Consider the following 55,294-nt stretch of genomic DNA (forward strand, 5'->3'; position numbering starts at 1 on the left):
AGGGAATCGCAAAACCGAATTGCAGGAAAACAGTGTCCAAATACCGCTAATCCTGCAATTCCAAACCTGCCGTCCGCCTTAATCAACATGCCAGATCAATGACTTGCGAATAGTTCACGGCCGACTAAATAGCCCGTCTAGGCTGCTCGAGGTGACACAGGATTTCGCAGGCCGGGCCAGTGCCGACATCTATCCGGAGGGAGAGCGGTTAGGTCGGCGCTTGCGTGAGGCTAGCTAATGACAAGCCCGCTGCTCGGAAGCAAGCAGCGGGCCTTGCACAGAATTGGCCGGACAGGATTTTGGGAATCGGCACCCAGCCAGGGCAAAAACCGCAGCCGTCTAAATTTGTTCCGCTCGCTGGATTAAATCACGAAAGGCGCACCGGTTATTCCGTGTCTGAGGACGGGGCTGGCGGCTCGTTCGCCTAGCTTCGCAATTTCTCCGGTGACGACATCGACGATCTCCCATAGACCGTCCGCGCTCCCGACGCTTTTGGGATCAGTCGGGCATAGGCTGCACCTCGCCGGTATGTGCATGCCAACGCTGATAGGGTGGACGGCTGCACCCGGCTTCTCGCCGCGTGGTTACCTTCGCCGCTGTACTACACCGCCTCGGCCTCTCCCTCGTCCTGGCGCCTCACTGTGGCCCGCAGGCAGCGCATAGGTCGATCGCCTCTTGCTTCTCAGGCTCACGCTCGCGCCTGTAGACGTCAGGAACTGGTTGCCACTCGGCCGGCTTGTTCCTCATCGTCCACTTTTCCGCGGTAGCCCCAGTGGCAAATGCCGACCAGCGTCGAGCCGTCGAACCGCATACGACGTTAAACCTGGCGAAGTGAAGGCACTTGGCCGCCCACCACACCTTGTCGGTGTAGGCCTCACCTGCCCCCTTTCTTCGATGGCGTGAAGCCGTGGCTAGGACGTTCAGTGTGTTTTTGATCTTGCATCACTTCCTCTGCTTGTCCGGCGTCACGGCATGGTTTGTGAAATGGAGCTTCCGATCGTCGCGGCATGGCCGCCCGGCATGAAGGCCAGCCGGCTATCGGCGGCAGGCCTGGGCATCGGAAAACGCCCACGCAACAATTTGATTCAATATCGCACGGTCGCTTCAGTTCCGTTAGCGATTGCTGAATAAGCAGAAGGGAACATTCCCGCGCTGTTCGCGTGCCATTCATCGTTCATTCATAATATCAGCGGATTCTGATGAGCGGGCATGCTGATGCTCCTCAACTGCAACACCAGCTGTGGGCAGGCTGCGGATTCGGGCGGGCGAAACGGGCACGGGTGGGGGAGGAGGACTGACCAAAATGTCGAATCGAGAAATCGGAACATCCCATTCGCTCGGGATGCGTGTCGCCGATCTGAGAACCAGGATGCGGGACGCCAGGATCACCGAGCATGAGATTAAGACCTTCCAGAAGGTCGCGGCCATCATGGGGCGCGGCGAAGGCTCCCTACGCATCGACGCGGACGATTTGATCGCCGCGTCCTTTCTCACCGAGACGATGGGCGAACCGACGCTGAACTGACAGCTTTCCGGTACGGTTTTAGAAGCAGAAAGCCCGCGCCATGGGGAAGGTAGCGCGGGCCGATCGGGGGAGTGGCGAGTTCTTACCCGATCTCTGCAGCACAGCAGTGAGGGGACCAACCGAAATGTGCTGCTCTGCATCCCAAACAGCCAAAGATTTCCGGTGTTCCCATCCAGAGCGCACGCCCGATTCTGGCTTACACATGAAGCTGGCGTTCCTGTTGTACATGGCTTGCGGGACGTTGAGTCAATTCTGACGAGTGCCTAAAGCACCGACACCACCAACGTGTCACGCTATGTCATAAGGCAATGTGCCCGCACTGCCGCTTTCTGTGCCGGTCTAGGGCAAACTGATATGCATCGACGATGATGTTCAATCGGCGAGGGAAAACCATGACGAGCCGCACCGGCAAACCCATACGACGAGAATGGTGACAGGGACCTTAAAGTGGTCGCGGTTCATGATCCGAACCCCCTTTCGGATGCACGCCCATTGCGCCGGGGCGAAGGCCGGTCGTCCCGGCAAGCGCATGCCGGCGCGGGTACGGCGATTGCAGGACGATGCCATGCTGCTGCGAACAGTTGGTGCCAGCGAACGCCTGGACAACCACTGGCGCGGTCGGGGCCGTGTGCGTCGAGGCATCTGGCTGGTTCAGGCGCGGCGGCGGCAGCGCCTTATGCGCCTTGGCCAGGGCCTCGACCCAAGCAGCTACGGCCAGCGGCACCGGCACGCGTGCCTCGAGCCAGCGAGCCACGTCGTTCCTGGGGCAGTCGAGTTCCTGCGCGAGGTCAGCGGCTTCCCATCTCAACCTTCTTAGGCATTCCCGCAATCGCCCCGCAATCATGGCAATCCTCTTTAATTCGCGAGCATCGAAACACCGTCCCGACGCAGCCGGATGGACCCGCCACGCGGGCGGGTCCGATTTCGCTCAAGCTCCGCGCGAATGGACGGTGCGCCGGTTCCATTCAGCGGATTCGGCCGTGTCGAGTAGGCCTGTCAGAGGCGGCTTCAGCGCGCTTCGGCATTCGGCTTCGTAGGCGAGGAATTCGCTTGCTGGATGCGTCGGTGCCGGAATCGAGCCATCGCCCCTAATCATGTTCATGAGCATCCCACTGTTCGTCGTGAAACCCGCTCCCGCTGCCGGGAGCGGGCCATTTGTCAGCGTCTCAGAAGTCCATGCCGGCACCGGCCGGCATTGCCGGGGCGACTTCCTTCTTCGGCTTCTCGGCTACCATCGCCTCTGTGGTGACGAGCAGTCCTGCAACCGAAGCCGCATCCTGAAGCGCGGTGCGCACGACCTTGGCGGGATCGATGACGCCCTGGCTGTAGAGATCCCCATACTCACCGGTCTGAGCGTTCCAGCCGAAGGCGAAATCGGTCTTCTCGCGCAGCTTGCCGACGATGATGGAGCCTTCCGCCCCCGCATTCTCGGCGATCTGGCGGGCAGGCGCCTCGATCGCCCGCCGGACGATGTCGACGCCGTATCTCTGGTCGGCGTTGTCGACGGCGACCGCATCGAGCGTTCTGGCAGCCCTGAGCAGGGCAACTCCGCCGCCGGGCAGGACGCCTTCCTCGACCGCGGCACGTGTGGCGTGCAGCGCATCGTCGACCCGATCCTTCTTCTCCTTGACCTCGACTTCCGTCGCACCGCCGACGCGGATCACCGCGACGCCGCCGGCGAGCTTGGCCAGACGTTCCTGCAGCTTCTCGCGATCGTAGTCGGATGTGGTCTCTTCGATCTGTGCCTTGATTTGCACGACGCGGGCCCGGATCTCCTCCTTCCTGCCGGCGCCATCGACAATGGTGGTATTCTCCTTTTCGATCGCGACCTTCTTGGCACGGCCGAGCATCTCCAGCGTGACGTTCTCCAGCTTGATGCCGAGATCCTCGCTGATCGCCGTGCCACCGCTGAGGATGGCAATGTCCTCCAGCATGGCCTTGCGGCGGTCACCGAAGCCCGGCGCCTTGACGGCGGCGACCTTCAGCCCGCCGCGCAGCTTGTTGACGACCAGCGTGGCCAGAGCCTCGCCCTCGACATCCTCGGCGATGATCAGCAGCGGCTTGCCGGACTGCACCACGGCCTCGAGCACGGGAAGCAGGGCCTGAAGGTTGCCGAGCTTCTTCTCGTGGATTAGGACATAGGGCTCGTCGAGTTCGACGCGCATCTTGTCCTGGTTGGTGACGAAATACGGCGAAAGGTAGCCGCGGTCGAATTGCATGCCTTCAACGACTTCCAGCTCGGTCTCGGCGGTCTTGGCTTCCTCGACGGTGATGACGCCTTCGTTGCCGACCTTCTGCATCGCTTCGGCGAGGAAGCGGCCGATCTCGGCATCGCCGTTGGCCGAGATGGTGCCGACCTGAGCGATCTCGTCGTTGTTGGTGATCTTGCGCGCGTTGGCCTTCAGCTCGGCCACGATGGCCTCGACCGCCTTGTCGATACCGCGCTTCAGGTCCATCGGATTCATGCCCGACGCCACGGCCTTGGCGCCTTCGCGGACGATCGACTGGGCAAGAACGGTCGCGGTCGTGGTGCCGTCACCGGCGATGTCACTGGTCTTCGAGGCGACTTCGCGGACCATCTGCGCGCCCATGTTCTCGAACTTGTCCTCAAGCTCGATTTCCTTGGCGACGGTGACGCCGTCCTTGGTGATGCGCGGGGCGCCGAACGACTTGTCGATGACGACGTTGCGGCCCTTGGGGCCGAGCGTGACTTTCACCGCGTCGGCGAGGATATTGACGCCGCGCAGCATGCGCTCACGGGCGTCGGAATGGAATTTCACTTCCTTGGCAGCCATTGGATCACTCCTTGTCTAGGCAGTTTTCATTGACTGGATCGAGGTTCAATCGAAGGCCGGGTCAGGCGGCTTTCTTCAGGGCGGCCTGCTCGATCACGCCCATCACGTCGCTCTCCTTCATGATGAGCAGATCCTGGCCATTGAACTTGATCTCGGTGCCGGACCACTTGCCGAACAGGATGCGGTCGCCGACCTTCACGTCGAGGGGCACTAGCTTGCCGCTCTCGTCGCGAGCGCCCGGACCTACGGCGATGACTTCGCCTTCCTGCGGTTTTTCCTTTGCGGTGTCGGGGATGATGATGCCGCCGGCCGTCTTCTCCTCGGCCTCGATGCGGCGTACAAGCACACGGTCATGCAATGGACGGAACGTCATATCGTTCTCCTTCAGGACAAACAGATAGCGGAAGATCCTCCGTTCCAGGCCGGCAGGACCGGAGCGGGGCTCGCGACCCTTTCGGCATCGCGCGCATGTCGAGCTAATTTTGCCTTCTTCTACTTTCAAGAGGCCCCGCAAAATTTTTTGGCGCTCTCGACCAATGGAGTGCTAGCGCGCTGAAAACATACGGTTAATTCGAACGCGTCGGGAACGATGAGGGCTTGAATTCGGGATTGAGCCGAACAAGATTATCCGCGCCCGGTGCTTGCCGGGTCGCTAAGAAAATCGGAACCCGAAACAAGGAGCCTTTGGAGACGGAGGACAGAAATGGACCGACAGATGCTTTCGCCGATCGTTCCTTCCCTTGCTCCCGAAACATCAGACCTCTCGCTCGACCGGCTGCTCTCGCCGGCCAGGCATTTTCAGCATCCGCGGGACGTGCTGGAGGACGGTTCGCTCGACATGTGGGAGAAGCGAGCGATCCTGTCATCCTGGGCATCCGACGCTTGCGCCGTGGAATCGATGCCGTCGCTGCGCCGGCCGCCGGGCGCCGAATGCCCGGTCCCCTTCGACGAGATCATGGATGCGCTGCGCCGGCTCGATGCCGCTGCCCCGCCGCCTCGCGGCCCTGCCGATGACGATTATCGGCAGATCGTCGACCGGCTGAGCGCCTGAGGCGCAGAAGGCGATGCCGACCGCGGTCAGCAGGGAATTCCGGTTGCAGATGGATGGCTATGGCCTGACCACTGCCGAGATCCATTACCATCTGCCCGACCACCCCAGCCTGCTGCAGCTCTATGTCTGGCAGGATTGTGACCTCGCTCCGGATTTTCCTGCGCTGAAGGACTTCCTGGGCTTTTGGCGGCGTGAACTGGCTGCGCGCTTGCACTCGGTTCGAGTCGCCCATCATCGGCTTATCAGGCAATCGGAATGGCGGTCCGTTGACGGGATAATCGCCTCGATGCCCAACAAAGGGCGGCCGCATCACGCGGTCGTCTCCAGTTCATTATTCATCTGCCTGCCTGCACGCACGCGAAGACGGCAATTTTCACGACCTTGAAGATTGCTTCCGCTGGGCCTTGACGTCCTAGGTCCGAATTCCCAGATCGATTTCGCCGGTGCCTGAAGAGTCCGGCAAGGTCAAGGAGCGCCGCTTCCTTGGCGCTCCTCGTATCTATGTTGCTCAATGGAGGATGTAGCTATGAGAACCACGGTTGACTTCAGTCCCCTGTTTCGCTCGAGCATCGGCTTCGATCGAATGCTCAACGCGCTCGAAACAGCGAGCCGGGTCGAAACCGCTGACAACTGGCCACCCTATGACATCGCCAAGACCGCAGAAGACGACTACCGCATAACCATGGCGGTGGCGGGCTTCTCGCACGACGAGCTAGGCATCACCCAGGAACGGAACATGCTCATAGTCTCAGGCCAGAAAGCTGGCGAGGACAAGGGCGAATACCTGCACCGTGGCATTGCCGGTCGTGCGTTCCAGCGCCGCTTTGAGATTGCCGATCACGTCAAGGTCGTCGGCGCCGGCCTGTTCAACGGCCTGCTGACGATCGATCTCAAGCGCGAAATTCCCGAAGAGATGAAGCCGCGCCGGATCGAGATCGCAGCAGACAGGGCGATGCCCAAGAGCGCGACAAAGAAGATCGAAGGCGAAAAGCAGGCCGCTTGAGGGCCATCCTGTCAGCGCTCCGCGCAACGCGCCGGGCAGTGTGCCCGGCGCAGCAGGAAGCCCAATAAGCCGATGAACAAAAAGGAGGCAAATATGAACGTCCGTGATCTGATTCCCTGGGCTCGGAACAACGGCAGCCAGGTTCCAAGCGCGTTCCACAACGATGAACGCGATCCGTTCCTATCGCTGCACCGTGAGGTGAACCGTTTGTTCGACGACGTCTTCCGCGGCTTCGACGGCCGGTTGTCGTCTTTCGGCGGTGGTTCGGCCCTCAGCGGTAGTTGGCCGAGCGTCGAGATCTCAAACGGCGAGAAGGAGATCAAGGTGACGGCCGAAGTGCCGGGCCTGGAAGAGAAAGACATCGAGGTCCTGCTCGACGACGGCGTGCTGACGCTGAAAGGTGAGAAGCGCTCCGAAACGGAGGACACGGACAAGCAGTTCTCCGAGCGCTACTATGGCCGCTTCGAGCGTCGCATCCCTGTCGGCTACGAGATCAAGGAAGATGAGGTCGATGCGCGCTTCAAGAACGGCGTGCTGGCAGTCACCTTGCCGAAGAGCGAGAAGGCGCAGTCGCAGGTCAAGCGCATCGAAATCAAGGGCTGACTTCTGAGCGCGGGGGTTGCCAACCGGGCAACCCCCGCACACTTGGTCCGCTGATCAATAAATTACCTTTGCCGGAGCAAAGGCGAAGGCGACTTACATGAAGTCGGAAGTCTTGGCCAAAGGTTGCAATTCAGTGGCATGACCGATAGCGGGTTCCTTCGCGAGGCGGTATTCAAGGAACTGCGCGAAGAGCTTCAGGCGATCCCGGCCAAGCCGCAGTCGCCAGCGATGTGCTGCGCGCGTTTCATCGATCAGGCGGAGAACCGGAAATATATGCAGATGGGTCCTGTTGAGGCTTCTTCTGGCTACGCCGCCGGACTGAGCCTTTTCCGTATCGGCGTCTGTCCGAGCGAGACTGTCAGAGATAACCAATCGACGCGAACCGTCGGTGGGGCCCCCAACTGCTCGGCCACCGAGTGCCAGAGGTTAGCAGATGATACGCGAGCGTCACGCTTCCCGAAGTGAACGTCCGGCTGATCCATCCGAAGGTCAGGTAGGAAGTCATTCTTTTGGAGCGTCCGGAAAACGTACCACCAATTTTTCCTCCGCCGCCGCCCAGGCTTGTAGATGGTAGCGCCGCAGCAAAAGTGTGCTCACGCCGAATATCAAGAGACCCATAATCACGCTGAACGGGATCGCCGCACCAATCACCGATGTCATGACCACGCTGGAGAAAACCCCTGCGATGGCGCTGCTGATCGCGCTCACCAGTCCTGCGGCCGTCACGAAGAACTGCCACGGCGAAGATTCAAGAGCCTTGTCGACAAGCACGGCCGACTGATCGTCATGAGTGGAATGGATCAGGTAAGGCTTCGTGACGGGCGCACGTTCGATGTAATAGTGCCGTATTCGGGCCATGCCGCGCGCATGCACCATATCCTCGATCGCGACCTGCACTGCACGCACGAAAGTGACCAAGCCCAGGAAATAAAGGCAAGGCAGGAGGATCAGGCTGAACAGCACGAACGGTCCACCCATCCGAGTGACCTGGGCGAAGCCGAGGGCGATCGCGACACTCGAAACAGTGGTCAGGAACAGGTTTGCACGTTGGCTCGCTTCCTGGATCGTGGCCGCCCGCGCGGTCTGCAGGACAAAATGCTCTGTGGTCATGATCTGCAGGATCTCATTTTGCATGTTCCGTTCATTGACCTTCGGCATTATGGCCTCCTTGGGCGCCGCGCGGCTGCTATCCGGACGTAGGCATCAATTACAGCGACTCTCGGCCATCGCTCTTGGCGCTTACGTCGAAATTCCGTCAGCAGGCCGTCGAAAGCCGTCCCCTCTGAACGGTCTCAACCGGGTTGTGATCGCCAATTGGCCGATAATCTAACGGACCCAGCTATTCGTCTCTTCAGAAGAAGGGCTCGATCGCTCCGAGCACCTCATAGGCCTTCATCGATTTCATATCAGGGCGCCTTGTGATCATATTCCTGAAAAGCGTTCCTGCCGAGCTGCGAACGATCTACCTCCTGAATTATCGCCACGATCGGCACGCCGGCTTTCATGGCCTCGGCAAAGGGGGCAACGGCAAGCGCCGCAGTAGGACCGTTTTGACAGATCATCACCGGCACACGACCGGAGACGCGTGCAAAGCCGTCGGCGATCGCGCCGCCGGCATTCTCCTGGCGGTAGGTGATGTTGCGAATACCGTGGTCCTCGCAAGCGAGCACCAACGCAGTCGGCACGCTCTGTCCCAGAATGAATTCGCCGCCGTGCCGGACCAGTCCGTTGGCGATGACATCAACGACCGTGCGCGCTGCCTCGCTCATGGCGTCGTCTCCGCACGATGCCTGCGCTTTTTTTCGCGCGAATCTACTACGCAGAAGCATGACAGATACTCCAATAGTGCGTTCACAACCGCGTTCAGCGCCCTCACGCGTTAGAAATGACTGACGCCTTCAGGTTCAGTGAGATACGTCTCCTTGCCTTCGGTGCTCTGGGCCAGCACGCAGCTGTCCGCGCTGCCCAGTCGGAACGCGCCTTGTGTACTTGGCATTCCCCGCTGATCTATCCCCACTGCGGGTTCTCAGCCCCGGGGTAGCGGACCTATCTTTCATCCGACCGTGGCGGCGACTTCACCACTTTCTTGGTCGGCAGGGGCGGAGCCTCGTCCCTAGGCTGGGTTTCCTTGATGGCCTTCTTCATGGCGCGGTCAAAGTTCTCCTCGGATGCGCCCCTGTCCCGTTGGCTGCGGGCTTCAAGATTTTGTTCCGCGCTGGGTGGTGGTCTATCTTTGGGCATCTGTTCAGGCATCCAATCCTACGGCTCGTGTTCCGACTGCTCGTGCCACCGGAATTTCCAATGCCCGGTGAGCGCGTGGGATCCCCGAGATCGGAAAGCTTGGTCAATCCCGCAGCTTCCTCGCTTCGTGCTCCAACGTCTTACGGTCGTTGCCGTGCTGGCTGACGGGATCTTGGACCTGTTCGGGTGTGATGCGGTGCTGCTTGGATTTTCCTCATCCGCCGAAACGCCGTCACAATGCCGAAAATCACGCTTGGTCTTGCCGTCAGCCATGCTCTTGCTTCTGATCGGAAAGAACAACAAAATCGCTTAAATGTTCCTCAGGTCGCCTTGTCGACTAGCGGCGCCGTCGTCGTAGGAGGCTTGTAGGATGTGGCCAATCTGACTGCATCAGCATCCATTGTCACCTCGAAGCTCGATTTCCTGGCCATGCCTCACCTTCAAGGTTCGATAGACGATGGGGTGCGGTGTCGATAGGAGAGTATGGGCACGCTTACCCGGTCCTCTGTGACCCGCCTGCACACTTGCGGTGATTGCGACCTCGTCGCCAATGTTGATGCGGCCCTTCGCCATGAACATGACTCTGGGGCAGTCATTGCCCTCGTTTAGCCGTCGCTAACATGCACTGGAAGTCTATCGATGAGCGCAGACTGGCCTGCGAACGCAGGCCTGCTGGCGGCATGACACTGACCCGAGCGCATTCATTTTTACTAAAATACTCGGAACCGATAGTTCCTACACGGTTTGAGTCCTCGTCAGGGAGTCCCGTGTGCATGAACAAAGTAAAAGGCCAACTCGCTTTCATCGAGTTTCAGTCGCCGAGGTTGCCGACAAGGCACCCACCGACGCCGACTGACTGCACGAGATTAAATACGACCGGTACAGGACACAGCTTGTCGTGGACGGCAGAAAGGCGAGAGCATTCACACGCCTGGGCTACGACTGGTCGCACCGGTACAGGCGTATTGTCGGGACGGCTGCTACCCTGCAGGTCAATCCGCAATCCTCGACGGTGAAACTGTCGTTCTCCGCGGTACCGGCCTGCCGGAATTTCAAGCGCTTTGAGCGAGAGCTGGGAAATCCGAACTCGTCGAGGCTCATATTATTTGCATTCAACCTTCTAAACTCAACGGCTAATATCTTCGGATCAGCAAATTCACACGATCCGCAACCTGCAGTGCAGGCAAATCGGCTTGGGCACTCTTGAGTTGGAACTCTCGTTGCCGTCGCGGTAGCTTCTCACAGGCGGTACAAGCGGCCGGGTTGGCATTCCTCTCGGTTCAACGACGCTGCGAGCCATCCATCGAGACCAAGATATTCTGCCGCCGATCCCGGCAGGCTAGACCGACGGAAGGGTCGGCGACCGACGCGGGCGGGGGGCGGGGTGAACGTCGGTCGCCTTAAGCACTAGGGGCCATGGATTCAGCAAACTACGTTGCGACTGGTCCTAAGGAAGAATGACGCGATTCGGGCAGAAGTAGCAATGAAGGATGTCTACGGTACCTGCAGGTCTGCACGACAGCGAACCCTCGTGTCACGGCGTGCCCCCGCAATGGCAGGGGTCTGGTTTCCAGCGAATAACCCCGATGGGCGGATGACATAGCGACTGAACTGCACAGCCGGAATGCGGAGCGAGGGCCGAAACATTAGTCACTTTAGCGGCCCTCGGCATGAAGATCGACGTGAAAACGATGCTGCTTGCGAAAAGGAGATATTATACGCCCCTCGCGCTCGTCGCTCACCCGCGTCGAAACCGACCTATGCCGAGCGCTCGCAGGTTCCTAGGGGATCCGGCGTGACGAAGGAAAGGGCGATTAGGTCATCAACATCAATGCTGCCGCGACCGTTGTCCATAACGTCGGCGACCCTTTGAAATGCCTGCATGTCATCGAAGCTTACGTTAGCCGCCAGCATTCTTCCTTGCAAATCCGTCACCCTGGCTTCCAAGATTTTGGAAGTTTCGATCATGATTGCCTCCATTAACATTCGGTGTGACATGCCACACGCCAAGTATAAGGGCCGAAAACACGACCGGGCCGATAAACAGGCTGAGTGCGATGCTCGCAAACACCGCGGTGCCCAACGCCCTGCCTGCCCGGCAACCTTCGCGGAATTGTCATCCGTCGGAATGAGCTCGAAGGCGGCAAGGTCGTTCTGAAGTGGATCGCCATTGTCGTTTGCCGGAGTCGCGGCGACCCGCGGGTCTGGTTCCCTTGGGGTGTTAGTCCTGTGGCATGGATCGCGGGCGCTCATACGCATAGTTGAAATCAGCTAGCGGAGTGTCGGTGTCTTTGGAAAAGGACCAGCTTAGCCGAGTAGCCAAGCCGCAATTTGGTCCTACAGGCAGCGCACCTGAAGGTGCTCACCGCCTTGAACCACGAACCGTTTTTGATGATCGGCCGACGGCAGTTAGGGCATTCATATCGGATACTCAGTCGCGCAACTCATCCGATATCGACACTGTTCACCTCTGAGTTGCCCCACGCGTTTGAAATGGGTGCCCGCCAGATCGCGGGAAATGGCGTGCACCCACCCAACTGGCGATGAAGGATAATTGCTCGCCAGCATCGCCTAATTCAGTAGCGGCCGGTTTGTTTCGTGGCCGGGACCAAAGATCCGCGAGATAAGACCACAGTCCCAAAGGATTTGATGAGCGCTAGCGGCATGAACCTTCTTTCACAAGTGATAGATGAGCGATCTGCTGAACGTGGTCACAGACCATCCGGCAGCGGGCTCAGCGATCTATCCTATGGGGTGCGGAGCGGTCGTTCGCGGCCGCATCAGCTGTGGCTGGGATAAGCCGTCTTACCTTCAGCCCATCGTGTGTCGTTCGAATTCATGCTGCCTCGCACGCGACTTCGTAGCTGGCAGATCCCTGCGGCCGCCGACTTTGCCGTCGAGCCCGGTTCCTCTCGGCGTCGAGCAACTCGTGCTCCCCAGTCAAGCCGTTCATAAACAGCTTGAGCAAGTGCGAAGCTAGGCGCTCCCCTTGTTGCGAAACGGGGGAAATGCCGAGCTCTTTGCAGACTGTCTGAAAAACTCGGGCGAGCATCCCAATTTCGCTCGGCTCCAAAAATCGACCTGGATACAACATGGACGTTCTCTCTTGAAAGCTCCTAAGGCCTAGCCATTACGCTGCGTGAGGTGCAGCACGCGATTACCTATGATAGAGCCTCGTCGATTCTGCGGATTTTTTGGGTCGCGCCACATTTCTCGGCTTCGGGCTGACTCCCCACAAACCGTTCCAGTGCACAGATCGAATGGAATAAAAGAGGATCAAAATCCATTTCGTCCACTTACTGAGGCTTCCAAGCGGATCGATTAGCTTGAAAGCGAAGCTTGACCGCCTCGTGGTCAGCGGACGGCGTGCCTCGTCGCGTCTGTTCCCCAAAATAGCGACGGCTACGGGCGAAGGAGAGCGCCGCCAAACTGCGCTCACAAGCGCTCGCAGTCTCTTGCCCTTAGGCAAGGCGTCCCCGACTCGCCGTAGAAGACCATCGCTGCGCGAACGTCGTATCCAAGCACCGTGGCATTGGCGACGAACTGAATGGCCATTCCCAAGCTGATGCCACCGATTTTGGCCTCAGTTTTGTCGGTGAGGTCTATGACCCCAAAAACCTCCGCATTCGCGCTCCTACGGCCAGGACGGCCGTCGAGATCGCATCGTTCACCGCAAGGAGCATTTTGAGTTAGTCGCCCGCTGACATGGCGCCATTAACTCGCGGCCCCGAATTTTGTTCCCGGCACCCGCTCGTGACCTGACGTTTATTCAGCGGCGAGCCCTGAAAGCCTGCGACCTCTTTTTGTGGAACATCGCGAAGTCCTGCAGGTTTGGAAGCATGGCGCCCTCTTTTCCTTCCAGAGACGAGTGCCGCTATCGGGTTCTCTCCTCCGAGAACAGGCCCGCCTCGTTTGGACTGGGCGGGCCTGTTTCGCGCTCTCGCTGATCATCTCGCCAAGGCCCCCTGCTTCAACGATCTCAGGCCAGTATCTGGGCTTCAAGATGATTTTTCTCGCCGTAAACATCGTGATTCCGCTGGGAGGGATCCCGATCTTTTTTGGGAAAACGAGAAGAAAGAGAGGCTTACGGGGAGCAAAAATGAGAGACCACATAAGGACCGGCGATGACCGGTTTTAGGTCGCAATGATCGCTGTCATGGCCCTCGCGGCTATCGGGATCATCCTTGTCATTGTCACATGGATTTACTGACCTTATTCACCTGCGCCGATCCTAGTATCGGCTTGAATTGCAAACGCGGATAGCTATCCGTCCGAATAGGGCATACGCTCATGTGGTCGCCCGCTCCACAAACGGCAATCGGACGCTTGGAAGAGAACATCACCGCTTTCGCCCAACGGGAGGAAATCCATGTATTCCAACCGCCACTATCTCCAAATCATTCGCCACTATGAGACCGCTATATCCATCCAAGACGGGATGGTTGAGCGCTGTCGCAAGCGCGGGCTTCCCATCGAAAGCGACGAAGCATTTTTGGCGCGCTTGCGTGAGGGCTTGAATGCCGTATATCGCGTCCTCGGGAGGAAGGAAAACCGGCGCTATATTTCAAGCTGATGTACCCGATATCACAAGGTGTGTTGAGATCCAAAGCCTTGGCGGGACACGGACGAGCCCAGTTCCCGCCCAGCAAGCTTTTTGTCTTTGCGTCAATTCTGCGATTGCGATTAGTTTCGAGCGTTGCTATCGAGGAAGACGGTATGCCGATTTATGACAAAGCCAAAGAAGCTGGCGTGTTCGATTCCGCCGTAGTCGCCCTGCTAGGCCGCGTGTTCGAGAAGTTGAAATCCGAGGCTCAATCACCAGAGCGGCGTGAAGCGCTCGCATCACGCGTCATAGCAAACTATCAGGCGGGAATTAGAGACGAGGAGGAACTGGCATCCGCGTCCAAATTACCGCTGGGACGCTGAAGTCTGGCCGTTCACGTGACTTGGCCGGTAGGCGAGTCTGCCCCTGTCGAATATAGCAAATAGGCCGTCATTTTGGCGATGGGCCTTCTGATTTGCGGGGGCGGGCGGCGTGAGCCGTACCCCCAAGTTACCGAAGCCCTACGATGTGGAGCAGATGCGCGGCCCGCAAACGGAGGACCCGTGGCGGTGGCCCCATTGTTGGCGGCCAAATCCCAACCACAGAGTGCCGCCCAGCAAAAAAGGACAACGGAGAGGCGCATTAGTGGATTCTAAAATAAGCGGATTGAGCAAAGGTTAAAGCTGGACCTAGCGCCAGATTGCGGGCAAGAGGCGACCCACTCCGAACCGAAAGGGCCGGAAGCATAGATCCCAATAACCCCTTGGATGATCGTCATTGCGGCGGGCAGACGCAAGACGTAGCCGTGTGGCAGCGCCCTAGAAATGGATCAAACCCCTCCATTGGAGCACGTACAGGATCACCAGAATCATCGCAATTAAGGCAACCCACAGGGCCACGCGGTTCATGTGCGGTCTCCCTTCCTCAGCCTCACACCGGTGCCGCCTACGACTTCCTGGCCAATCGCTGCGTTACGACGGTTGAGACACGCCCGACCAAGACTCCGATGGACGTTCAGCTGACATAGTTTCTTTTGCTGCGGCGCTCCGTTCGGTTTAGCCACAGTGAAGACGAGGCTTCGGCAACGTCCCTGTGAATTGGACGCCGATCCGATCATTCCTGCGCCGGCGCAGAACAGCCTGGTACGCAACGCCGTCCATTGGCACGTAAAGGATGAACCGTTCAGGCACTCGCGCTTCCACGGACACGTTGAGTTCAGCTCCGCCGCTGTTCTGGTTCCGAATTGTGCAACTGATTTCGGAGTTGGTGATGCCGTTGATGATCGCTGCGCCCTTCAGCACGCGCTGACGCCGCTCTCGGCGATACTCGGCTGCTGCAACCATTGTGACCTCCATCAGGTCACCCCGGCCCATGACAACGTTAGAACTACGCTCGATCTATGGTGCTTACCTGCGCCTCATAGCGACCGCAGTCGCATCGGGTTCATACGCTTTCCAACTGCCTCTGCCTTTCGCCTTGGCCTGATAGAGTGCCCTGTCAGCGTTCTTTAGCAAACGATCCGGGTCCGCTTCATCCTTTGGAAAAATTGTATAGCCGATCGTGCCACCCGGAAGCAGCGTGACGTCATCTATCTTCAAGGGTTGTACCAAGTTCTTCATGATCCGGTTCACCAGGCTGACGTCTCCGGTTCCATCAGTGGGACCGTACACCAACACTCCGAATTCGTCGCCGCCCAGCCGAGCGGCTATGTCACCTCGCCTGACGGCCTTCCGCTGTCGCCTGGGTGGCCACCGGCCGGAATGAGGCGTAGTCTCATCTGGTCGCCCGCGCATAATCTGGCAACGGACGCTTGGAAGAGACCATCAGGCTTTCGCCCCAACTGGAAGAAAGCTATGTCCACGGAGCGCGATCAAGAGCTTCAGACCGCCAAGGAAAAGCATGTCACGTGGCTGGTGGTCAAAACCGGCATCACCTATACTCAGGCCCATGAGCTTATCGACTTGCTAGGTGTGGGCAATCTGCCGTCGCTGGTGCGTGAAGCGCTCTTGCTGCTGAAAAAGTAGTGCGCCAGCGCGTTGGGCGTCTCAGAAAATCGCCACGGCAATGACTAGGATGATCCCGATAACCGCCGAGGCCATGACGACGACCATGACGATCTGGAACGCGTCGCCGCCGTTCCTTGCGCGTTCAGTCATTTTCGCGCTCCCCGGTGAGCCTTTTCCTGATCAAAGGACCAAGGCCGCGTCCAGCGGAATCACCTATGTTAATGGTGAGTAAAAATGCCTGCTGTACGCATCGTAGGCTAGCGGGCTGGCCGGTGCTCTTGGGGGCTTGATATCGCATTGGGTTGTTTCCTCCCGCACCGATAATTTATAGGCATATTAGAGGTTGCTCAATTAAGGCTGAGTGCCCTAGATCGCTCGCGCCTAAAGGCGGTGACTACGACGACGCCGCCTGCCAGCTGAAGGCCAGCAGCGCAGAGTGCTTTATTTCGCTCCACGCTTAGCAGGAACTTTCTTCGTCGGCTTCGATGCCTTCCGACCCAGCCCGCTCGACTTCGCCAGAGCGGATCGCTGCGCAGCATAGTTCGGCGCTACCATAGGATAGTCGCGGGCCAAGCCCCATTTCTCACGATAGTCATCCGGCGTCAGGCCGTAATGCACGCCGAGATGGCGCTTCAACGACTTGAACTTCTTCCCGTCTTCAAGACAGATGATGTAGTCGGGAAACATCGAGCGCTTTGGATTGACCGCTGGCTCCTGGGCCGGTTTCTCAGGTGTGACCGGTTGCCTGACCTTCGCGAGCGAGGAATTCACACTCGCAATCAGGTCCGAAAGAGACGCGACCGGCACTGGATTGTTGCTGACATAGGCAGACACAATGTCCGCGGTGAGTTCGATCAACTGACCTCGGCTGTTCACAATCTCTTCCGCCATGAGATGTCTCTGATGAATAACCATCTTTAACGGCTTCGTTGAGAAATGCCAGTGCAGCCGTAACAGTCCGCGTCAAATTTGCGCGCAAGGTGTCTCGCGCAGCTCGTTAGGGGCGGCGCGCGGGTCTGCGTTGTGATGTGTTTGCTATTGGCTTTGCACGCCAAGGGGTCGGGTTATGGGGAAGCGTATCGTCGGCACGTCGTTGTTTGCGCCGGCTTTGATTTCGATCAGTCTTTGCGTGGCAAGCCTAAACGCCAGGCTCTGATGTTGGCACTATGCCAGCGGCCAAGCTCTCCTCCTGGAGAATATCTGTCACATCACCAACGCTTGCTTCCGCGTCGGGGTGAGCATTCGCGAGTTCCTGTGCCTTGGATTTCAGATCAAACGAAAACTGCCGCCGCTCCTTAGCCGCTGCTACCGTGTCTGCAATCTCGACTGCCAGGCTGAGTGCAGGCATCAATTTTCTCCCAAGGCGACAGCGTCTACCCCAAATATGGCAGACATTCGACCAACCCGACATTAGCCGGAACGCGGAATCTTTCCTACGGAGTCCTCCTCCCGAAATCGGATAAATTGGGAACCAATCGCCTTAACATATGTTAAAGCTATGTCGGTCTAACGACCGTCTCGCGCAACAAGGCCCGGCGTTTGTGCTGCCACCATGCGCCGGGCTTTTCTGCAGGCTGGCCGGGTCGAGGTCAATTGGTGGTCGCTTGACTCGTTGTCTCCTCAATCTTGTCTAAAACGGCTTCAGGCGCCACGTCGCGCGCCAGCTCCTTCAGCTCGTCGTCTGCTTCGGTATGCACATCCAGGCGCTTGGCGATCGCCTTGACCAATTTGATGAGCTTGGTCGTCTCGTGCTCGTTCAGCAGGCTCACCTGCAGATCCAGGTCTGCCTTGGCATCATCCTCGGCGGCCATGCGGTTTTGGTTGATAAGCACGAAAGTCGAGAGAAATATCGCTTCGACCGAGGCGAACATGGCCAGGATGACCAGGGATGGATCCCACGGCTCAAAAATGGTTACGATCCCGACATTGAAGACGATCCAGGCGCCGAAGAACACGAGGTGGATGTAGACAAACATCATGCTGCCGGCGAACTTGCTTATGGCAGCTGCCGCGCGTTGCTCCAATGATGCGGCCTTCGCGTCATGCTTCCGCCTCTCGACCAGTGCCTCGATGTTCCGCGCCAGAACAGGGGCGAGGCCATCCGCCGCCGCCGTGGTCGGAGAGGCGTAGCCCTGGTCCTTTGGATCAGCTGTTCGATTCATTGCGTCACTCACCCCTGTGCAGGCCTAACGCCCTCTTTGCCAATTCGCTCCATCTTCCGCCGCCTCGAGTCCAGAAACGCCCGCGGGGTCTGACTTTTTCGGCGACCCTGCCGTGCACAAAAACGCGAACTTGCTAGGCCTGAAGCTGCATGCCCTATTCGCGTTGGATCCGGTCGGCGAGAGAGGCATTTGATGAGTATGCCCGCGTGCCAAAGACCCGACCCGACAGCGAAGCCGATTGCAAAGTGGCCGCTCTCCCCGGCAGTAGCGCTTGGATCGTCAGTGGAGGGGAGGGGTACCTTCTCGAAATCCGCGCTGGCCTTCCAATGGCTTTGAGAAAGCTGCTCCACGTCGAGTCCAGCGGATCATGTCCCAGGCGACTCAGGAGATTGAAAGGCTTCCGGTGATCCCCGTGAGGTCGAGCACCATCCTGACGATTTCGGCGGCAGAACGGCGGGCTGGCTGAAAGACGCTCGCTTGCGAAGCGCGGGACCAGGCGATGAAACTGCGCTGACGTCGCTTTTCACATCTTCGATCCGCGCCACATCGAGAATGTGCTGGATCACAACCTAGTCGCCGTCTGGCGCGAGAACGGCGCACCAACAGCCGCCAAGAACCGGCGCCGCGCCGCTGCGAAGCGGCGTTGAAGCTCAAAAGAGCGAGCACGCAAGCGAAGCGCAAACAACAGCCGGGCGAGAAATCTCACTCCAAATTGCGTGGGTGGAAGAGTTCGATAGTGACGATCTGCTGCGCTGAGCGCGAATCTTAAGTGTCGGGCCGCAGCGAGCTTAGAAGCGCGATCTAGATCCCGGCATGCCGCGCTACCCGCAGGACCAGCAATGACGACTTCGCACCCAAATCCTTGGATGGGGCAACTACGGCATGTCTTCGCTGTTGGTGCCATGCAAGAACGACTGGATTTCTTCCAGATCGACCTTCCCGTCACCATTCTCGTCTATGGCAGTGAAAATCCTGCCTATCGCGCCTTGAACTTCGTTCTCGGAAAGTGATCCGTCGCCATCGGCGTCCAAAAGCGCAAACATCAGGCGCATGCCACCACTGCGCATCATCCGAGGACCCTGATGCCCAGCCATTCTGTGCCCATCACCTCGGCCTCCGTCAGCGTGGTTCTGCCAACGATCGCCATCACCGTTGCCTTGTTCGTGACGGTTCCCTTCCTCCGGGCCGCGATCCTGTTGCATCCTCTCCTTGACCGCTTGCTCAATCATCTGGCGGATCATTTCCCGTGTCGGCCCACCCGCTTGTCCGTTCACATCGGGCAACTGCCCGGCTCCCGGCTGTCCGGACGTCGGAGTTGGTGCAGGGGTTCCGTTTGTCTGGGCGAGCGCAGGGAAAGTCAGGAGTATAAAAGCAGCGGCCGCAGCCGTCGCGCTGAGTGATGATCTCATGGCATGCTCCAATGATCTCTCGTGCTTGCTTGAAACAGTAAAGCCAAACTAGGCCCCCGATCCTATGTTCCCCTACAGGGTACAGGTCACGATGAAGGTACACGGGTCATGTCCTGGACGGTGACCTTGGTTTTCGGTCCGGCGCGAGAACACGGCGTGCTCAGAATGCCTGCGCGGCTGCAGGTTTAAACAGTTGGGAGTCACGGCCGAAGTCGCATAGCGGGGAAGCCGCTTGCGCATCGTTGCCCCATCGCCGCGCCCAGGCAGCCGAGATTACTTGTTAAGTCCGATCGCCATGTCCAGATGGTGCTGCAAATGCGGAAGTGTCGCCGCTGCCCAGGTCTTTACGTCGGGCTGATCGCCACTATCGTCATAACGCTTGAAGAGATCGACCGCGTTCTTATGGGCTTCAACCTGGTCGGAGTGGTACTGCTTGGTGAAATCGTTGCCCTGCAGCGCCTTCAACTAATTGAGGATGGACTGCTGCTTGTCGGTCATGGCCGTCGGAAGCGTGGCCTTCACCTTTCCGCTGGTCACGAGACCCTTCAAATCGGCGGTCGTCTTCTCGTGATCGGCGACCATCTGCTTGGCGAAGGCCTTCGTCGCCTCGTCGGACCGTTCGAGCGCCGGCTTGCTGGACTCGATCTCGAACATGTCGCTGGTAGCCGCTTCGGTTACGAAGTCCTGCGTCGATGGCGCAACGCCCAGAACCGAATTCACGCCGGTTTTTTCAGTGGTCGAAGTCGATTGGGCCCAGGCAGACAGGGCGAGCACAACCGCTGCGATTGTTAAAGCCAGTTCTTTCATGGAATTGTCTCCGTTGCGATTTCCCGAACCGAAGACTGTCCGGTTTGTTCCGGTCCTGGGGACGTATCCCCGCACGGCTTGCCGCCCGACTCATCCGCCGCCACCATCGCGCCTGCATTGTATCAGGGCATCATGTGGGACTGTTGCGCACTCATCGCTGCCGTGCTCTGGCTGAGATGGATCATGATCCACGCCGAGCCCAGCCCAACGAGGGCGACGATCAGCACCCCGAATGCCAGCGTGAGAACGTTGTTGGTGTTGTCGGGCCCTGTGGTAATCCGTCCGTCGGCGAGGCGCCCACCCATTCCTGCTGCCTTCAATGCTACCGTCTTTGAAGTCATGAAGTGTCTCGCCGAGATCTTCGAGCCCCTAACCCCTATCGATCCGTTCGTCCCGGCCCGAATTTACGGGAACATCGGCGCCGCGGTCCTGTTATTGGCTGCGATGAGGTGGTTCATGAATGCGACGAAAGAATTCCTGCGAAGCTGGCTTGAGGAGAATGTCGGCAACTTGCCAGCCGAAACCGAGGTTAGCGTTCCGATGCTGGCGCAGCAGTTCGAGCAGGATGCCGATGCCGCCGGCTACGGTCGCGAAGTTCGGGAGCAGGAGCTAGGCAACATTGAAGACGCCATCCAACAAACGCTCGATAGAACTGGCGAGGCAAACGCGGGGCCTGAGGCGTATGTGGGCGAGGAGAATTCACTGACGCCGGTGATCGATGCCCTGAAAGCTGCCGATCCTGGCAGATCTGGATCAAGCGGTGGCAACGCAAACCAGCAAACAGGGACGTTGCCCGAAGAAGAGCCCGCGGAAGGATCCCGCAAGACGGTCAATCATGAGTTGGAGCGGCAAAGGCAATCGGCTGATAGCAAGGACCCGAAGTCCGGGCGGGAGGCGCTGCGCGACCAAGTCGAGGAAGAGACCGAATTGCCTCAGAAAGTGTCGGCCTGAATCGGCGGGGTAAGCAACGCCGCGACGGCCGCGGATTTACGCCGTGCTTGCGGCCGCTCGCTTCCGCACGTCCTCAATCATGACCGCAACGTCCAAGCACAAGGTTCTTCTGTTGCTTGCGGTCATGATGGCCGGACTGGCGCTTTGCAATAATCTGCTTGCAAGACGGGCATTGGGCGGACGCCAACGCGGGCGCTTCGTCCAACTCCGCAGAACGAGGCTACATTTCCTGGAGGCGGGCCGTGGGCAGCCGCTGCTGCTCTTGCACGGTAATGGCTCTTCGGCGGAAGACTTCACGACCAGCGGCATCTTCGAGAAGGCCGCTACCAAGCATCACGTGCTTGCCTTCGACAGGCCTGGCTTCGGCATGAGCCCACGCCCTGTCGGCAGAGCTTGGACCGCCGGCGCTCAGGCCGATCTCCTGCAGGCCGCGGCCGAAAAACTGGGGATCGAGCACTACATGGTTGTCGGCCATTCATGGGGGCCGCGGTGGCACTCGAGATGGCGCGCCGGCGTCCCCGGTCCGTCGCGGGGATCGTGATTGTCTCTGGTTACCATTATCCGCCGCCCAGACTCGAACTCGCCATGTTCGCACTGCCGGCGGTTCCTCTGATCGGAACGGTGTTGCGCCACACCGTGCTGCCTCCCCTCGACAGGTTTGGCTGGAGCTGGGCAATGAAGAAGATATTCGTGCCAGCCGAAATCTCGGGGCCTTTTGCGGCAGCGACAAAAGGGATGGCGAGCCGCCCCTCTCAGTTGCGATCCGTTTCGGCGGAGTCCTTCCTCATGTTGGCATCCGCACCGTTTGCAAGTCGTCGATACGCTGACATTTCCGTTCCAGTCGGAATAATCGCCGGCGCCGGCGATCAACTGTTCGTTACGCAGACTGAGGCCCTTCGGCTGCAAACTGAGATAGGTCACTCGCTGGTCGATATTGTCCCGGATGCCGGCCATATGGTTCATCAAAGCAAGCCGCAGGCGGTCCTTGCCATGATAGACAGGATTGCCGCTCTTGCGAGCGCCAGCGAGGCCGGAGCCGGTGCTTGCGCCGCCAAGGAAGGACTCCGGCGCACAAAGGGAGCAGATGATCGACCGCCACGCCGCCGAATAACGTAGCCAAGCGCCAGGAGTCCTTTGTGATCAGCCGACATTGCTCCGGCAGCGGAAGATCGCCGGCAGCGAAGATGCACAGAGCAGCAGGAGGCCGTCGCCGGAAGAACTTGGCGACGGCGCCCTACCGGACCAGGAGCGGGCATGACCGCTGGCGTGATAATCGCCGGACGTCTTGGTTTGTTCCATCTCAGGAGCAGGGCTGTCCGAGCGAACGAATAGATTCCTCTTTCAAAAAAGACTCCGCCCCGTGCTTATTCCGTGCGAACTCCCGACCTATTCCGTAGGCCGGCCAGCCGCTACAAGGGAGCGCACTATTTTTTCTACAGAAGGCGGCGCCACGATAGGTGTGGCCGCCGACCACTGCAGGCGGACAAGAACTACTTGCTCCAACGACCTTCGTATTTGAACTCGGGAGCTGTCTTCAGCTGATCTTTGGTGGCGTCCATGGTGGCCGTCCACTTCTTGTCTTGCTCGGAGTAGTTGATCTTTACGGCGGACGGGGCGACGATCACGTAACGCTCGGCGACGCCGAGGAATCCTCCCACCGAAACGACGTAGCCCGCGAGGGTGTCATTGGAGATAAGCAGGTCCTTAATCTCCCCTACAGTTTCATTCGAACCGTTGACGATTTTTAGGCCGATCAAGCTATAGGTGACCATGTCCGTGGGCTTGGCGGTAACATACGCCCCCGTCGGGGCGGTGGCAGCGATTGCCGGTGTCGCCAGCGCGGAAACGGCAGCCATGGCGATTAGAATCTTACGCATTAGCTTTCTCCTTTGAACGCGCCCAAACCTGGAGGCTGAACTAGCTCGCGTGGCAAGAGTTCCGCGTGGGAACTGAAAACAGGATCGGCATTTTGGATTGTCCAAGGCGTTGCATACCTGGCCGACCGGTTGAGTGCCCTGTAAGCAGGTTAGGCCGGATTCAGGTTGCTCGCTCGTGCATTTGACGGGGGGAGCTTTGGCGCCTCGCCCGGAACCAATTCTTCCATCGGCAGTTAGGCGTCAAAATCGGTGGCGAACCCTTGGAAGCGACAGGAGTGTCGGCATGCAAAGCGTTCGTATCCACGCATTTGGTGGCCCTGACGTGTTAACGCTGGAGACAGAACCGACGCCCGAGCCACAACCCGAAGAAATTCTGGTTCGCATCAATGCCGCGAGCGTCAATCCGGTCGATTACAAGATTCGCAATGGCGGCTACGTTTGCGGAGGATCGCCTGCCGCTGACATTAGGGCGTGACTTCTCCGGCATAGTGGAACGTTGCGGGGCGCGCGTTGATGCTTTCAAGCCGGGCGATGCAGTCTATGCTCTGCTGACACCAGACCGCGGCGGCTACGCCGAGTTCGTGGCGGCCAAGGCTCAAGACTGCGCCGCCAAGCCGAAATGGCTCGATCATTTGCATGCGGCAGCCGTTCCGCTTGCGGCGGTGACCGCGTGGCAGGGGATTTTCGACCATGGCGGGTTGAGGGCGGGTGAGCGAATCCTTATCCACGGCGCGGCGGGCGGCGTCGGTCACTTTGCGGTTCAGTTCGCCAAAGCGAACGGCGCGACCGTTTATGCAACATGCTCCGAGCGCGACATCGATTTCGTGCAGAGCCTCGGGGCTGACAAGGTGATCGACTACGAAAACCAGCGGTTCGAGGATACATTGCGGGATATCGATCTTGTCTATGATCTCGTAGCCGGAGACACCCAGGAGCGCTCGTGGTCGGTTCTCAAGCAGGGTGGGATCATCGTCTCGACACTTCAGCAACCCTCGAAGCAAAAAGCTGCCGAGCGCAACGCCCGCGGGGCTTATTATATGACCAAACCAGACGGTGCTCAGCTTGCCGAGATTGGACTGTTGATCGACGCAGGCGCTGTCCGCGTCGAGATTGGGAGAGTTTTCGCGCTAAGACAGGCGGCGGACGCCGAGCGCGCCTTGGAAGAGGGCCACGTCCGCGGTAAGATTGTTCTCAAGGTGGCGTAGTGGCGGCAACGCCTCGGCCGATCGGTCGCTGCCACAAAGGCAGACTGATTTTCAGCCTCATCGCTTCCCCGGTGGTAAGCCTCATCCGGCTGATCGGCCAAGGCGTATTCAGTCCCTGAACAGAAGTCCAGAACGCGACACTGCAAAGGCCGTCACGATAATCGCACCCGCTCGAAATGCTCTCCGGAAGGGTAATCGCCACCGCTAGAGCGTGGGCGCCCAACAGGCCTCCCAAGACGAGAATTGATGATATTGAGATCCACTTTGCGGGAAGTCCCGCGCAGGGAGCAGAGCGGCTAGATGTCCAGCACCCGACCGAGCAGCAAGAGCACGACGGCTACCGCCGAACTTCCCGCGAAGATTCCAAGCGGCTGGTGAAGCTCGTGGCCGCCCGATCAGAATGAACACGATCCTGGACGTGGTGCCCGCTGCAACCGGTCCCACGCAGTAGGGAAGCTGCAATCGCCTGAAGATCATGGCAACCAGCGGAGCGGTAAGAAGGATCGTTTCCAACGCGGGGGTGGATAGCTCGTCCACAGTTGCGCAATGCTCGGGCCCACCTCGGTTACCGAAGCGACTCCCGTCGAAGCTCCGATCGTGCCATGCAACTCCGGTGAGCGGGAGGTCTTAGTACGCGCTTGTCTTGGCCTCTACGGAATCGCGAAGCGCCTTAACGTCGTCCGGTGCAACCGGATCGGCTTTGTTTCCCCAGGCGTTTCGAATGTATGTCGTCACCGCCGCAATCTCGCGGTCCGAGAGCTTCCAGCCGAACGACGGCATCGAGAGCATATTCGGATTTCCGGGACCGGATGCGGCATGTCCGCCGTTCAGGACGAGCCGCACCACCGAAAAAGGCTGGTGAGACTGGACAGCAGCGCTTCCCTTCAGCGAGGGAAACATATTCTTCACCCCGTCGCCCCCAAGTTGATGACATGCCGAGCATTGGTCTGTGTAGATATTTTTCCCTGCGCTCATCACATTAGCGGCCGGCGCGGACGGCGCCTCCGCCGGCGAAGCGGCCAAGGATTTGAGGTAGATGGCAATTGCCTTCAGATCACCGTCAGTCATTTTGGACGTGGAGTCTTTGACGACTGCCGCCATCGGACCGTATGCGGTCGTACGGTCATTGCGCCCGGTCTTCAGAAAGGCAACTATATCCTGCTCACTCCAACCTCCCAGGCCGGTGCGGGAATCGCCGGTCAGGTTGGGCGCGAACCAGTTCTGGATTTCCGAACCTTGATAGCTTTGCGATGTCTTGGCGGCACCGAACACGTCCTTCGGCGTATGACATGCACCGCAATGCGCCAGACCCTCGACCAGATAGGCTCCCCGGTTCCATTCGGCGGACTTGTTCATGTCCGGCTTGAATTCGCCTGGGGTGAAGAACAGGCTGTTCCATCCTTCCATCGCGACACGGTGGTTCAGCGGCCATGGAAATTCATTGGGGCGCTGAACCGACCGCACCGGTTCCAGGGTGCGTAGATAGGCGCGAATGTCATCCACATCCTCGCGAGTTGCCTTGGTAAACCACGGATATGGGAAAGCGGGATAGAGTTTCCTGCCGTCGGAAGCGATTCCATCGTGCATGGCCCGATAGAACTGTGCTTCGGTCCAGGCGCCGATGCCCGTTTCGGCGTCAGGCGTTATGTTGGCCGAGTAGATCGTGCCGAAGGGCGTTTCGATCGGCCTGTTTCCGGCGAATGGATTGCCGTCCTCCGCAGTGTGGCATGCCACGCAGTCGCCGGCGGCGACCAGCTGCCGGCCGTGCTCCTGTTTAGCGAAGTCACCGATCTGACCATGCGCGAATGGGCCGAATACCAGCATTCCAGCGCCTGTCAGAGCGGCGCTGGAGATCAAGGCGAGAAGTGCGCTGCGGGTCATGACCGCACCAGCGGGCCCGGATGCTTGAGATACTGGCTGCGGATCGCTTCCGCTGCCCATAGCGCAAGCGCGCTGACGGTGCCGGTAGGATTATAGCCGCTGTTGTGGGGGAAGGCGCTAGCGCCGACGACGAAGAGATTTGGCACGTCCCAGTGCTGGAGGTAGCGATTAACCACACTTTCGCGCCGGTTGGCGCCCATGATCGCGCCACCTGTGTTATGCGTCGACTGATAGGGGACGATGTCGTAGTGCGGCCCGCGCGGCGATTTCTTGATCTCTCGCGGATGCATGGCTTTGGCGATTTCCGCCATCTTGCCCATGGCGAAATCCTGCAGCTTGAGCTCATTCTGCTTGAAGTCGAAGGTCATGCGCATCAGCGGCCGGCCATATACGTCACGATAGGTCGGATCGAGATCGAGACAGTTAACCTTGTTGGGCATTACTGCGCCCATCAAGGATATGGACATGGAGGTCAGGTAATTCTTAACGAATGCTTGCTTCCATTTGGCGCCCCATTTCGGGGTGCCCTCCGGCACCAGTTCCGTCTCGATCGGCCGGCCAGTGGTCATGTAGCCGGCAATATAGCCGCCATGGATGAAGCCGAGACCGGTGTGGTCGAAATTGTCTCCGTTCCAGTCATCGACAATCATGCCCAGCGCGCCGGCGCCGACAAACGGGTTGAGGACCTTGTCGTCGAAGAAGATGTCGACTGAGGGCGTGAGCTGATAGCAATAGTTCTTGCCGAGCGTTCCCTGGCCGGTCGCCGGATCGTACCTGGTGCCGATGCCCGAGGTCATCAGCAGGTGCACGTTGTGCAAGATGTAGGCGCAGACGATGACGAGCTCCGCCGGCTGCTCAAATTCGTTCCCCTGGGCATCGATGTAAGTGACACCGGTGGCATGCGTGCCGGATCCGTCGAGATTGATCCGCGTCACCTCGCATTCGGTCCGCAAGGTGAAGTTCTTGTTCTGCATGAGCACCGGCAGGATTGTGGTCTGGGCGCTCGCCTTGGAGTAATTGCCGCAGCCGAACTTTTCGCAGAAGCCGCAATAGGTGCAGGGCGCCATGCTGACGCCCAGCGGGTTCGTGTAGGCCTGGGACATGTTGCCGGAGGGGCAGGGGAACGGATGCAGCTTCAGGGACCCGGCTGCCTCACCGAACAAGGTAGGACCGTAGGTCTGTTTCATCGGAGGCGTGGGATAAGGCTTGGAGCGCGGGCCCTCGAAGGGGTTGCCTCCAGGCAGTTTCTTGCCACTCACGTTGCCGGCCTGGCCGGCGATGCCGCACAGCTCTTCCCAGCGCGTGTAGTGCGGCTCGAGCTCGTCATAGGTAACGCCCCAATCCTGAAGTGTCATATCCGCCGGTATCACGGTCTCGCCATAGCGAGCGGCGGTCTTGCCGCGGATTTCGAAATCGTACGGTAGGAAACGGAATGCCTGGCCGTTCCAGTGCAGGATCGAGCCGCCCACGCCGGTACCAGGCAGGAAGGAGCCGAGACGGCGCATCGGCAATGCCGTCTGGTCGGGTGTGTTGCGGAAGGTCAGCGTCTCCTGAGCAGTCTGCTCGAACAGATGCCCTTGATAGCGATAGCGCAGTTCATCCTGGATGAAGGATGGAGCAAAGTCGGTGCCGGTGTCGCGCCAGCTGCCGCGTTCGAGCGCAAGCACGTCGTGGCCGGCCGCTGTGAGTTCCTGCGCCATGATTGCCCCGCTCCAGCCGAACCCGACCAGCAGCACATCGACGCTTGGGAGCCTTTGCGCCATCGATCGCTAGCCGGTGCTGTTCCACCCGGGGCGGCCGCGAATGCCAACCGGCGGCTGGTCATAGTGTTCGCCGTGTCTGTCCAGCCAGTCCAGGTAGTTGTAACGGGCGCCGGGAAAGCCGAGCATCTTCCAGCCGGCCATGTCCTTGTTGCCGCCATAGATCGGGTCCGAAAACATTCCTTCCTTGGTGTTTTGCCAAAGCATCTTGAAAAACGTCTTGGCATCGGCTCCCCCGAGATCGAGTTTGCCACCTTCGAGGTCCGACAGGATGGCCTCCTGCGCCTCGGACGACAGATCGGCGAAGAGCTTGCCGCCCTGCGACGACATCACGTGTTCGTCTATTGCCTTGATTGCCGCCCGATAGAGGGCGGACGGCGTCATGCGGGACTGAAAGCCCTGCGTGTCTTGGCCCTTTCCCCAAGGTCCCTGCATGTACCAGGTGCCCGCGCGACCGTAGGCCCCGGCAAGCTGGTGATCGATGAACAGCGGCACACCGCATTCCTTCGCGCCTGGGCCAAGATTATCCTCCGGAATAAGCCTTTCGGTCGCCGCTTCCACGAACACTGCCTCCTCGGGCGTGAAGAAGAGATAACCTGGCTTCTCGAGTGGCGCTGGCGCATCGGCCTGGTGTGGCAACCAGGGATCATCGGCACCGCCTTTTATTTCACGAGCTGGGGCCTCATTCGCGCCTAGCGCTATCGACGCGGCCGCCACCGATGCTCCTGCCGCGAGGATCTGACGGCGGCTAAAAGTGCCTGAGGGCATGGGAACGTCCATCGACTGATCTGCTGAGACAGAACAGCGCGGACGACGAATTGTTCCCGGCTTGCACATACTATCTGTAACGGCATCCGATCGGGCGCGTTCAGGCTGGTCCTGTTGGACTGCACTGTCGCCATCCGTAAGTTTGACTGTTTCATTTCGAGGCGCTTCGCACTGGTTGCAGCGATGCAGTGACTTGCCGAATTCCAGCGGCTATTGCCGGGGTGCGTTGCGCTTGAGGGCAAGTGCGTCGAAGCCCTGGCGATCGCAATGCTTGGCCTGCCTTGGCGCAAGCTGCCGTTTTGATTTATTGGAATGATGATGGCTACACATCCGTCGCCGACGCAGCATCCGTTGCCAGTGTATTGATCCGCAGGGTGACAGGATAACCACCCCAGCAGTTCTCAATCGGATTGGCCAAACTCGCGATCCCGCCGGCCTGGAGCGACGTCTGGATTTCGCCACACCCTAACGGTCCGGCCCAGCATCTGGCCGCGACAACCGAGATCGCAAACATTATCGCTATCATCCCAGTTGGAGCGGCTTTTGCGCTGATGCAAAATATTCGAGCTGGTCGGAGACACCCGAAGCTTTTTGTCCTGCGCCTTGCTAGCGTACGTTGGCGTCGGCTTTGGATTGCATGTCGCGGTTCCGCAATTGACAGTTCTGGTCGCTACGACCGATCAAATAGGCGATTATATATTTGACAGACCCAAGGGGTCATAGGAATATAATCAGGACGGGCCGGCGTTTACTATATTCGAAATTAGCGTGGACGTTTTATCGGCTCTGAGCGTTCATTGAATCGTGATGTCTAGATTCTTCTTCGACCTCACTCACAGTGGGGATGTCTACCACGACGCGCGAGGAACGAACCTCCCTGGCCTAAGAGAGGCCAAAGAACGCGCCTTCGAGATCGTTCGCAGGTTGGTCGTGGGAGCAAACAGCCGCGATGTCGTTTGCACTATTCGCGACATCACCGGCGGAGAGCTGATGCAAATCAGGATTGAGTGCGTGATTTCTGCCGAGACTGAAAAGCCCCAGCACTGAGGGGGATCAGCGCTGGGGCCAGAGGTCATGTACGAGCTACCCTGCATGTCCGCTTATGAGCATGTGCTGATACGGTAAACGAATGGTGGATGGCCGGTGCAGTGGGGATTTTGGGGGGGTGCGCCGCACCGGCCAATGCGGGGTTCGGCGGCAACAACCCGTTCCCGCGCTGATTAATCTATGGCATATTAGAACTTGCTCAATTAGGACCAAATGCTCTGGCTGGCCCGGGCCGAAAGGCGCTTAGGGTCGCGCCGGCCCTATCCCGTTCCCTCGGATGAATGCGGCATCCCCTATCCCATGATTGCTCCGTTCGGCGGCTTGATGTTCGCCCATTGAAGGGCGATGCCAGCGCATGCAGCCTGCATATCGGCGCGGAGTAGACCTTGCCGTTGAAGCCATCGAGCGTCTGGCATAGAGCCTGCTCGGGCGTCGCTTCCGCCTCGAACGGATGGTCGCGCAAATAGGCGGAACAACATGCGCTCGCGGAAGGTCGTCGCGGTGTGGCCTTAGCCGTTCGCGCCATCGCGGCATCTCTCGATCGAATGAGGAAATTGCGGACGTGACCGATACCCATGGTGACTCGGATCGGCTTTCGATCCCGCATCCGTCGAGGAAAACCATCTACGCGGCCCTTATAGGCAATCTGTTGATTGCAATGTCGAAATTCATCGCGTCCGCGTTCACCAACAGTTCTGCGATGGTTAGCGAGGGGGTGCACTCGTTAGTCGACACCAGCAACGAAGTGCTGCTTTTGCACGGCCTCAACCGTTCGACAAAACCGCCGGACGATAGTCACCCCCTTGGGTACGGACGAGAACTCTATTTCTGGAGTTTCGTTGTCGCGTTGCTTGTCTTTGCCCTTGGTGCCGGCATTTCCTTCTATGAGGGCATAACTCACATTCTCAACCCGGCATCCATAGAGAATGCAGGCGCGAATTTGGTTGTCCTAGCTCTTTCCGCGGTGTTCGAAGGCTATTCCTGGCGCGTCGCCTTCAAGAAGCTCAGGTCATCCAAAGGGAGAAGCAATTACCTGCAAGCAATCCGCCAAAGCAAGGATCCAACCACTTTCACTGTGCTGCTGGAAGACTGCGCCGCATTAACTGGCATTGGTATCGCCTTCGTCAGCATCACCTTGTCTCAGCGTTTGGATATGCCGATGTTGGACGGGCTTGGCTCGATATGTATCGCCATCTTGCTCGCGTTGACCGCATATTTCCTGGCGCAGGAATGCAAGGGATTGCTGATCGGAGAGCGTGCCGCGCCGGCCGTCGAGGCCGCGATCTCAAAGATGGCAAAAGAGGATCCCGCCATTCAGCAAGTCAACGGTGTGATCACGGTCCATATGGCGCCGGACCAGGTAGTGGCGGCGCTCAGCGCGCACTTTCACGACGAAGCAAACGCCGACGATATTGAAGAATGCGTCGAACGCCTGGAGACGAGGCTAGCCTCCGAGCGCCAGGAAGTCACAACACTATTCGGGAAGCCACAAACGGGCCGGCGATGGAGCGGCAGCGGCCCTTCGGTTCCGACCAGTCCGTAATCACCCCGTGATGGCGGTTGGCATTCTGCTTCCCATCGGCGTCGATCGATGACTATTTTCGGAACATCGCCTCGCAGCGCTCGTTTGGTGCCATACGCATCTGGAAACGAGGAGTTGAAGCCATGCCAACACCGAGCGGACATACTGACGCCATCCGTGCCTCACGCGTGATCGGCACCAAGGTCTACAATTCGGCTGGAAAAGACATAGGAACGATTGAAGACGTCATACTCGAAAAAACCGCCAATGGCATCATGTTTGCCGTCATTTCGTTCGGCGGTTTTTTAGGGATCGGCGAGAAGTATCATGCGATTCCTTGGTCCCTGCTGGATTTCGATCCCAATCGGGGAGGCTATGTCGTGCCCTATAGCGTCGAGCAACTCAGGGCAGCGCCGGCATATTCTATTGACGAACTGACCACCGACGATGGTAGGCCGGCTCGCGAAGCTTCCTTTGGCTACTGGCATGTCGAGCCATACTGGCAGTGAACTTCATGCACATTGCGCCGCAAGACGCACGCGAGGCAACTGGTGACACGCAAGTCTCGCGCAAATGCTTCCAAGAAGGCGGCAGTCGAGCATCAAGATTGCAATGCGATGGAAGGAAGCAGCTGCGCCCAAGACGTCGGCCGGTGACGATCTTGCCCATCGCACGGAGGGGAACCGTGCCTTCGACAAAAACCGCCACCGCGCATCCCAGGATGGCGATGAGCCGCTGGATGACGAGGGAGAACTCGTCACTTCACAAAATCCGTCGAAGCGAGATATCGACGAGCCGTGATTAGGCATTCGTCCGTCAACTTGCCAGCGGTATTGTCAGCTGACGCAATCCGGGAATTGGCGAGGATCAAGCGACGAGCAAGAGCCGCAAACTTCGGGGAGAAAGCAAACGGCTGGCCCGCGACAGGAGCGTAAGCCAGCCTCCATTGTTGTTACCGACAAAAGACTGGAGCAAGCGATGCCCGGAAGTAGAACCCGTGATAGCAAGTTCGTATCCTGGAAAGTGTGAGAACACGAACAATGCGCGCAAAAACTAATAAGCCAAAGCGGAGCTGAAGCGATCGGCTGCTGAACGCAGGTCGGCAGTTCTCCTGTTGCGTGCTTGCCAAGTACAGCTTGGACCTCCTACCATTTCACTGCGAATCCAGTTTTGTCGGACCAATCAACTCTCGGCTTTCATGGTCTTTGCGATCTTCAGCAGCCTTTCACGGTCATGCCCGTGTTCCCGGATGAGCTCGCGCGCCTGTTTCGGCGAAAGATCGGTGTTTTCCGCCAGGAAACGCACGTTCGGATCATCGCCGCCCTTGGTGGGCAGCTTTTGGTCATGCTGCGCATCGCCCGCACCCGGACGAGATGAGATTTCGCTTTCTTGCATCATCTTCTCCTTCCGACATGAACCAAGCTTCTGAAAGAGGAGTGGTTCGCAGTAGTAATATGGACCGTCCACGTGCGCATACCGGAGTACGGTATCAGCCGGTCAGCTTCTGTTTGATCTTGGTCACAATGCCAACGCCCTGGTCGGTGCCCATGAAGCGGTCTTCTATCTCGGCCCATTGCGACATCTCGACGATGTCCTCGAAATTCTCCAGGGACACGCTTCGCTCAGGATCCATGGCATCTCCCTCACGTAGACCGTCGAGCGCCTCCTGGATCGCGCGAACCGCCCGGAACAGAACCGAGGTCGGGTAGAGGATCATGCTGAAGCCGAATTCATGCATCGATCGCGGCGAGCGCCATGGGGTCTTGCCGCCGCCCTCGAGAATGCTGGTGGCCAGCGGCACGCCCTTGAAGGCGGCACCCACTTCCTTTAGCTCCTCGACGCTGGTCGGTCCTTCGACATAGATGCCGTCCGCTCCCGCATGGAGGTACTGCTTGCCGCGCTCGATCGCGTCGGCAAGGCCGTTCGGCTCGGCGGCATCGGTGCGCGCCATAATGAAGAAATCGGGATTGCACCGCGCTGCCACCGCGGCGCGGACTTTCTCAACCATTGCCTCGGCCGGAATAACGCGCTTGCCCGCCATATGGCCGCAGCGCTTCGGCGGCTGCTGGTCCTCGATGAACAGCGCCGAAGCGCCGATAGCCTCGTAGCCACGCACCGTCCTGGTGACGTTCTTCACATCGCCATAGCCATCATCGCCATCGACGAGCACCGGCAGGCTGCAGGCATCTATGATCTCCTTGGCTTTCGCATGGTTCTCGCCATATTGCTCCAGGTCGATATCCGGCACACCATGCATGTGCGCGGCAAGCGCAAAGCCGCCGATTTGGTAGGCAGGAAAGCCGGCGCGCTCGATGAGCCGGGCGGTGAGAGCATCCGGAGCCGATGGCAGGATCAACGGTGAGTGGCCATCGAGCACGGATTTCCAGGAAGGACCGTCGGCAGAGCGATTGAGGCGCATCGGGTGGAGACTCCGCGGCAACTTATTCGGCATTCTCTTCGTCCTTGCGCCGCGAAACTTCTTCTTTGCGGCGCAGTACCTCATCGGCGCCCAAGATGTTCTTCGTGCGGCCGTAGATGGCGGTCGATACGACTGACGGCGAATCGCTCGCCGGGAAACTGTCTTCCAGGCCCGACTGCAACTGCTCTTCCAGAGTATCCGGATTCTCGGAACGCCCTTCCGTGCGGCGACCTTCGATCTCTTCGAGAGTTTGCTTGGCATAGGGATGCTCGCCAGCTCTGTGCACCGATAACACAATGGGCTCGATCGCGAACTCCTTCATCGCGTCGGTATCCGGCGTGATGACGCGGGTCTCCTCGACGAATGCACAAGAGATCTTTCCAATTGCTCCAGTGCCTCCTTTCCCTCGCGCTCCGCTAGCATCACCGTTAGCGAGTTGATGAGGGCGGGGCCGAACGTCGGATAAGCTTCCATGCTCGTCTGGTCGCTACGATCAATGCAATCAACCTGCTTAGACATGTGAGCTCCAGCAGTTGCAGACGTGGTCATCTGGATAGGCTCGGGCTAATTCGCGCCATGCAAATCAACCGGATAAGTTCGAACTGGTTCCACTTCGACGAGGTCGACGAGCGGCGTTCGTACGAAGGAGCCAAAGCGACTTTGCATTGACCGCGAGCCGAGTCGATGCACTAGGTGCCTACCGGGGATGGTGAGGAAGCTGCGGCTTTTTCGGCTGCTTCGGCGCATCGCTTTCTGAAATCTTCCACCTCCGCTTCCGTGAGATGTTCGATGCCGATGAAGTCGTTTTTTGCGCGACCCGATCGAATGAGCTCATCGAGCTTGGCCTGTATCGCCCCGCCGTTACGGTTCTGAGTGTTTTGAATCAGAAAGACCATCAGGAAAGTAACGATGGTGGTTCCGGTGTTGATAATCAGCTGCCAGGTCTCGGAATATTGGAAAAACGGGCCGGCAATGGCCCAAACGACCAGCGAAAGGAGGCTCAAGGCGAAGGCCCATTCCCGTCCTGCGGCGTAGGCGACAATCTCCGCGAGCCAATTGAACTTTTTTTCCATGTTGAACTCCGATCTGGGCCTGCCCTTTTTTTGCGCGAGACGCTCAGGCGCTGGCAATGATGAACGCGGCGAAGGCATGCAAGTTTCAGCAGCTCGAACGAGCGCTCGGGATTCTCGCTCTGGGGAAGATTAGGTGCGGACACCTGGCTGGCAGAACACGATATCGGACGACAAGAAGTTGGCGTGATGAATGGCGACCTCATCAGGATGGTCAAAGCCCGCGCGGCGGCCGCGGCGGGTTCTCCTACTACGCCAAAACCGGTTCGAATTCACCCGTAGGCGCTGCAGGCTGCAAACACCTGCACCTACGATCCGGGTCCTGAGTTCCAGAACGACCGCTACAACGTTTCGCCTTCATAGGACCGCTGGACTAGCCGATTTCGAAGGATCGCGTGCCTGACGATCTGCGCCGCGAAATCGAGCAGTTCTTCCTGTCATCGTGCTGGGTTCTGCCAAGGCGACGCCGCAAGTGCCCACTCTGTTTAAAAAGGGATGAAGAGTTTCTCGGGGAAGGTAATAACGACACGTCGATTGTCGTCTCTCATATTTTGATGAGTGCCCACCGAACGATCGCGACCCCGGCCGGCAGACCGGAGCCGCATCGCCAAGCTGGACCTTGCCAAGCAAACCGAGCGTGTATCGGGCGCCTTACGCGGCCGACTGCATGGCCCGCTTGTTTGCACCGCTTTCGCCAAGCTTGGTAAGTGTCTCGTCGGTAGCGGATTCCTCCTTGAGGGTTTCGCGCAACAAGGGCAGGGCGTCTTTCAGCCCCAGTTCCTCCGCCCAGACGATCAGCGTGCCGTAGCGCGCCATCTCGTAATGTTCGACCGACTGGGCGGCCGCTACAAGGCCGGCGTCGAGGGCCGGCTCGTCCTTGTATTTCTCGAGGATTTCCGAACCTTCTTCGATAATGCCGTCGATCGCGGGACAGGTCTTGCCCCGTGCCGGCTTGCCCAGCATTTCGAAAACCTGCTCGAGCCGATCGACCTGGCCTTCCGTCTCGTCACGATGCTTTTCGAAGGCCGCACTCACTTCTTCCGACTGCGCCGCGTTGGCCATCTTCGGCAGCGTCCTCAGGATCTTCTTCTCTGCATAGTAGATGTCTTTCAGGCCGTCGACGAACAGGCTTTCCAGGCCGTTCGCCGCGCCGGACGAACTTCTCTTCGCCATCAATGTCTCCTTTGTTCGATTCCTTGAACAAAACAAAACCAGCAGGACCAACCGATGTTCCCGGCGCAATATTTTGTGACCGCGGTCGACAGGACGAGCCGAGGTGCGGGCGGATATCACTTCGGCGGGCCCTTACCGGATGTAATTTGGTCGAACATGCTGAGTGCGGCGCTTGGCCCGGCTTGCTCAAGCAGACCCTGCTCGGTGGCTACCTTCTTGAAGGCGGCAAAGGCGATTGCCGGGCGGCAAATCCCCTTGGTCGCGTCGTCCACTAGGCGGGCCGCTTTGAGATAGGCTGCTGAGTCCTTGCTCTTCCATGTCCCGCCAAGAGCCTTCTTGGCGTCGGCGATCGATGAAACCACCATCTTACCGCCATTGGCGAAATGGACAGTGAGCGGCAGGAATCTGCTCAAGGCTCTTTCGCCGTCCTAAGCATTCGCGCACGCAGCGGGCGGGCTCGACGCAAGGCAGCGATCAGGGCCACAGCCGAGCGATAATTGGTCCGAAAGCATTTCATGACGCCATCACATAGTTGAGATCGCATAAACGAAAATGCTGCAGGGTAGTTGCATCCAGCCGACCAAGCGGCGGCCAAAAAATGGGCTACTTGTTGCGCCGGCCGGGTAAACGACGCGGGACGGCTGACCGCCGTGGTTACGGACTCAACAGACCTCGCGACCAATGCCTGGACCGGCTTTGGGAACAGGCGGAACGGCGACTTGCCGGCGCGACAATTCGGCTGACGGACGGCGCCAGATTTCGACATCCCGGAGCCCCCTTCCTCCAAAACAGTGGTCGGCGGGCACCCATCGCAGTCGGCTGCGTTCAAGCTTAGTCTGCGTGCTGAGATTTTCGCATGCTGCCGACCGCGAACCAGCACCTGCGGAGCGACACCAACCTTTTCTGTCCGCATGCGTTGTCTTTCGAAAGCGAAGGAGAAACCGATGCCGACGAAATCCGCCAAGATGACTGAATCCGCAACTCCGATGAAACCCGCCACACGGACCAACTCGACCTCCGAGCAGGCAGCAAGCAAGCAACGCAGCGTCCAGCGTAAGGTCGACGCGGCCGATCATACCAAGCCGAGTGGGAAATCGCAGGGGGCGATGCAGGCTGGAGCGCGCAGATATCCGGTGCCACCGTTCCCGAAGCAGCATCATCCGAAGCCCGGCGAGGAATGGGCGGTCGAGCCGGCACCGCTCTATGATGCGCCATTCTGGCAGGGATCGAACAAATTGGAGGGCCAGGTGGCGTTGATTACCGGCGGCGACTCCGGTATCGGCCGCTCTGTGGCCGTGCTGTTCGCCCGGGAGGGGGCGAATGTTGCCCTGGTCTACCTCAGCGAGGACCGCGACGCGAAGGCGACAAAGCGAGCGGTCGAGGCCGAAGGCAAGAGCTGCATCACCATACGCGGCGACGTTGCCAAGCGGACCTTCTGCCACAAGGCGGTGGAACAGACGTTGAGAGCCTTCGGCAGGCTCGACGTGCTCGTCAACAATGCCGCCTTCCAAGTACATTCATCCGATTTTGCCGAGCTTACGGAGCAGCATTTCGACACCACTCTGAAGACCAATCTCTATGGCTATTTCCATATGGCGCAGGAGGCTGTCCCGCACATGAAGCCGGGCTCCGCGATCATCAACACCGGTTCTGTCACCGGCATTGAAGGCTCCAAGGATCTTATCGACTATTCGATGACGAAGGGCGGAATCCACGCCTTCACGCGGGCACTTTCGGGCAATCTCATCAGCAAGGGCATCCGGGTCAATGCCGTCGCGCCCGGGCCGGTATGGACGCCGCTCAACCCATCCGAGAAGGAGGCGGAGGACGTTTCACAGTTCGGTGCCCAGACTCCGATGAAACGGCCCGCTCAGCCCGAAGAGATCGCTCCGGCCTATGTATTTCTCGCTTCGGCGCAATGCTCCAGCTACATTACCGGCGAGATCCTGCCGATCATCGGGGGCTATTGACCACGCGGGGACGTCATAAGCTAGCAGCGCTTCTCGCTGTACCTGGTGTCCGGCCTGACGCCTGGCGGCGCAGGCGCTGATCAGCCGAAAAGGCTAGCAGCCGCAGGAACGAGAAGCGGAGTCGACAGCCATCCCCCGCAATGGTGAGACGCGGAAAGGTGCGGCAGTCTTCAACACTGCAGCGGCGAGCCGAAGCCGCCGCCCGCCGACGACAAGAACGCAGCGCGCCCCCTCCGACTGTCCGCCGACTGGCAGCAGCATGCCTGCAGGCAAGCCGGGCGACCCTGCCGCCGCAGAGATCGAAATAGGTTTCGGAATAATCCGGCTCCTTGTTGACGCCGACCAGCCGCGCCAGCCGGACCTAGTGCCAAAGAGAGCAGGGCGACTTTTCCGGCGTTATGCCCTGGCCAATGAAGCGGCAGTCGAGCTCTTGTCCCATCCGGGCCGCTCGTCAATTGTGGGCAAGTGCGTGGCAAGACGTCAAGCATCCGAGCCTGCGGCTCCCCGTCCCAAATAGACGGTGAGCGAAGAGCCGCCGCTCCAGGTGTCCGTCAAACCTGAGTCCATCATCTTTAAGGTGGAACTAATACACGGCTTTGCAGTTTGGCCCCTCAGCGGCGTCGACTTGAGGGGCCGTAAATCGAAATCCGATGGGCCGCGCTCCCAAGCCAGGAGCGGGAGAACGCCGTCAGGCGTACGCCGGATCGGCAAGGTAAATCGGCTCCAGGTCTTCTTCGCTTCCCTTACCTGGCGTTTGGAACGAAAGCCAATTCGGCGGATTGGTATTTCGTCTCGACAATATAGGAGGTCGCTATGGGACGCGGTATATTGCTTTGGCTGCTCGGGGTTCCAATTCCGATCATCATTCTGCTCATGCTGTTCGCACGGTAGGAGCGTCAGATGAACTCCACAATTACTGAAGTTGACGTTTCCGGCGCAAAGGAGTCTTCATCAACCGCCGTAAGCTGGGGCCCGATCATCGCGGGTGCTCTCGCTGCATCGACGCTCACGATCATTCTCATGCTGGTCGGCTCCGGACTTGGGCTGACGATGGTTTCACCCTGGACTGGTGCAACTGCGTCGATTGCCACTTTCGCGGTCTCAGCCGCGGTTTGGTTGGTCGTCGTACAGTGGCTCTCGGCCGGCCTCGGTGGCTATCTGACCGGCCGCCTTCGGACAAAATGGGTCGGCGTCCATGATGACGAAGTCTATTTTCGCGATACGGCACATGGCTTCCTTGCCTGGGCGCTGGCAACGCTGCTGGTTGCCGGCGTCCTTGGCTCCGCTCTATCCGCAGCGGTTGGCGCGGGGGTGCAGGCGACTTCCAACGTCGCATCGGCTGCGGCGGCGGGAGCCACATCTGCGGCCGCGAATGCGGGCGGCACGGCTGACAGCAACAGCCTGGGCTACTTCGTCGATGCGCTGTTCCGTCCAGCTGATGCCGGAGCCGTCGCTCCGGCTGGACAGAACGATGCCGGTTCGACCGCGCAGGCATCGCGCATCCTAGTAGTGGGTGCCGCTAGAGGCGAGGTGTCGGCCGACGACAAGAGCTATCTTGCGAAGCTGGTCGCGTCGCGCACCGGGCTTTCACAGGCCGATGCAGCCAAGCGCGTCGACACCGTCCTCGCTGGCATGGAAGATGCCAAGAACAAGGCGAAGGCAGCCGCCGACACGGCTAGGAAAGCAAGCGCCACTTTTGCGCTGGTCGGCGCCCTGTCGATGATCGTCGGCGCCTTCATCGCCAGTGTCGCGGCGACGCTTGGCGGGAAGCAGCGCGATGACGACGAAGCGCATTTGGTTCGCGGCTGACAGCCACGCCAGGAGCCTGGGTGTCCGGAGCGGCTCGAAGCGTCGGGCCGCTCTGGTCTTCGCCCAATGCAATTCCAAATCGAACCTCGACGCAAGGCACGATCAGTGCCGGTCTTCCGCTATCTTTCGAGCGGCGGAACACGCCGATTGGCCGAGGTGGCGGCGCCACCGAGCAGGGAGGCGATCAGCGACGAACCTTTCGATGCGCTCTCGCAGCCGAGTATCGTATCACGCTTGCCGGCGGAATCTATGAAGCGAGGATAGCTGACTACGTCCGGGAGGGCCTGCGCCAAAGCGTGTCGCCTGAATCCGTTTTGTCGCCATGCGCTTTGCACGCGGCGCTCTCCGCCTAGTGCTTCCGCTTTCCGCCGTCCGGAGCCTTGCGCCCCAAAGTCTCCTGCGCTTTGCGCATTAGCCGTAGCGCTTCGTCCGGAGTGAGGCCGCATTTCCGGGCGAAATAAGCCGCCTCGGAAGCTTCCGATCGAGAGGCTGTCGCTATGGCCGACAGGGCAGATCTCGATTTCTTCTTGGCCATCGGTTCACCTCGCGGTGAATTGTTTAGTTCAGTTAATAACGTTTAGGTCAGTTAAATAACGTCGTCGTTGTTCGACGACTTGTAATATCTGCGTTGCCAATGCCGCACGCCACCCTGGGGCTGCGGCATCGTTCATTCAAGGGCCCGGTCTACCAACCTTGACGGTTCGCCCAGTCGTCGACGTCGCGGCGCACACGATCCTTCTCGATGCCATAACGTTCCTGGATTATGCCTTCGAGCTGGTCGCGCTTGCCGGCGATGCGGTCTAGGTCATCGTCGGTGAGTCTGCCCCACTGCTCCTTGACCTTGCCTTTGACCTGCTTCCAATTCCCTTCGACACGATTCCAATCCATGGTCCAAAGCCTTCTATGGTTTACACTTGATACAAACGGCGGCGATGTCCGAGGGTTCCTGCAGAGAGCGCCTTTATCACGAATTATAGAGGCAGCGGAGTTGGCGGCCACCAGGCTCCATTCTCTTGGCCATTGGCAAGTCGTCATCGGCTGGTGATCAGCCTGATCGCCATCTCCTTTGGCCCGCCGACGCGCTGACAATCGTGCTGCTCCGGCATCACTATTCCGCTCAGGCCTGGTGCTGTTCCGCGCCGAGGCTGACGGCGCTTTGGCATCGGGACCTTCACACAACGCTATCACGCGGGTGGCGATGCAGCGGTGGGTGATGATCCCGACCAGCCGGACGCTCTCACCCACAGCCACCGCTCCTGTGTCGAGCTTGCTCATCATTCGCATGAGGTCGCGGATTGACTGTTTGGGATTCGCGACGGTGACGTCCTCTGTCACGCAACTGCCGACTTCCATGGCCGATCCCTTTCTCAATCGAACCGGGCGCAAGTGACGATAAACGACCTCAGGATTATGGGCGCAAAAGCCGGAACACGAACATCTTTGACGGCCTCATGACGGCAGCGGTTTTTGCAACCTCGGCTGGTTTCGTCGCGAGTTGGTTTCGGTTGGTGGGGCCTCAAGATGGATCGTCGGTTGTGACTCTTAAGCAAGTTCGTTGCGGGTAGGAACGATCCTGTTTTTCGCGCATTCTCCATGATCATTATCCGTCAACTGTCGCCATAGGGGTCCGAATCGTGTTTCCCAAAGGCCATGCCGCGCCTGACTGCGAGCCGGGAGAAATCGCCGTCGCGGATCTTATTCCCGCCTTGCGAGCTTTTGCGCGCAGCTTTTGCCGTGTGCCCGATGATGCCGATGATCTGGTTCAAGAGACTTTGACCAAGGCACTTGCGAACTTGGACAAGTTCGAGCCGGGAACTCGCTTGAAGTCGTGGCTTTTTACCATCATGCGCAATACGCATTACACACGGGTCAAGGCGGCAGCCAGAGAAGCGCCTGGGTTGCTTGACTGTGCATCCAGTCGGCCGGTTTCGGAAGCCTCGCAGGACTGGTCCATTCGGGCCAAGGAAGTCTACCAGGCTATCCAGAAGCTTCCGGAACATCAGCGTGAAGTATTGATGCTGATCGGTGTTTTGGGCGTCAGCTACGAAGAAACAGCACAGATATGCAATTGCGCGGTCGGAACCGTCAAAAGCCGTCTCAACCGCGCGCGTGGAAGCGTTCTGGAATTTCTTGATGAAAGCTCATCCCAAGCGCTAGTTGAAAGACGCGACCATCTTCTGGAAGATCACTGGGGCAAAAGTGCTGACAGGTATCGATGAAGTCTTGCGTCAGTTCTGCGTTTTGCAGCGACGCTTTTGGATCAGCGCATTTTGCAGCTCAATCGCGAGCTTGATCAGGCGGTCAGGAACCTTCTCCTGCTCGATCGCGGTCAACAACGACGCAATCTCCTGGTCTATGGTCAGGCTTGCCTGATTGGCGAGATCGCTCGAACGAGGCATGACATTCTCATAGCAAATAGGGTGCCATCGAAATTGAGTGAGACCATAGACAGCCAAAGTTTGCAAGTCGCGTCCGGCCGCCGATCGGCTTCGTCTCCGCACTAGATTGTGGACAGAGCAAAACCTTCTGCCTTAGCCCAATACCCGATCCGTTAGCGCGCCTGTCAAGTCTTGAGAGGGCCACCATAAGCTCGGTCTTCGGGAGCCGGTTTGCAGCATGGTACTGATACTGACCGGACTGGATCCGATCGCTGTCGAAGCCGCGTTGCTTTCTGTGCTGTTTCTTGTCCCGCTTCGACAGGATGTCATTTTCGCCAACTATGTCGTAACCTTCGTCATCGCTCGGGCCCGGCGCCTTTGCCCTCAGCGCCGCGGCCCATCTTGCCGCCGGATGCCATTCTCCTTCTCCCGGAGCTGCCAGCTTCCGCACAAGTGGTCTGGCGCCCGAACTTCGGTGCAACCGTTATGTTCCACCGGTACGACGAATAAGAAAGGCGGTGCCGTCCCAATGACGGAAAGGCATCTCGCTATCGACGACGATGTCCATGGCGCAGGCTTGGACGATCCGGCGGATATCGGAGGAAGCGGCGGCGGGCGACATCCGGTATGAATAGTTGAGAATTGCCGCCATGCCTCCTGGCCGCAACACGCGTGCCATTTCGATAAAGTGCTGCTCGGCGACGCCGGCGAGTACCAGGTATGGGAAACTGTCTACCGCCAACACGCCATCAAAACCGGCGTCGACGAATTCGCCGAGGTCGAGGCCGGAGGTCTTGCGGAACTCCACGTTGCTGAGCCCGGCGCACCGTCGACGCGCGGCGGCGATCATCTTGGTCGAAATATCGATGCCCACAATATGCTTTGCCTTCGTGTGGAGGGCGCATTCGAAGCGGCCAATGCCGCAGCCGATATCGAGAATTCTCTTGTCCCCACCTGAAAAGCCTTGTCGCTCCAGCCAAGCAGCGATCTCGGTCGTTGTAGCCGAGAGCTTTTCCTCGTCACCAAGCGAGGAAAGTTGAACGCTGGCCGCCGGAGAGATGGCGACAGCCTCGTCAAAGCAACTGGCCAGCCGGCGCACCGTCATCTCACCCGTTTCGCCACTCGGGCGGTCGTGGCACACGGAAGCTGCCGTTGACCGGAGATCGTTAAAGGCATCCACGTTGCGAGCAAGAAGCATGGCTATGTCCTCGAGCCAGCTTCTCTGCCGGACAGCGCTTACACGCATGTCCAGTGCGACCTCCGCCAATACTGCCGCACGAGTATCCGTCTTGACGGCCAATCTGGCGACTGCGACTTCGGGGGACAGGTCTTCTGTCATGCACTTCCTTAGAACGTGCCTGGCGACCATAATTTCCTTGTTTGTCGCGCTCACCGCGCACTCCGAGTCCAAACCCTTTGCGCCGTCCATCGGTCGACCGCTCCCCAGCCATATTTGTAGCTTTCCCGGCCGCGCAGAAAGTCGAACTCTCTCGCGCCGTCCTGATGGGCCGACACGATGGCTTCGCCTATCAGAATGGTACCGGGGTTCTCGTCTGCGTAAGCGGGGTCGAAGCCGCCGAGATAAGCATAAGCGCGGTCGCGGTGGTGAAAACCGTAATAGGTGCCGACGACAGCATCATCGATTTCGATCACCCAACACCGGGCCAAATTCTTCGCGGCGAGGCGCGGCAAGGCCTCGCGATGAAATCGGATAGCGCTGTCCGTCAGCACGCCGTCCCCTTGTCCGGCCCACCGAGCGCTGTGCAGACGGATTAGCTGCCCGAGAAACATCTGCGGAGCGGCATCCGCCCGCTTGATCGTCACCCGGCCTTTCCGTTGCGCTGCTCTCAAAGCGCGACGTAACTGGCGTCTCCGGCGCGCGGGAACCGAGCATGTAAGCGCGTCATCGCCAACTAAAGCAAGCACGGGGCAGGCGGCATGGGTGGCAGACAGGCTCTCTTCCGTATTGGGCAGCACAAGATTCAGGGATGCGGCCTCAGTCGGAAGGTCCGGCAGAATCCATTGCGACCATTCGAGCGAAAGCACAGTTTCGGCAATCAAGGTCCTTACGGCTTCTTCGAACTTGGGCGCGCAAAGAACATCAAGGTAGTCGCTTAGCGATATCCCGATCGGAAGCAGGCGCGAACTGGAGCCGTTCCGTTCGAGGTAGAGTGGTGCCAGGCCAACGAGTTCACTTCCACTCCATACGGCGATTGCCGAGAGATCACCCGGCGCGAATGTCCGCCACCACGGCACGAGCCAGGCGGGCGACTGGAAGGGCGTGGCACAGCTGCATTGCAGCCACAGCGGCCACCAATGCGGCTCGAGTTCGTCGAGCGCACCGTGGTGCCGGATGATATCGGCATGAAGCGCGCTCACCGAATGGCCTCCAGCCGTGCGCGGGAACCGCCGAGCTTGGCCAATGCCCGATAGGCATCCAAATAGGCCGAGATCATGCGATCGAGCGAGAAGCGATCTCGAGCTACGCGCAGGCACGTTTCGTTGTCGAGGTCGGCCGAAGCGTTGATAGCTATCGCCATCTCGTCGATGCCATTGACCAGAAAGCCGGTCTTGCCGTGCTCAACGACGTTAGGCAGGGCACCATTCGGGAAGGCTACGACAGGCGTGCCGCAGGCGAGCGCCTCCATGGCAACAAGCGAGCTCGTCTCCGCGGCAAGGCTCGGAACGACCAGGCAGCGGGCGGCATTGAGAAGCCGCCGCTTGGCAGAAAAACCGAGCGGTCCCAGGAAGCGGCGGCGCCTATCAAGTCGAGGTTTCACCTCGTCGGCGAAATACTGGGCGTGTGTCCGGTAGGGATAGAGTTGTCCGCCGATCGCAAGGGGTACCGCAGCGCGCCTGGCGGCTTCAATCGCCAAATGGATGCCTTTTTCCGGGCATATCCGGCTCAGCACGAGCGCGAAATTGCGCCGCGACCGCTGCTCATGCAGGGCATCGACATCGACGCCATTTGGAATGGGCGCGATCAGTCTGGATCCGGGCGGCGCGGTCTCTTGCTGCGCCGCCGAAACCGCGTGCAGCCACAGGTCCTCACGGGCAGGGGTCAGCACGTCGGGCGCATACCAGGCGAGCGGCAGGTGCAGCGTCACGAGAGTGGGGCCGTCGTTGGGGAGATAGGCATCGAAATCGATGCCGTGCAGGTGAACGACATCGATCGGCCAGCGCGCCCGGGCGGCAGCGATCGCGGCGCGATGCACGCACTGGGCACGGCTCTTTGCTGTCTCGTCGAGTGGGCCTGTTTCGGCAGGCGTCTCGACCAAGGTCCCAGCTGCGCTGGAACCCTGGCAAGCGACGACGATGGAATGATGGCCCTGGCTCACCAGCGCACGATCCAGCATCGACAGGACCTGCTCGGCGCCGCCGACCGCATCGAGCCCGACAGGCGCAAGCGGATAGGCGACGTTGAGCACGGTTAAACTCATGGCTGATCGAGCCGAAGCTCCTCATGCGCGATAGCTGCGGCTCGTAGCCACGTCGAGGGTTCGAATCCCAGCGGCAGCGATTGGTAGTAGAGTCTCCCGTTATTGGGCAGCGCGCGGAAGTCATAGGCGGGCGCCAGACGGAACCGCTCGATCGACCCGAAGAACGGTGCAAGTGTTTGTCGCTGCGTCTTGTGACTGGCCAACATGGTCTGCTTAAGCTGATAGGCCGATTCGGTCAGGCAGACCTCAATACGATCCGCTCCCGGACCATCGGCGAAATCCTGGAAGATCGGACCCTCCGGCCCTGCGGCATAGAATGCCATTTCGACGATAGTTGGTGCTGGGCACAAGTCGCGGCGCAGCACATCGCATGCGGCATGAACCGCGAAGGCCGTGGCATCGTGGTCGGGGTGCCCTCCTTCAAAAGGATGCGTGCAGACGAAGCAGGTCCCCGCGGCGGTAAAGAGACAGGCCAGCTCCTGCGCGATTGGAACGAGATGCATGACCGCTTCCATGTCAGGATAGTCGAGGCCAGTCAGGTTGGCGCAGGAGACGCCCGCCGCAGACAACGCGGCCTCCAATTCCATGCGGCGGGCACGTGCGTAGTCTTGGCGCACCTCGAAGCCATGGACTCGCGCGTCGGCAAGATTGCGCGGTGCTCCGTCCGTGACATGCACAATCCGGCACTGAGGCAGCCCGGCAAGATGGCCGCCGATGCCAATTGTTTCGTCATCGGGGTGTGCCACGACGATCATTATACCGGCACCTCGATCGATGTCGTTGCCGGTCAGCCGTGCGGCGAATTGTGCCAGCAGATTTGGTGACCAATCGGCGGATGGCATGGTGAACTCATGCGGCCGAGACGCGTCGCATCGGCACTGCGGTGCTGCTAACGCCAGGTGCGTAGCGGCGCAGCATGCTCGCGCAGAATTCAGCGAATTCTTCGGGCGCCTGTGGCGGGCTCGTGTGATGAGGCTGGAGGCCCCGGTGTTCGGGCGTGAAGCAAAAGGTGACGGTGACGTCGAAATCGGAAAGGGCTTCCATCTGGCGGTCGAACCAATCGAGAGCATTCGGCCGGAAACTGTCGGCCCAGGAAAGGCCCGTTCGCAGATTGGTGACGCCCAGCCGCTTCATCCATGCCACGGCGTCGCCCAGCCGATGATCCTCGAAATGGAACCATTGGACGAGACCCATTTCCGGAGTGTGGCGCAGGAACTCCCTAATTGCTGGCTTGGTCGTGCCATCCTCGCGCAGCAAACCCATGTAGAAATGACGGTAATAAGAGGAGCCTTCCACCTCTCGATGGCGCGTGGTTGCTCCCCACGCGTGAGGCAAATCATAAAGGCTATACCATTGGACGCGGGGTGCTTTGCCACGCAAAAGCTCCGCAGTCCGCCGCAGGCCCCAGGCCTGGACCTCCTCCGCTCCGAAACTCGATACGCCCGCTTCGCTAACCCAAATCGGCAGATCCGTGACTTGCGCTATCTCGTTGAGCTTCTGCGGCCACTCGTGCATCTGCCAAAGGTTCCAGTCGAGCGGGAAGCCGTGCACGGCGACGGCATCCACCTGGTTCAGCACGCCGTACCCCTTCATCAGCGATATGAACCCCGCGTCGATGGGCGAGATGCCGCCGAGGACCCTAGTGATTGCCGGATTTTCGGCGGCAATCGCGTCGGCTGCCAAGATGGCCATGCGGGCGAAACGGCTCCAATCCGGATCGAGCTCGGGATCCCAATGCGACTTGTTGTTGGGCTCATTCCAGATCATCGCGGCTTCAATCATCATTTTGTCCTTTCGAGGGGTAGACCGCGCTTTCACCGGTCGGCTCACCGGACGCGCGGCAGAAATAGACTTCGTCCTCTGGGCGAAGCAGGATCTCAAAACCGGCACTGCGCAGCATCGCCTCGATGCAGCTTCGGTTCGGGATCCACCAGTTGGTTGGGTCGTCGGCATAGCGGTGCTCGATGAAATGCAGCTTTGGAAACTCGGGTCGATCGAACAGATCTTGCGTCCAGAATTGATAGTTCTCCTCAACTGCGAGCACTTCGGTGCTGCCGCGCTGCATCGACTGGAAGATCATCAGATCCCGCGCGACGTGCTCGCGGATGAGGTCAAGCGCCAGCAACGGGTGCCGCAGATGATAGAGCACGCCCATGAAGAGCACGATGTCAAAGGTCTCGCCGAGCGCGCCGACGTCGTAGACTGACAGGTTGCGGAACTCGATGTCGCAGCCCACGATTTCGGCAGCAAAGCGCGCCTGCGTCAGATAGTCGGCATCAAAGTCAATGCCGAGTACGCGCTCGGCGCCACGCCGCTTCATTTCTATGGAATAGAAGCCGGCGTTACAGCCGACATCGAGCACGGACTTGCCGGAAAGGTCGGCTGGAAGCGAATCCGCGAATTTACGCCATTTGATCAAGGGATAGTTGCCGAGAAAATGATTGGGCGCCGTCTGAACGCCCGCCAGTTCCATGTTGTGGAACCAAGGCCCCAGCGCATCGATGCGGCGGCGTATTTCCGCAGGGGAATGCAGCATGATCAGCCTCCATTGCGTGGCAAGGACGGGGCTTGCGAGCGGATCGCCGATGCGGGCATTGGCGTCCCTTCGGGGGTGTTATCGCCTTCAAGCAGCCGGAGGGCCGTCCGATAGCCGTTGAACGTGCCGACATCGACATACGCCGAGCCCGCCTTGATGCCCCAGGCTTGCCCCCCAACGGCCAGGTACGCATTGATCAGCGTTCCGAAATACTCGTCGCGGCCATCCCGCGCGCGCCAGAGCGCCGCGAGCCGGTGAAAGGTACGGCCCGGCATTTTGAAAGCACCCCAGATCCATTCGGAGGCTGCGTTTCGTTGCTTGACTTGGATCTCCCGTACCCTGCCATCTAGATCGACGACTACGGCGTCGAAAAGCTCCGGCTGATCCACGGGAAAAAGGAGGAACGAAAGACGATCATCTGGAAGATGGCAAAAACCGTCCTCGGGGAACCAGATCGTGTCCGGTAGACCGATCAGCACTGTCTCTTCTGGCGCAACGAGGGGGGCAGCGCGGAAGATCGCGTCGCAAAGGCCGGTCGGAGAGGGCTGTGCCACAAAGACCGCGACCGCGCCCTCATAACCGGCGGCATAGTATTCGAGGATATCCGACTTGCCCGAGGCAATGATGAAACAGATCCTGTCGACGCCGTTATAAACCATTCGGCGCACAAGATACTCGCTGACCGCGCAGGGACGTTCGGTTTGCCCGTCCATCCGGCTGCCCACCGGCAGTAGCTCCTTGGAAAAACCCAGCGGTTGAATGCGGCTGCCGCGCCCTGCGGCAGGCACGATACCCAACATCAGACGGCTTCCTTCATCCGTTCGTTTGCTCGCGCGCCCGCCGCACCATTCAAAATCCGATCCAGCTCCGCAGCCCGGTGCGCGGATGTGTGTTCGTCGAGAACGCGCTCGCGAGCTCTGCGGCGCAGCACCTCGAGTTCGCCGTCCGACAGACCGAGCCCAGCGACTACATCGTCAGTGGAATGTGCAAGCAGGATCTCGTTGCCGGGCTCCAAGAAACTGTCCAGGCCCGGCCAATCATCGGAAATGATCGCGGCGCCGCAGGCTGCCGCTTCAAACAGTCGACCCGAGGGGCACCAACCATTGCGCGCCATCGCCTCGCGGGTGACGTTCAGGGTTAGGCGTGACGAGCAGAAAAAGGCCGGGTGGTCGGCAGGTGGCAGATGCCTTACGAAGAAGATGTTGTCGCTCCAGGGAAAATCCTGCGGATACTGCGCACCGCCTATGATGAAGCGGCGGTCGGGCATCTGGACGGCCGGCGCGACCAGCAACTTCTCGACACCCGCCTGGCGATCCTCGGCATAGGTCCCGAGGTAAGACACATCGCCGGCAAACTCGCCCCTGGATGGTGCCGGCCGATGGCGCTCGGGATCCACATGACCATAGAGCGGCACAACGAGACGCGCGTCCAGCATCGTCTTTAGTGCATCGAGAGCCGGGCCACCGGTGTAGCTCAGCACGAGATCGAAATCGCGAAGGCCTTCGGGACCGAAATAGGGCGGTCTGTTGCCTTGCTCCATGCGCGCGAGCGTCACCGCGGTATCAAGATCATAGAAGACCTTCAGCCCACGACATCCGTCCTGGGCGAGTCGCGACGCTTCAATGGCATCCGGGCAGTATGAGGTGACAATGACAGCATCCGCTTGCCGGACCGCGACTTCCGCAATCTTGGCAATTTCTCCCCAGCTGGGATACAGCACCACGTCGCCGCCATCGAGATGGCTGAGATCCCTTGCGCCGGCGTAATAGGGCGTGTCGCGCTCGAAGAAGCTGATACGCCAGCCGAGTGGCGCCAGCGCGCGTATCAGCCCGCGCCAGAGCGTGGCGTGCCCGTTTCCCCAGGAGGAAGTGACAGTGAGACCGAAGATCACCATGCGCATCGGGCAGCTCCCGTCAGGCGACTTCGTTCAGGCGAATGAGCTTTGAGCCCCAGTCGCCATGGACAATGGTGGTGACCGAGGCGGGCTCAATGTCGAAACGGAAACAGTCGCCGAGCTGAAGGCCAAGGACCTTGCACACTGCAGCCTTGATGACGTCCGCGTGGCTGATCAACGCGACGCATCGGCTTGGGTTTTGTTGACGCAGCGCATCCATCAGGCCGATAACCCGATGCTGCGTACCCTGCATCGTCTCGCCGCTCGGCGTGCGGGCGTTCTGTCGCCGATCGTTCCACATCCGCCAGGCAGCATCACCATTCAGCTCTTCGAAAGTCTTGCCGGACCATGCGCCGAAGTCGATTTCGTCCAATTCCTGGCGGATCGAGATCCGCTCGATGCCGCAGGCGGTGGCGATAGGTTTCGCGGTTTCAAGCGTGCGCTTGCGTGGGCTGCTAAAGATGGCGGCAAGCATTTCCCTCGCCATGCGGCGAGCCAGATGCTGCGCCTGTGCCTGGCCGGCTCGACCGAGGTTGATATCGTCCAGGCGGCCAGCCAGACAGCGGCCGACATCGTCATGCACCGCATGCCGCACGAGGAAAAAGGTTGTGGTCATTCCGCTGCATCGAGCATCGGCTCGTCCCTGCCGGCGATGAAGGCGAGCGTCCGCAGGCGGGCTTCGGCGTCGGTGAACTGCTCTGGTGGCGATTTCATGAAATAACTGCAAGGCCCGGTAAGCGCCCCCGCAATGCCGCGGTCGAGGGCAAGCTTGGCGCATCGCACGGCATCGATCACCACGCCGGCGGAATTGGGCGAATCCCAGACTTCCAGCTTGAGCTCGGCATTCAGCGGCACGCCGCCAAAGGTCGTGCCTTCGACACGGATATAGGCCCATTTGCGGTCGGTGAGCCAAGGCACATGGTCGCTGGGCCCGACATGGATGTTGCCGGGTTCGAGCGGAACGTCGATCTGGCTGGTGACCGATTGCGTCTTGGAGATTTTTTTCGATTCCAGCCGCTCCCGCTCCAGCATGTTTAGGAAGTCCGTGTTGCCTCCGAAGTTGAGCTGGTAGGTGCGGTCGATGCGTACCCCGCGCTCCCGGAAAAGAGTGGCGAGCAGCCGGTGGATGATGGTGGCGCCCACCTGACTCTTGATGTCGTCGCCGACCAGGGGCAGGCCGCGCTCTTCGAAACGCCGACACCATTCCGGCCGTGAAGCAATGAAGACCGGTATGCAGTTGACCAAAGCACATCCGGCTGCCAATGCGCATTCGGCATAGAAGCGGGCGGCCGCTTCCGATCCGACCGGCAGATAGGATACCAGGACCTCGGCTCCCCTTTTCCGAAGGCTTGCGGTCACATCGGCGACCGGCTCCTCCGCTTCCTCGATTTCGTCGCGCAGGTATTTGCCGATTCCATCGAGCGTCGGCCCCCGTTCCACGCGGACGCCAATCGGCGCCACATCGGCAAAACGGAAGGTATTGTTCGGCGTGCTGTAGATTGCTTCGGCCACGTCGCGCCCGACCTTGCCCTTGGCAACGTCGAAGGCGCAGACAACCTCGATGTCGTCGACATGATAGCCGCCGAGATCGGCATGCATCAGCCCCGGGATAGGCTCATTGCCTTTTGCCTGGCGATAGTAGGTGAGGCCTTGCACAAGGGAGGATGCGCAATTGCCAACGCCGACGATGCCGATGCGAACCTTTTTCGATGTCACGAGAGCGCCGCCTCTGCAGTTGGAGGTAAGTTCCTCGCTGCCGAACCGGGAGCAGCACGGAATGTTCCCAGCAACACAGAAAATTGCGAAGCCGGATCGCTCAAGACGGTCTGCTTCGCCCATGCTCCAGGATGGCCAAGCATCGCAACGCGCTATCGACGGTCAAATCTTTCTCCCGGCCAGCATCACGCCCGATGAAAAGCTAGCGCTATTCTGGCTTCAACTGACCTCTCGCTCTGTCGGCGATCACCTTTAGCTCGCCAGTCAAGGCGGCTTCGACCGCAAACGCCTTGGAAGGAAGTGCACCAGGATCTTCCTGATGATTTTAAACCTGCAACTCGTTTTCGATTTTCTCAAACAGGTGTTCGGGATTGGTGGAAATTCGGGCGGCTTCAGTGAGCAGCAAGGTGACGACTACGCGCATTGCGCTCAGCCGGCCCTCAATTTGCTCGGCACGAAGATCTGACATTCGATTTCCCTTTTTCGGAAAGGCGCAACGCGGCCACTCGTCCCGATCCAGGCTCTTTACGATGACCGGCAAAGGGCATGGAACCTCGCCCAAGCACGAGGTGCTGATGATCGCCGCCGCTCCTTTACTTGTGCTGTCGAGACCGCTCGGCGCGATGATGTGCGCGGTTCAGCCCACCACACGGCGGCACCTCGCAACCGCGGTGCGACGGCCGTTCGTGCGAATGACATGGCGGAGCCTGACAGAGCCCGCCTCCGCGACGATCCTGCACGGCCTCGCCATCTGGCTATGGCATGTTCCAGTCCTGTTCAATGCCGCACTTGCAAGCGAGCCGGTGCACTGGCTGCAGCATTTCAGCTTCCTCGCAAGCGCGCTGCTCTTCTGGTGGGCCTTGCTCAACGGCCGCGCACGCCGCAAAGGTCATGGCACATCGGTGCTTTATCTGTGCTTCACCTCCATGCACTGCGGCCTGCTCGGCGCGGTTCTGGACCTGTCAAAAAACAAGATCTTCGTCGCAAACGCCTCGGCCGCGTCGCAATGGAGCTTGACGGCGCTCGAAGACCAGCAGCTTGGGGGCTTGATCATGTGGATGGGCGTCAGCACTGTCTATTTGGCGGCCGCGTTGGTCCTGGCTGCGCTTGGGATCGGAAGCGGATCGCTCGTACAGACGAAGACCGGCGGCAGCGCGAATTCCGTTCGAAAATGATGCTGAACCTGGCCTACGCAGTCCAGAGATTAATTATCGCGCACGTCCGGCATGGGTCATCGAGGCTCAAAGTCGACCCATGAGTGCCATGATCACGAGGATGACGACTATGACGCCGAGCAGGCCTGAAGGACCATAGCCCCAACCCTTCGAATATGGCCAGGCCGGGATCGCGCCAATCAGCAACAGGACCAGAATAATAATGATGATTGTGCCGAGGCTCATGTCGGTTCCCCTTCACTGATGAGGTAGTGCTCGAGCCCGCGACTGAGTTGCTCATGCGCAGGCTTGTGCGCCATTTCATTGAGCATCAGGGGCTTAGTCCAGCCTGCGCAGCATGTCAGCTTCCTGCTCGAGGATGCTGACGACTTCTTCGCGTTGAAGATGCGTCATCATCAAGCTCACGCAGCATTCGAGATAGGTGATGGATGCCCGCCGCAGAAAGGCGGCGGTTTCCTCGGCCGCTATCTGCTCGATGTCCTTGGCTGGTTGCTTCGACTGCACGACTGCGTCCTCCGTGGCGGTTATCGGACCCAACCAGGATCTCGGTCGGATGTTCCGCCTCGGCGAAACGAACGCGCGAAGCATCGGATTTCCCAAGGCCATCGATTTCAGATTCGCCTGCTCCCGACCCGATCGCGGCTACCGGCTGCACCGTCGCGCTGTCGTCAAGATTGGCAAAGTAAGCGACGGTCCGCAGCAATCCCTGCCGGAGGGGCACCTTGGGCGACCAGCCAAGCAGGGCCCTCGCACGAGATATGTCGGGACGTCGGCGGCGAGGATCGTCCTGCGGCAAAGTCAGGAATTTCACGGTCGACCTGGTACCTGTCAGTTCCCTCGCCATGCCGGCCAATTCGAGGATGGTGAATTCTCCGGGATTGCCGAGATTGATCGGCTGGCGCGGATTGGGCCCGATGTCCATAAGTCGCAACAGGCCTTCGACCAGGTCAGTGACGTAACAGAAGGATCGCGTTTGTCGGCCGTCGCCGAATATCGTCAGCGGCCGATTTTGAAGTGCCTGCATGACCAGATTCGAGACGATACGGCCGTCGGCTGGGTCCATCCTCGGGCCGTAAGTGTTGAAGATGCGGGCGACACGGACGTCGGCCCTGTCGGCTCGGAGGTAATCAAAGCAGAGCGTCTCCGCAGTGCGCTTGCCTTCATCATAGCAGGCGCGCGGACCGGTGCAGTTCACATGGCCGAGATAGTCCTCGCGCTGCGGATGCTGTTCGGGATCACCATAGACTTCGCTCGTCGAGGCCTGCAGGAATCGTGCGCCGTCGCGGACAGCAAGATCGAGCAGATTGAGCGTTCCGATGACGCAAGTGCGCGTGGTGTGAACGGGATCGGCTTGGTAGCGGGGCGGCGACGCCGCGCATGCCAGGTTGAAAACACGGTCGACCGGCTCGCCGAGCTCGATCGGGCTGCAGATATCCTGCTCGATCAGCCGGAAGCGCGATTGATCGATAAGCGATGTGATGTTCTCCATTCGGCCGGTGAGAAAATTGTCGATACAGATGACGCGATAGCCGGCGCCAAACAGGGCCTCGCATAGGTGCGAACCGAGGAAACCGGCACCGCCGGCGACAAGCGCCGTCCGTGTCTGTTGGGCCTTTCTTGAACGCCGCATCTCTATGTTCTCCTGTCTGCCTGTCATGCTGCACTTTCGACATCCAGAGCGAGCGCCGGATTTATCTGTCTTGCCTGCGTCAGCACGGACGTGAACTCATATGCCCGAGCGGCTCCGGTGTGTCTTGCCAGAACCAGCGAATAAGCCTGCCTGGCCATGCTGAGCCTGGCGCGGTCCGACTGCCCGAGAAGGATTCTCGTCACGTCGTCGGCGCTGCCGGCCGTCTGTATCGCCGAGGCCGGGAACAAACTATCGAGGCCGGGCCAGCGATCGCTGATGATCGGCGTCTTGCACGCCGCAGCTTCGAAAAGCCGCACGCTGGGCGACCATCCGGCCGCGATCATCGAAGTACGTGTCACGTTCAATGTGAAGCGCTGGCGGCTGTAAAAGCCGGCATGGTCGGCAGGCGGCAGGTGCTCGATTCGCGCTACATTGTTGGGCCAAGTGATATCGAGCGGATATTGCGAGCCGGCGACGACGAAGCGCCGATCCGGGAGCCGACGCGCGGGCTCAAGCAGAAGCGTTTCCAGGCTCCGCTGCCGGTCCGGGCTGTAGGTGCCGAGATAGCCTAGATCCCACTCGATCGTATTTCCGTCTCGGTGGTGCCGCTCGGGGTCGACGGAGCAATAGAGCGGCTCCGCCCGGCGCGCACCGAATTCAGATTTCAGGCGTTCGAGAGTCGGTCCGCCCGTAAACGAGAAATAGACATCGAAATAGGGAATCTGCCGGCGGGCCAGATAGTCGCAATCATCTTGGGCAACCCTTGCCAGCGTCACCGGCGTATCGATGTCATAGAAGCAGAATTGCCCGGTGCAGAGCGACGCGATGGTGTCGATGATAGCCCTGCCTTCGGGTACGAAGGAGCCGACGACGACGACGTCGGCCTGATGAATCTTTTGTTGATGATTACGGCGGAGCTCGTCGACCG

58 protein-coding genes and 5 pseudogenes (1 of these 63 cut by a window edge) are annotated in these 55,294 nt (G+C 59.6%); 23 read left to right on the top strand and 40 right to left on the bottom strand.

Annotation, left to right across the window (positions count from 1 at the left end; translation table 11 throughout):
- Positions 1-984 precede the first annotated feature (984 nt).
- Both RFM68_RS31115 and RFM68_RS31120 read left to right on the top strand, forming a co-directional pair.
- On the top strand, positions 985-1,131 hold the full coding sequence (locus RFM68_RS31115; RefSeq protein WP_320236797.1) for a hypothetical protein: 147 nt from the start codon (positions 985-987) through the stop codon (positions 1,129-1,131).
- A gap of 172 nt (positions 1,132-1,303) precedes the next feature.
- Positions 1,304-1,525 (top strand): hypothetical protein, encoded by a 222-nt coding sequence (locus tag RFM68_RS31120; protein WP_320236798.1) that lies wholly within the window; start codon positions 1,304-1,306, stop codon positions 1,523-1,525.
- Between the two features lie 442 nt (positions 1,526-1,967).
- Here the strand turns inward: RFM68_RS31120 and RFM68_RS31125 are convergent, their stop codons facing one another.
- The 3 genes from RFM68_RS31125 to groES all read right to left on the bottom strand — a co-directional run bounded on the left by RFM68_RS31125 (position 1,968) and on the right by groES (position 4,693).
- Positions 1,968-2,279, bottom strand: a complete 312-nt coding sequence (locus RFM68_RS31125; protein ID WP_320236799.1) for a hypothetical protein — start codon at positions 2,277-2,279, stop codon at positions 1,968-1,970.
- Between the two features lie 412 nt (positions 2,280-2,691).
- Positions 2,692-4,320 (bottom strand): chaperonin GroEL, encoded by a 1,629-nt coding sequence (groL, locus tag RFM68_RS31130; RefSeq protein WP_320236800.1) that lies wholly within the window; start codon positions 4,318-4,320, stop codon positions 2,692-2,694.
- Positions 4,321-4,381: 61 nt separating this feature from the next.
- On the bottom strand, positions 4,382-4,693 hold the full coding sequence (gene groES, locus RFM68_RS31135) for a co-chaperone GroES (protein WP_320236801.1): 312 nt from the start codon (positions 4,691-4,693) through the stop codon (positions 4,382-4,384).
- Between the two features lie 330 nt (positions 4,694-5,023).
- Between groES and RFM68_RS31140 the strand changes: the two genes are divergently transcribed.
- The 5 genes and pseudogenes from RFM68_RS31140 (at position 5,024) to RFM68_RS31160 (ending at position 7,442) form a co-directional block, all read left to right on the top strand.
- Complete coding sequence (locus RFM68_RS31140) at positions 5,024-5,371, top strand: hypothetical protein (RefSeq protein WP_320236802.1); 348 nt, start codon at positions 5,024-5,026, stop codon at positions 5,369-5,371.
- Between the two features lie 13 nt (positions 5,372-5,384).
- Positions 5,385-5,651, top strand: a pseudogene (locus RFM68_RS31145) (usg protein); the annotation flags it as partial.
- Between the two features lie 246 nt (positions 5,652-5,897).
- A complete protein-coding gene (locus RFM68_RS31150; RefSeq protein WP_320236803.1) occupies positions 5,898-6,374 on the top strand; it encodes an Hsp20 family protein in 477 nt (158 codons plus the stop codon).
- 93 nt (positions 6,375-6,467) lie between these two features.
- Complete coding sequence (locus tag RFM68_RS31155) at positions 6,468-6,977, top strand: Hsp20/alpha crystallin family protein (protein ID WP_320236804.1); 510 nt, start codon at positions 6,468-6,470, stop codon at positions 6,975-6,977.
- Positions 6,978-7,115: 138 nt separating this feature from the next.
- A complete protein-coding gene (locus RFM68_RS31160) occupies positions 7,116-7,442 on the top strand; it encodes a hypothetical protein (RefSeq protein WP_320236805.1) in 327 nt (108 codons plus the stop codon).
- A gap of 36 nt (positions 7,443-7,478) precedes the next feature.
- On the opposite strand, the gene RFM68_RS31165 is transcribed toward RFM68_RS31160, so the two are convergent.
- The 3 genes from RFM68_RS31165 to RFM68_RS31175 all read right to left on the bottom strand — a co-directional run bounded on the left by RFM68_RS31165 (position 7,479) and on the right by RFM68_RS31175 (position 11,186).
- On the bottom strand, positions 7,479-8,135 hold the full coding sequence (locus RFM68_RS31165; RefSeq protein WP_320236806.1) for a hypothetical protein: 657 nt from the start codon (positions 8,133-8,135) through the stop codon (positions 7,479-7,481).
- 248 nt (positions 8,136-8,383) lie between these two features.
- On the bottom strand, positions 8,384-8,746 hold the full coding sequence (locus RFM68_RS31170; protein ID WP_320236807.1) for a thiamine pyrophosphate-binding protein: 363 nt from the start codon (positions 8,744-8,746) through the stop codon (positions 8,384-8,386).
- A 2,230-nt stretch (positions 8,747-10,976) separates the two neighbouring features.
- Positions 10,977-11,186 carry a hypothetical protein gene (locus tag RFM68_RS31175; RefSeq protein WP_320236808.1) on the bottom strand — a complete coding sequence of 70 codons (210 nt, stop codon included), beginning with the start codon at positions 11,184-11,186 and terminating at the stop codon, positions 10,977-10,979.
- Positions 11,187-13,587: 2,401 nt separating this feature from the next.
- Here RFM68_RS31175 and RFM68_RS31180 point away from each other — a divergent pair.
- Together RFM68_RS31180 and RFM68_RS31185 are read left to right on the top strand one after the other, a co-directional pair.
- Positions 13,588-13,791, top strand: a complete 204-nt coding sequence (locus tag RFM68_RS31180; protein WP_320236809.1) for a hypothetical protein — start codon at positions 13,588-13,590, stop codon at positions 13,789-13,791.
- A gap of 143 nt (positions 13,792-13,934) precedes the next feature.
- Complete coding sequence (locus RFM68_RS31185) at positions 13,935-14,144, top strand: hypothetical protein (protein WP_320236810.1); 210 nt, start codon at positions 13,935-13,937, stop codon at positions 14,142-14,144.
- 672 nt (positions 14,145-14,816) lie between these two features.
- Here RFM68_RS31185 and RFM68_RS31190 read toward each other — a convergent pair.
- Complete coding sequence (locus RFM68_RS31190; protein WP_320236811.1) at positions 14,817-15,104, bottom strand: PilZ domain-containing protein; 288 nt, start codon at positions 15,102-15,104, stop codon at positions 14,817-14,819.
- Between the two features lie 63 nt (positions 15,105-15,167).
- Positions 15,168-15,554: a diguanylate cyclase domain-containing protein gene (locus RFM68_RS31195; RefSeq protein WP_320236812.1), complete on the bottom strand. Its 387-nt coding sequence runs from the start codon at positions 15,552-15,554 to the stop codon at positions 15,168-15,170.
- Positions 15,555-15,614: 60 nt separating this feature from the next.
- Between RFM68_RS31195 and RFM68_RS31200 the strand changes: the two genes are divergently transcribed.
- Positions 15,615-15,785 carry a hypothetical protein gene (locus tag RFM68_RS31200; protein WP_320236813.1) on the top strand — a complete coding sequence of 57 codons (171 nt, stop codon included), beginning with the start codon at positions 15,615-15,617 and terminating at the stop codon, positions 15,783-15,785.
- Between the two features lie 423 nt (positions 15,786-16,208).
- Here RFM68_RS31200 and RFM68_RS31205 read toward each other — a convergent pair whose 3' ends face one another.
- The 6 genes and pseudogenes from RFM68_RS31205 to RFM68_RS31230 all read right to left on the bottom strand — a co-directional run bounded on the left by RFM68_RS31205 (position 16,209) and on the right by RFM68_RS31230 (position 20,486).
- On the bottom strand, positions 16,209-16,658 hold the full coding sequence (locus tag RFM68_RS31205; RefSeq protein WP_320236814.1) for a Ros/MucR family transcriptional regulator: 450 nt from the start codon (positions 16,656-16,658) through the stop codon (positions 16,209-16,211).
- Between the two features lie 247 nt (positions 16,659-16,905).
- Entirely contained in the window at positions 16,906-17,115 is a 210-nt protein-coding gene (locus RFM68_RS31210) for a hypothetical protein (RefSeq protein ID WP_320236815.1), read from the bottom strand.
- A 241-nt stretch (positions 17,116-17,356) separates the two neighbouring features.
- Positions 17,357-17,929 (bottom strand): DUF1003 domain-containing protein, encoded by a 573-nt coding sequence (locus tag RFM68_RS31215; protein ID WP_320236816.1) that lies wholly within the window; start codon positions 17,927-17,929, stop codon positions 17,357-17,359.
- Positions 17,930-18,804: 875 nt separating this feature from the next.
- Positions 18,805-19,338 carry an EF-hand domain-containing protein gene (locus tag RFM68_RS31220; RefSeq protein WP_320236817.1) on the bottom strand — a complete coding sequence of 178 codons (534 nt, stop codon included), beginning with the start codon at positions 19,336-19,338 and terminating at the stop codon, positions 18,805-18,807.
- Between the two features lie 273 nt (positions 19,339-19,611).
- Positions 19,612-20,145, bottom strand: a pseudogene (locus RFM68_RS31225) (DUF4142 domain-containing protein).
- A gap of 122 nt (positions 20,146-20,267) precedes the next feature.
- Entirely contained in the window at positions 20,268-20,486 is a 219-nt protein-coding gene (locus RFM68_RS31230) for a hypothetical protein (protein WP_430694991.1), read from the bottom strand.
- A 115-nt stretch (positions 20,487-20,601) separates the two neighbouring features.
- On the opposite strand from RFM68_RS31230, the gene RFM68_RS31235 reads away from it, so the two are divergent.
- Together RFM68_RS31235 and RFM68_RS31240 are read left to right on the top strand one after the other, a co-directional pair.
- Positions 20,602-21,096 carry a hypothetical protein gene (locus RFM68_RS31235; RefSeq protein WP_320236818.1) on the top strand — a complete coding sequence of 165 codons (495 nt, stop codon included), beginning with the start codon at positions 20,602-20,604 and terminating at the stop codon, positions 21,094-21,096.
- 127 nt (positions 21,097-21,223) lie between these two features.
- Positions 21,224-22,212: pseudogene (locus RFM68_RS31240) on the top strand (alpha/beta fold hydrolase).
- Between the two features lie 374 nt (positions 22,213-22,586).
- On the opposite strand, the gene RFM68_RS31245 reads toward RFM68_RS31240, so the two are convergent.
- Positions 22,587-22,973, bottom strand: coding sequence for a PRC-barrel domain-containing protein (locus tag RFM68_RS31245; RefSeq protein WP_320236819.1), 387 nt, complete (start codon positions 22,971-22,973; stop codon positions 22,587-22,589).
- A gap of 425 nt (positions 22,974-23,398) precedes the next feature.
- On the opposite strand from RFM68_RS31245, the gene RFM68_RS31250 reads away from it, so the two are divergent.
- Positions 23,399-24,178, top strand: coding sequence for an NADP-dependent oxidoreductase (locus tag RFM68_RS31250; RefSeq protein ID WP_320236820.1), 780 nt, complete (start codon positions 23,399-23,401; stop codon positions 24,176-24,178).
- Positions 24,179-24,805: 627 nt separating this feature from the next.
- Here RFM68_RS31250 and RFM68_RS31255 read toward each other — a convergent pair.
- Genes RFM68_RS31255 through RFM68_RS31265 form a run of 3 tightly spaced genes read right to left on the bottom strand, consistent with a single transcriptional unit; the run spans position 24,806 to position 28,599 of the window.
- Positions 24,806-26,059, bottom strand: a complete 1,254-nt coding sequence (locus tag RFM68_RS31255) for a c-type cytochrome (RefSeq protein WP_320236821.1) — start codon at positions 26,057-26,059, stop codon at positions 24,806-24,808.
- Positions 26,056-27,822: a GMC family oxidoreductase gene (locus RFM68_RS31260; RefSeq protein ID WP_320236822.1), complete on the bottom strand. Its 1,767-nt coding sequence runs from the start codon at positions 27,820-27,822 to the stop codon at positions 26,056-26,058. The genes RFM68_RS31255 and RFM68_RS31260 overlap by 4 nt, the downstream gene beginning before the upstream one ends.
- Positions 27,823-27,828: 6 nt before the next feature.
- Positions 27,829-28,599, bottom strand: coding sequence for a gluconate 2-dehydrogenase subunit 3 family protein (locus RFM68_RS31265; protein ID WP_320236823.1), 771 nt, complete (start codon positions 28,597-28,599; stop codon positions 27,829-27,831).
- A 398-nt stretch (positions 28,600-28,997) separates the two neighbouring features.
- Between RFM68_RS31265 and RFM68_RS33550 the strand changes: the two genes are divergently transcribed.
- The 5 genes from RFM68_RS33550 to RFM68_RS31280 all read left to right on the top strand — a co-directional run bounded on the left by RFM68_RS33550 (position 28,998) and on the right by RFM68_RS31280 (position 31,957).
- A complete protein-coding gene (locus tag RFM68_RS33550) occupies positions 28,998-29,291 on the top strand; it encodes a DNA topoisomerase IB-related protein (RefSeq protein ID WP_347343994.1) in 294 nt (97 codons plus the stop codon).
- Between the two features lie 103 nt (positions 29,292-29,394).
- The gene (locus tag RFM68_RS33720) at positions 29,395-29,634 is read left to right on the top strand and encodes a DUF6894 family protein (RefSeq protein WP_430694992.1); all 240 of its coding nucleotides are present in this window, start codon (positions 29,395-29,397) and stop codon (positions 29,632-29,634) included.
- A 562-nt stretch (positions 29,635-30,196) separates the two neighbouring features.
- Complete coding sequence (locus RFM68_RS31270) at positions 30,197-31,177, top strand: cation diffusion facilitator family transporter (RefSeq protein WP_320236824.1); 981 nt, start codon at positions 30,197-30,199, stop codon at positions 31,175-31,177.
- A 122-nt stretch (positions 31,178-31,299) separates the two neighbouring features.
- Entirely contained in the window at positions 31,300-31,665 is a 366-nt protein-coding gene (locus tag RFM68_RS31275) for a PRC-barrel domain-containing protein (protein WP_320236825.1), read from the top strand.
- A gap of 103 nt (positions 31,666-31,768) precedes the next feature.
- Complete coding sequence (locus RFM68_RS31280) at positions 31,769-31,957, top strand: hypothetical protein (protein WP_320236826.1); 189 nt, start codon at positions 31,769-31,771, stop codon at positions 31,955-31,957.
- A gap of 381 nt (positions 31,958-32,338) precedes the next feature.
- Here RFM68_RS31280 and RFM68_RS31285 read toward each other — a convergent pair whose 3' ends face one another.
- The 6 genes from RFM68_RS31285 to RFM68_RS31310 all read right to left on the bottom strand — a co-directional run bounded on the left by RFM68_RS31285 (position 32,339) and on the right by RFM68_RS31310 (position 36,231).
- Positions 32,339-32,551 carry a hypothetical protein gene (locus RFM68_RS31285; RefSeq protein ID WP_320236827.1) on the bottom strand — a complete coding sequence of 71 codons (213 nt, stop codon included), beginning with the start codon at positions 32,549-32,551 and terminating at the stop codon, positions 32,339-32,341.
- A gap of 94 nt (positions 32,552-32,645) precedes the next feature.
- Entirely contained in the window at positions 32,646-33,575 is a 930-nt protein-coding gene (locus RFM68_RS31290; protein WP_320236828.1) for an isocitrate lyase/PEP mutase family protein, read from the bottom strand.
- Between the two features lie 22 nt (positions 33,576-33,597).
- A complete protein-coding gene (locus RFM68_RS31295) occupies positions 33,598-33,897 on the bottom strand; it encodes a hypothetical protein (protein WP_320236829.1) in 300 nt (99 codons plus the stop codon).
- A gap of 367 nt (positions 33,898-34,264) precedes the next feature.
- Positions 34,265-34,648, bottom strand: coding sequence for a low affinity iron permease family protein (locus RFM68_RS31300; RefSeq protein WP_320236830.1), 384 nt, complete (start codon positions 34,646-34,648; stop codon positions 34,265-34,267).
- Between the two features lie 648 nt (positions 34,649-35,296).
- Positions 35,297-35,818, bottom strand: coding sequence for a YciE/YciF ferroxidase family protein (locus RFM68_RS31305; protein ID WP_320236831.1), 522 nt, complete (start codon positions 35,816-35,818; stop codon positions 35,297-35,299).
- 116 nt (positions 35,819-35,934) lie between these two features.
- Entirely contained in the window at positions 35,935-36,231 is a 297-nt protein-coding gene (locus RFM68_RS31310; protein ID WP_320236832.1) for a DUF982 domain-containing protein, read from the bottom strand.
- Positions 36,232-36,804: 573 nt separating this feature from the next.
- On the opposite strand from RFM68_RS31310, the gene RFM68_RS31315 reads away from it, so the two are divergent.
- Together RFM68_RS31315 and RFM68_RS31320 are read left to right on the top strand one after the other, a co-directional pair.
- A complete protein-coding gene (locus RFM68_RS31315) occupies positions 36,805-37,788 on the top strand; it encodes an SDR family oxidoreductase (RefSeq protein WP_320236860.1) in 984 nt (327 codons plus the stop codon).
- Positions 37,789-38,688: 900 nt separating this feature from the next.
- The gene (locus RFM68_RS31320; protein ID WP_320236833.1) at positions 38,689-39,597 is read left to right on the top strand and encodes a hypothetical protein; all 909 of its coding nucleotides are present in this window, start codon (positions 38,689-38,691) and stop codon (positions 39,595-39,597) included.
- A gap of 684 nt (positions 39,598-40,281) precedes the next feature.
- On the opposite strand, the gene RFM68_RS31325 is transcribed toward RFM68_RS31320, so the two are convergent.
- Positions 40,282-40,485: a CsbD family protein gene (locus tag RFM68_RS31325; protein WP_320236861.1), complete on the bottom strand. Its 204-nt coding sequence runs from the start codon at positions 40,483-40,485 to the stop codon at positions 40,282-40,284.
- 318 nt (positions 40,486-40,803) lie between these two features.
- Positions 40,804-40,950, bottom strand: a pseudogene (locus tag RFM68_RS33555) (CBS domain-containing protein); the annotation flags it as partial.
- 281 nt (positions 40,951-41,231) lie between these two features.
- Here RFM68_RS33555 and RFM68_RS31330 point away from each other — a divergent pair.
- Positions 41,232-41,816, top strand: coding sequence for a sigma-70 family RNA polymerase sigma factor (locus tag RFM68_RS31330; RefSeq protein WP_320236834.1), 585 nt, complete (start codon positions 41,232-41,234; stop codon positions 41,814-41,816).
- Positions 41,817-41,825: 9 nt separating this feature from the next.
- On the opposite strand, the gene RFM68_RS31335 is transcribed toward RFM68_RS31330, so the two are convergent.
- The 11 genes from RFM68_RS31335 to RFM68_RS31385 all read right to left on the bottom strand — a co-directional run bounded on the left by RFM68_RS31335 (position 41,826) and on the right by RFM68_RS31385 (position 51,561).
- Positions 41,826-41,996: a hypothetical protein gene (locus RFM68_RS31335; RefSeq protein WP_320236835.1), complete on the bottom strand. Its 171-nt coding sequence runs from the start codon at positions 41,994-41,996 to the stop codon at positions 41,826-41,828.
- Positions 41,997-42,459: 463 nt separating this feature from the next.
- Positions 42,460-43,314, bottom strand: coding sequence for a class I SAM-dependent methyltransferase (locus RFM68_RS31340; protein ID WP_320236836.1), 855 nt, complete (start codon positions 43,312-43,314; stop codon positions 42,460-42,462).
- Positions 43,315-43,364: 50 nt separating this feature from the next.
- Positions 43,365-44,354: a GNAT family N-acetyltransferase gene (locus RFM68_RS31345; protein ID WP_320236837.1), complete on the bottom strand. Its 990-nt coding sequence runs from the start codon at positions 44,352-44,354 to the stop codon at positions 43,365-43,367.
- Positions 44,351-45,415 carry a glycosyltransferase gene (locus RFM68_RS31350; protein ID WP_320236838.1) on the bottom strand — a complete coding sequence of 355 codons (1,065 nt, stop codon included), beginning with the start codon at positions 45,413-45,415 and terminating at the stop codon, positions 44,351-44,353. Before RFM68_RS31350 ends, RFM68_RS31345 begins: the two co-directional genes overlap by 4 nt.
- Positions 45,412-46,257: a PIG-L deacetylase family protein gene (locus RFM68_RS31355; protein ID WP_320236839.1), complete on the bottom strand. Its 846-nt coding sequence runs from the start codon at positions 46,255-46,257 to the stop codon at positions 45,412-45,414. Before RFM68_RS31355 ends, RFM68_RS31350 begins: the two co-directional genes overlap by 4 nt.
- Before the next feature lie 7 nt (positions 46,258-46,264).
- Entirely contained in the window at positions 46,265-47,197 is a 933-nt protein-coding gene (locus tag RFM68_RS31360) for a beta-xylosidase (protein WP_320236862.1), read from the bottom strand.
- Complete coding sequence (locus RFM68_RS31365) at positions 47,190-47,951, bottom strand: TIGR04290 family methyltransferase (RefSeq protein WP_320236840.1); 762 nt, start codon at positions 47,949-47,951, stop codon at positions 47,190-47,192. The genes RFM68_RS31360 and RFM68_RS31365 overlap by 8 nt, the downstream gene beginning before the upstream one ends.
- A 2-nt stretch (positions 47,952-47,953) precedes the next feature.
- A complete protein-coding gene (locus RFM68_RS31370; RefSeq protein WP_320236841.1) occupies positions 47,954-48,751 on the bottom strand; it encodes a sugar phosphate nucleotidyltransferase in 798 nt (265 codons plus the stop codon).
- Positions 48,751-49,851, bottom strand: a complete 1,101-nt coding sequence (locus RFM68_RS31375; protein WP_320236842.1) for a CgeB family protein — start codon at positions 49,849-49,851, stop codon at positions 48,751-48,753. The genes RFM68_RS31370 and RFM68_RS31375 overlap by 1 nt, the downstream gene beginning before the upstream one ends.
- Positions 49,852-49,864: 13 nt before the next feature.
- Entirely contained in the window at positions 49,865-50,461 is a 597-nt protein-coding gene (locus RFM68_RS31380) for a histidine phosphatase family protein (protein WP_320236843.1), read from the bottom strand.
- Positions 50,458-51,561, bottom strand: a complete 1,104-nt coding sequence (locus RFM68_RS31385) for an inositol-3-phosphate synthase (RefSeq protein ID WP_320236844.1) — start codon at positions 51,559-51,561, stop codon at positions 50,458-50,460. Before RFM68_RS31385 ends, RFM68_RS31380 begins: the two co-directional genes overlap by 4 nt.
- 319 nt (positions 51,562-51,880) lie before the next feature.
- On the opposite strand from RFM68_RS31385, the gene RFM68_RS31390 reads away from it, so the two are divergent.
- Both RFM68_RS31390 and RFM68_RS31395 read left to right on the top strand, forming a co-directional pair.
- Positions 51,881-52,027, top strand: a complete 147-nt coding sequence (locus RFM68_RS31390; protein WP_320236845.1) for a hypothetical protein — start codon at positions 51,881-51,883, stop codon at positions 52,025-52,027.
- Positions 52,028-52,091: 64 nt separating this feature from the next.
- Positions 52,092-52,736: a cytochrome c oxidase assembly protein gene (locus RFM68_RS31395; RefSeq protein WP_320236846.1), complete on the top strand. Its 645-nt coding sequence runs from the start codon at positions 52,092-52,094 to the stop codon at positions 52,734-52,736.
- 66 nt (positions 52,737-52,802) lie between these two features.
- Here the strand turns inward: RFM68_RS31395 and RFM68_RS31400 are convergent, their stop codons facing one another.
- From RFM68_RS31400 to RFM68_RS31410, 3 genes and pseudogenes are all read right to left on the bottom strand, one after another.
- A complete protein-coding gene (locus RFM68_RS31400) occupies positions 52,803-52,961 on the bottom strand; it encodes a DUF3309 domain-containing protein (RefSeq protein WP_320236847.1) in 159 nt (52 codons plus the stop codon).
- Positions 52,962-53,415: 454 nt separating this feature from the next.
- Positions 53,416-54,366: pseudogene (locus RFM68_RS31405) on the bottom strand (UDP-glucuronic acid decarboxylase family protein); the annotation flags it as partial.
- A gap of 23 nt (positions 54,367-54,389) precedes the next feature.
- On the bottom strand, positions 54,390-55,294 hold the 3' portion of the coding sequence (locus tag RFM68_RS31410; protein ID WP_320236848.1) for a CgeB family protein. Its footprint extends 205 nt past the window's final position; only the last 905 of its 1,110 coding nucleotides appear in the window; its start codon lies off the right edge, out of view — the gene reads right to left on this strand; it ends in the stop codon at positions 54,390-54,392.

Source organism: Mesorhizobium montanum (genome assembly GCF_033977145.1).
Classification (GTDB): Bacteria; Pseudomonadota; Alphaproteobacteria; order Rhizobiales; family Rhizobiaceae; genus Mesorhizobium; species Mesorhizobium montanum.

Bases quoted from the DNA above. Each gene is read 5' to 3' on its own strand.
- RFM68_RS31355 (WP_320236839.1), bottom strand. From the start codon at position 46,257: ATGCCATCCGCCGATTGGTCACCAAATCTGCTGGCACAATTCGCCGCA.
- RFM68_RS31295 (WP_320236829.1), bottom strand. From the start codon at position 33,897: ATGAAGGAGTTCGCGATCGAGCCCATTGTGTTATCGGTGCACAGAGCT.
- RFM68_RS31205 (WP_320236814.1), bottom strand. From the start codon at position 16,658: ATGGCGGAAGAGATTGTGAACAGCCGAGGTCAGTTGATCGAACTCACC.
- RFM68_RS31175 (WP_320236808.1), bottom strand. From the start codon at position 11,186: ATGATCGAAACTTCCAAAATCTTGGAAGCCAGGGTGACGGATTTGCAA.
- RFM68_RS31235 (WP_320236818.1), top strand. From the start codon at position 20,602: ATGAATGCGACGAAAGAATTCCTGCGAAGCTGGCTTGAGGAGAATGTC.
- RFM68_RS31320 (WP_320236833.1), top strand. From the start codon at position 38,689: ATGAACTCCACAATTACTGAAGTTGACGTTTCCGGCGCAAAGGAGTCT.
- RFM68_RS31190 (WP_320236811.1), bottom strand. From the start codon at position 15,104: ATGGTTGCAGCAGCCGAGTATCGCCGAGAGCGGCGTCAGCGCGTGCTG.
- RFM68_RS31315 (WP_320236860.1), top strand. From the start codon at position 36,805: ATGAAACCCGCCACACGGACCAACTCGACCTCCGAGCAGGCAGCAAGC.
- RFM68_RS31360 (WP_320236862.1), bottom strand. From the start codon at position 47,197: ATGATTGAAGCCGCGATGATCTGGAATGAGCCCAACAACAAGTCGCAT.
- RFM68_RS31195 (WP_320236812.1), bottom strand. From the start codon at position 15,554: ATGCGCGGGCGACCAGATGAGACTACGCCTCATTCCGGCCGGTGGCCA.
- RFM68_RS31255 (WP_320236821.1), bottom strand. From the start codon at position 26,059: ATGACCCGCAGCGCACTTCTCGCCTTGATCTCCAGCGCCGCTCTGACA.
- RFM68_RS31170 (WP_320236807.1), bottom strand. From the start codon at position 8,746: ATGAGCGAGGCAGCGCGCACGGTCGTTGATGTCATCGCCAACGGACTG.
- RFM68_RS31375 (WP_320236842.1), bottom strand. From the start codon at position 49,851: ATGCGCATGGTGATCTTCGGTCTCACTGTCACTTCCTCCTGGGGAAAC.
- RFM68_RS31120 (WP_320236798.1), top strand. From the start codon at position 1,304: ATGTCGAATCGAGAAATCGGAACATCCCATTCGCTCGGGATGCGTGTC.
- RFM68_RS31380 (WP_320236843.1), bottom strand. From the start codon at position 50,461: ATGACCACAACCTTTTTCCTCGTGCGGCATGCGGTGCATGACGATGTC.
- RFM68_RS31370 (WP_320236841.1), bottom strand. From the start codon at position 48,751: ATGTTGGGTATCGTGCCTGCCGCAGGGCGCGGCAGCCGCATTCAACCG.
- RFM68_RS31115 (WP_320236797.1), top strand. From the start codon at position 985: ATGGAGCTTCCGATCGTCGCGGCATGGCCGCCCGGCATGAAGGCCAGC.
- RFM68_RS31160 (WP_320236805.1), top strand. From the start codon at position 7,116: ATGACCGATAGCGGGTTCCTTCGCGAGGCGGTATTCAAGGAACTGCGC.
- RFM68_RS31340 (WP_320236836.1), bottom strand. From the start codon at position 43,314: ATGACAGAAGACCTGTCCCCCGAAGTCGCAGTCGCCAGATTGGCCGTC.
- RFM68_RS33720 (WP_430694992.1), top strand. From the start codon at position 29,395: ATGTCTAGATTCTTCTTCGACCTCACTCACAGTGGGGATGTCTACCAC.
- groES (WP_320236801.1), bottom strand. From the start codon at position 4,693: ATGACGTTCCGTCCATTGCATGACCGTGTGCTTGTACGCCGCATCGAG.
- RFM68_RS31260 (WP_320236822.1), bottom strand. From the start codon at position 27,822: ATGGCGCAAAGGCTCCCAAGCGTCGATGTGCTGCTGGTCGGGTTCGGC.
- RFM68_RS31300 (WP_320236830.1), bottom strand. From the start codon at position 34,648: ATGGAAAAAAAGTTCAATTGGCTCGCGGAGATTGTCGCCTACGCCGCA.
- RFM68_RS31395 (WP_320236846.1), top strand. From the start codon at position 52,092: ATGACCGGCAAAGGGCATGGAACCTCGCCCAAGCACGAGGTGCTGATG.
- RFM68_RS31285 (WP_320236827.1), bottom strand. From the start codon at position 32,551: ATGCAAGAAAGCGAAATCTCATCTCGTCCGGGTGCGGGCGATGCGCAG.
- RFM68_RS31275 (WP_320236825.1), top strand. From the start codon at position 31,300: ATGCCAACACCGAGCGGACATACTGACGCCATCCGTGCCTCACGCGTG.
- RFM68_RS31400 (WP_320236847.1), bottom strand. From the start codon at position 52,961: ATGAGCCTCGGCACAATCATCATTATTATTCTGGTCCTGTTGCTGATT.
- RFM68_RS31165 (WP_320236806.1), bottom strand. From the start codon at position 8,135: ATGCCGAAGGTCAATGAACGGAACATGCAAAATGAGATCCTGCAGATC.
- RFM68_RS31305 (WP_320236831.1), bottom strand. From the start codon at position 35,818: ATGGCGAAGAGAAGTTCGTCCGGCGCGGCGAACGGCCTGGAAAGCCTG.
- RFM68_RS31230 (WP_430694991.1), bottom strand. From the start codon at position 20,486: ATGACTTCAAAGACGGTAGCATTGAAGGCAGCAGGAATGGGTGGGCGC.
- RFM68_RS31350 (WP_320236838.1), bottom strand. From the start codon at position 45,415: ATGAGTTTAACCGTGCTCAACGTCGCCTATCCGCTTGCGCCTGTCGGG.
- RFM68_RS31220 (WP_320236817.1), bottom strand. From the start codon at position 19,338: ATGAGATCATCACTCAGCGCGACGGCTGCGGCCGCTGCTTTTATACTC.
- RFM68_RS31140 (WP_320236802.1), top strand. From the start codon at position 5,024: ATGGACCGACAGATGCTTTCGCCGATCGTTCCTTCCCTTGCTCCCGAA.
- RFM68_RS31155 (WP_320236804.1), top strand. From the start codon at position 6,468: ATGAACGTCCGTGATCTGATTCCCTGGGCTCGGAACAACGGCAGCCAG.
- RFM68_RS31335 (WP_320236835.1), bottom strand. From the start codon at position 41,996: ATGCCTCGTTCGAGCGATCTCGCCAATCAGGCAAGCCTGACCATAGAC.
- RFM68_RS31185 (WP_320236810.1), top strand. From the start codon at position 13,935: ATGCCGATTTATGACAAAGCCAAAGAAGCTGGCGTGTTCGATTCCGCC.
- RFM68_RS31245 (WP_320236819.1), bottom strand. From the start codon at position 22,973: ATGCGTAAGATTCTAATCGCCATGGCTGCCGTTTCCGCGCTGGCGACA.
- groL (WP_320236800.1), bottom strand. From the start codon at position 4,320: ATGGCTGCCAAGGAAGTGAAATTCCATTCCGACGCCCGTGAGCGCATG.
- RFM68_RS31390 (WP_320236845.1), top strand. From the start codon at position 51,881: ATGATTTTAAACCTGCAACTCGTTTTCGATTTTCTCAAACAGGTGTTC.
- RFM68_RS31180 (WP_320236809.1), top strand. From the start codon at position 13,588: ATGTATTCCAACCGCCACTATCTCCAAATCATTCGCCACTATGAGACC.
- RFM68_RS31215 (WP_320236816.1), bottom strand. From the start codon at position 17,929: ATGAATCGAACAGCTGATCCAAAGGACCAGGGCTACGCCTCTCCGACC.
- RFM68_RS31265 (WP_320236823.1), bottom strand. From the start codon at position 28,599: ATGGACGTTCCCATGCCCTCAGGCACTTTTAGCCGCCGTCAGATCCTC.
- RFM68_RS31200 (WP_320236813.1), top strand. From the start codon at position 15,615: ATGTCCACGGAGCGCGATCAAGAGCTTCAGACCGCCAAGGAAAAGCAT.
- RFM68_RS31150 (WP_320236803.1), top strand. From the start codon at position 5,898: ATGAGAACCACGGTTGACTTCAGTCCCCTGTTTCGCTCGAGCATCGGC.
- RFM68_RS31325 (WP_320236861.1), bottom strand. From the start codon at position 40,485: ATGGATTGGAATCGTGTCGAAGGGAATTGGAAGCAGGTCAAAGGCAAG.
- RFM68_RS31250 (WP_320236820.1), top strand. From the start codon at position 23,399: ATGGCGGCTACGTTTGCGGAGGATCGCCTGCCGCTGACATTAGGGCGT.
- RFM68_RS31365 (WP_320236840.1), bottom strand. From the start codon at position 47,951: ATGCTGCATTCCCCTGCGGAAATACGCCGCCGCATCGATGCGCTGGGG.
- RFM68_RS31210 (WP_320236815.1), bottom strand. From the start codon at position 17,115: ATGCCTGCACTCAGCCTGGCAGTCGAGATTGCAGACACGGTAGCAGCG.
- RFM68_RS31290 (WP_320236828.1), bottom strand. From the start codon at position 33,575: ATGCGCCTCAATCGCTCTGCCGACGGTCCTTCCTGGAAATCCGTGCTC.
- RFM68_RS31280 (WP_320236826.1), top strand. From the start codon at position 31,769: ATGCGATGGAAGGAAGCAGCTGCGCCCAAGACGTCGGCCGGTGACGAT.